A 40,928-nucleotide genomic window follows, 5' to 3' on the forward strand; every position below is an offset into this window, starting at 1 on the left:
GGTGGCCCTCGATCCGAGCACCGGCGAGGTGCTGGCGATGGTCAGCCAGCCGAGCTTCGATCCGAACCTGTTCGTCACCGGCATCAGCTTCAAGGCCTACGCCGAGCTGCGCGACTCCATCGACCGGCCGCTGTTCAACCGGGTGCTGCGCGGCCTCTATCCGCCAGGCTCGACCATCAAGCCGGCGGTGGCGATCGCCGGCCTGGACAGCGGCGTGGTCAACGCCTCGACGCGGGTCTTCGACCCCGGCTACTACGAGCTGCCGAACTACGACCACAAGTACCGCAACTGGAACCGTACCGGTGATGGCTGGGTCGATCTCGACACGGCGATCATGCGCTCCAACGACACCTATTTCTACGACCTGGCCCACAAGCTGGGCATCGACCGCCTGGCCAGCTACATGAACAAGTTCGGTCTGGGCCAGAAGGTTTCCCTGGACATGTTCGAGGAATCGCCGGGGCTGATGCCGTCGCGCGAGTGGAAACGCGCTACGCGCCGCCAGGCCTGGTTCCCGGGCGAGACGCTGATTCTCGGTATCGGCCAGGGCTACATGCAGGCCACCCCGCTGCAGTTGGCCCAGGCCACGGCCCTGGTGGCGAACAAGGGGGTGTGGAACCGTCCGCACCTGGCCAAGACCATCGAGGGCCAGCGGCCCAAGGATGAGAACCCGATGCCGGATATCGTCCTGCGCAACCCGTCGGACTGGGACAAGGTCAACCACGGCATGCAGCAGGTGATGCACGGTGCCCGCGGTACCGCGCGCAAGGCCTCCATCGGCGCGCAGTACCTGATCGCCGGCAAGAGTGGTACGGCCCAGGTCGTGGCGATCAAGCAGGGTGAAAAGTATGACCGTTCCAAGGTCCTTGAGCGCCATCGCGACCACGCCCTGTTCGTGGGCTTCGCCCCGGCCAACAACCCCAAGATCGTCGTGGCGGTGATGGTCGAGAACGGTGAGTCCGGTTCCGGCGTCGCGGCGCCGGTGGTCCGCCAGGTGATGGACGCCTGGCTGCTCGGCCCGGATGGCCGGCTCAAACCTGAATACGCTGGTTCCACTACCGCGGAGGCTACGCCTTGATCGCCAATTTCGATCGCATCCTCTCCAGTGAGGATGTGATGCGCCGCCGGGCCACCTTGCTACAGCGCATGCACATCGACGGACCGTTGCTGGTCCTGCTGCTGACCCTGGCGGCCGGCAGCCTGTTCGTTCTCTATTCGGCCAGCGGCAAGAGCTGGGACCTGCTGATCAAGCAGGCGACGTCCTTCGGCATCGGCCTGGTGTCGATGATCGTCATCGCCCAGTTCGAGCCACGCTTCATGGCCCGCTGGGTGCCCTTGGCCTATGTGCTGGGGGTGATGCTGCTGGTGGTGGTGGATGTCATGGGCCACAACGCCATGGGCGCCACGCGCTGGATCAACATTCCCGGGGTGATCCGCTTCCAGCCGTCGGAGTTCATGAAGATTCTGATGCCGGCGACCATCGCCTGGTACCTGTCCAAGCGTACCCTGCCGCCGCAGCTCAAGCATGTGGGGATCAGCCTGATGCTGATCGGCGTGCCGTTCATCCTGATCGTCCGCCAGCCCGACCTCGGCACCTCGCTGCTGGTGCTGGCCGGTGGCGCGTTCGTGCTGTTCATGGGCGGTCTGCGCTGGCGCTGGATCCTCAGCGTACTGGCCGCGGCGGTGCCGGTGGCGGTGGGCATGTGGTTCTTCATCATGCACGACTACCAGAAGCAGCGGATCCTGACCTTCCTCGATCCGGAAAGCGACCCGCTGGGTACCGGCTGGAATATCATCCAGTCCAAGGCGGCCATCGGTTCCGGCGGCGTGTTCGGCAAGGGCTGGCTGCTGGGGACCCAATCGCACCTGGACTTCCTGCCGGAAAGCCACACCGACTTCATCATCGCCGTGATGGGCGAAGAGTTCGGTCTGGTGGGGATCTGCGTCCTGCTGCTGCTATACCTGTTGCTGATCGGCCGCGGGCTGGTGATCACCGCCCAGGCCCAGACCCTGTTCGGCAAGCTGCTGGCGGGCAGCCTGACCATGACGTTCTTCGTTTATGTTTTCGTCAATATCGGGATGGTCAGTGGCCTGTTGCCAGTTGTCGGGGTGCCGTTGCCCTTCATCAGCTACGGCGGAACTTCGTTGGTGACGCTGCTGTCAGCGTTTGGAATTTTGATGTCGATCCATACCCACCGTAAGTGGATCGCGCAGGTTTGATTAAGGTGAACAGTTCAATGCAAGTGATGCGCGACTGGGCGGCCCGATGCGCTCCCTGGATGGGCCTCGTCGGCTGCCTGGGGGCCGCGCCGGCGGCGCTGGCCGGCGATTACGAAGGATCGCCGCAAGTCGCCGAGTTCGTCGGTGAAATGACCCGCGACTATGGCTTTGCCGGCGAGCAACTGATGGACGTGTTCCGTCAGGTCGAGCGCAAGCAGAGCATTCTCGATGCGATTTCCCGGCCCGCCGAGCGGGTCAAGCCGTGGAAGGAATACCGCCCGATGTTCCTCACCGACGCCCGGGTGGCCCGGGGTGTCGACTTCTGGCGCCAGCACGAGGCGGCCCTGGCCCGTGCCGAGCAGGAGTATGGCGTGCCGGCCCAGGTGATCGTCGCGATCATCGGCGTGGAAACCTTCTTTGGCCGCAACACCGGCAACTACCGGGTGATCGATGCGCTGTCGACCCTGGGCTTCGACTATCCGCCCCGCGCCGAGTTCTTCCGCAAGGAACTGCGCGAATTCCTGCTGCTGGCCCGCGAGGAGCAACTCGATCCGCTGAGCCTCAAGGGCTCCTACGCCGGGGCGATGGGCCTGCCGCAGTTCATGCCGAGCAGCTTTCGCGCCTATGCGGTGGATTTCGACGGCACCGGTCACATCAATATCTGGACCAACGCCGACGATGCCATTGGCAGTGTCGCCAGCTATTTCAAGCGCCACGGCTGGGTGGCCGGCGAGCCGGTGGTCAGTCGCGCCGACGTGCGGGGCGACCAGGTCGACCAGGGGTTGAGCCCCGGCCTCGATCCGGTGAAGACCGTCGGGGAGTTGCGGGCACTGGGCTGGTCGAGTCATGATGCGCTGCGCGATGACATGCCGGTGACGGCATTTCGCCTGGAAGGCGACAATGGGCCCGAATACTGGATGGGCCTGAAGAATTTTTATGCGATCACGCGCTATAACCGCAGCGTAATGTACGCCATGGCCGTGCATCAGCTGTCCGACCTGTTGGTCCAAGCACGGGGCGTCAAGTAATGCAGGCTTTGCCGATTTCCAAACCACTGAAGCTGTTGGCTTGCACTGCGTTGGCGGTGCTGGTGGTCAGTTGCTCGACCAGCCGTTCGCCCTATCAGTCGTCGTCTTCCAATGCGATCCGTTCCAAGCCCGGGCTGGATATCAATCGGGCCCACAAGGACGGCGCGCCGTGGTGGGACGTCGACGTATCGCGGATTCCCGATGCCACGCCGACCCTGCATTCCGGCCCCTACAAGGCCAACCCCTACACGGTGCTGGGCAAGACCTACTTCCCGCTGCAGGACTCGAAGAACTACATCGCCCAGGGCACCGCGTCCTGGTATGGCACCAAGTTCCACGGTCAGAACACTGCCAACGGTGAGGTCTACGATCTCTATGGCATGAGCGCCGCGCACAAGACCCTGCCGCTGCCCAGCTACGTGCGGGTGACCAATCTGGACAACAACCGCAGCGTGATTCTGCGGGTCAACGACCGTGGGCCGTTCTACTCCGACCGGATCATCGACCTGTCCTACGCCGCCGCCAAGAAGCTCGGCTACGCCGAGATCGGCACGGCGCGGGTCCGGGTCGAGGGTATCGACCCGCAGCAATGGTGGGCCCAGCGCGGCCGGCCGGCGCCGTTGATGCTCAACGAGCCGCAGGTGGCGCAGGCCTCGACCCCGGCGCTGTCGGCCTCCACCGGCACCATCGAGCAGTGGACGCCTCCACCGCAACAACACGCAACCGACGTTGTTCCTGTGCAGGCACAGGCCGATGCAAAAAAAAACGGTGCGGTACCAGCCTCTGGCCAGTATCTCCAGGTGGGCGCCTTCGCCAACCCGGACGCTGCCGAACTGCTGCGCTCGAAGCTGAGCTCGATGGTCAAGGCGCCGGTGTTCGTCAGTTCGATCGTGCGCAACCAGCAGACACTGCATCGGGTGCGGATGGGGCCGATCGGCACGCCGGATGAGGTCCTGCAGGTGCAGAACAGTGTCCGTCTGGCCAATCTCGGCTCGCCAAGTCTGGTGACGTCGGAGTAACACAGGCAAAATGGCGGATTCGGCAGCCTTCCGAGGCTCTGTGGGGAATGTTTGTCGATACATTTCGTGCAGAGCCTGGGGCTGGGGCCTGGTTGTTGGTTCGTTTAACAATAAAAGCCTGGAAAGGGTGGTGGAGCGAGCAACCGAACACGGGGCAGCCCATGGCTGTCCGATTAGTTTTGCCCGCAAGGGCAAGTTTCCATTAGCGATTTCGAGAGACGGATGAACATCACCACCTTTGCCAAACGTTTGTGCCTGCTTGTACCGTTGATCATGGCGCCCGCCGCCTGGGCCGCCGATGACATGGCCTTGCCGGCATCGCCGCAACTTGCCGCCAAGTCCTACGTGCTCATGGATGCCGCCAGCGGCAACGTGCTGGTCGAGAACAACGGCGACCAGCGCCTGCCTCCGGCGAGCCTGACCAAACTGATGACCGCCTATATCGCGACCCTGGAGATCCGTCGCGGCCAGATCGGCGAGAACGATCCGGTGACCATCAGCGAAAACGCCTGGCGTACCGGCGGTTCGCGGATGTTCGTCAAGGTCGGTTCCCAGGTGACCGTCAGCGACCTGCTGCACGGGATCATCATTCAGTCCGGCAACGACGCCAGCGTGGCCTTGTCCGAGCACATCGCCGGCAGCGAAGACGCGTTCGCCGACATGATGAACAAGACCGCCGCCGACCTGGGCATGAGCAACAGCCACTTCATGAACCCGACCGGTCTGCCTAACCCGGACCACTATTCGTCGGCCCATGACATGGCGCTGCTGGCCCGCGCGATCATCCGTGTCGACCCGGTGCACTACGCCATCTACTCGCAGAAGGAATTCTTCTGGAACGGCATCAAGCAGCCTAACCGCAACCTGTTGCTGTGGCGTGACAAGACCGTCGATGGCCTGAAGACCGGCCACACCGAAGAGGCCGGCTACTGCATGGTGTCCTCGGCGGTGCGTGACGGCCAGCGCCTGATCGCGGTGGTGTTCGGCACCAACAGCGAAGCGGCCCGTGCGGCCGAGACCCAGAAGCTTTTGACCTACGGTTTCCGCTTCTTCGAAACCCAGACCTTCTACCAGAAGGGCACCGAACTGGCCAAGGCACCGGTGTGGAAAGGCACCACCCACGAAGTCAAGGCCGGTCTGGCCGAAGACCTGACCATGACCATGCCCAAGGGCCAGTTGAAAAAGCTCGCCGCCAGCATGACCATCAACCCGAAACTGGTCGCGCCGATCGCCAAGGGTGACGTCATCGGTAAAGTGGAAGTCAAACTGGATGACAAGGTGGTGCGCAGCACCGATCTGATCGCGCTGGACGCGGTGGAGGAAGGTGGTATCTTCCGCCGCCTGTGGGATAGCATCCGCATGTTCTTCTACGGCATGTTCAACTGACGCAAGTTTCAACAGCGGCATTTCCATCACATAGTGTCGATTTGCGTGCCTCCACCCGACCCGGGCGCGAGGCACGTCCGTTGCCTGGGCTTACGAGGCCGTTATTGTCATGACAGACACTGAAGTAAAAGCACCGAAAATCGAATTCCCGGTTACCGACTATCCGGTCAAGGTGATCAGTGACACGGGGGTGGGCAACAAGGACAAGATCGTCGAGATCGTCCGCAAGCATGCGACGATCAACGACCAGCGGGTGGACGAACGCCAGAGCAGCAATGGCAAGTACACCACGATTCAACTGCACATCGTGGCCACCGACCAGGACCAGTTGTACAACATCAACAGCGAGTTGCGGGCCACCGGCTTCGTACACATGGTGCTGTGATGGCGGGCATGTTGGGCTTTCGCGAACTGGGCCAGACGCCTTACGAGCCGGTCTGGCATGCCATGCAACGTTTCACCGACGGGCGCAAGTCCGAAGAGTTTCCCGATGAAGTCTGGCTGGTGCAGCACCCGCCGGTCTTCACCCAGGGCCAGGCCGGCAAGGCCGAGCATCTGTTGCTGCCGGGCGATATTCCGGTGGTCAAGGTCGATCGTGGCGGTCAAGTGACTTATCATGGACCTGGCCAACTGGTGGCCTATCTGCTGCTGGACGTTCGTCGCCTGGGTTTCGGCGTGCGCGAACTGGTCAGCCGGATGGAGCGCTGCCTGATCGAACTGCTCGCCGAATATGGCGTGCAGGCCGAGGCCAAGGCCGATGCTCCCGGGGTTTATGTCAATGGCGCGAAAATCGCCTCCCTGGGCCTGCGGATTCGCAACGGCTGTTCCTTCCATGGCCTGGCGTTGAACGTCGACATGGACCTGGCGCCGTTCCGGCGGATTAACCCCTGCGGTTATGCGGGGCTGGCGATGACCCAGCTGCGCGACCACACAGGACCGATTGAATTTGCCGAGGTAAGTGCCCGGCTGCGTGCGCAGCTCGTCAAACACCTCGACTATGCTGAGCAGACGACCCTCACGGGCGGAATCGATTGATATGACTACTGCGCAAGACGCTGTGCAAACCCTGATCCCGACGCTGGATGTTTCCGAGCGCCCGGCCCGTGCGAAAGTCGAAACCGGCGTCAAGCTGCGCGGTGCCGAGAAGGTCGCGCGGATTCCGGTGAAGATCATCCCGACCACCGAACTGCCGAAGAAGCCGGACTGGATTCGCGTGCGCATCCCGGTGTCGCCGGAAGTCGACCGCATCAAGCAATTGCTGCGCAAGCACAAGCTGCACAGTGTCTGCGAAGAGGCGTCCTGCCCGAACCTGGGCGAGTGCTTCAGCGGTGGTACCGCGACCTTCATGATCATGGGTGACATCTGCACCCGTCGCTGCCCGTTCTGCGACGTCGGCCACGGCCGGCCGAAGCCCCTGGATGTCGACGAGCCGATGAACCTGGCGGTGGCAATTGCCGACCTGCGCCTGAAGTACGTGGTGATCACCTCGGTGGACCGTGACGACCTGCGTGACGGCGGCGCCCAGCACTTCGCCGACTGCATCCGCGAAATCCGCAAGTTGTCGCCGAACGTGCAACTCGAGACCCTGGTCCCGGACTACCGTGGCCGCATGGACGTCGCTCTGGAAATCACCGCGGCCGAGCCGCCGGATGTGTTCAACCACAACCTGGAAACCGTTCCGCGCCTGTACAAGGCCGCGCGTCCGGGCTCCGATTACCAGTGGTCGCTGACCCTGCTGCAGCGCTTCAAGCAGATGGTGCCGCACGTACCGACCAAGTCCGGCCTGATGCTGGGCCTGGGCGAGACCGACGACGAAGTCATCGAAGTGATGAAGCGCATGCGCGAGCATGACATCGACATGCTGACCCTCGGCCAGTACCTGCAGCCGTCGCGCAGCCACTTGCCGGTGCAGCGCTTCGTGCATCCGGACACCTTCGCCTGGTTCGCCGAGGAAGGCTACAAGATGGGCTTCAAGAACATCGCCTCGGGCCCGCTGGTGCGTTCCTCGTACCACGCCGACGAGCAGGCCAAGCTGGTCAAGGCCGAGTTGCTGGGAGCTTCGTAAGACATATGGGCAGCCTTCGACCCGTGCGGGACTCCTACCCGGAACAAAGCGCGGTGTCGGCGCTGCCCAAGGGCGGGGTGATCGGCCTGATCGCCCCGGCCGGTCCGGTGGCCATCGACCCGCTCGAGGCCCGGCAATGGGTACGCTCGCGCGGTTATGAGCTACGGATCTTTCCAGGCGTCTCGCAACGGGACGGTTACCTGGCCGGCAGCGACGAGGTTCGCCTGCGCGACCTGCACGATGCCTTCTGCGACCCGGAAATCGACGCAATTCTCTGCCTGCGGGGTGGTTATGGCTGCCCACGACTGCTGGACCGGATCGATTACCCGCTGCTCGCGCGCAATCCCAAGCTGCTGGTCGGCTACAGCGATATCACCGCGCTGCACCTGGCGATTGCCCGGCATGCCGGGTTCGTGACCTTTCACGGACCGATGTTCAACATCGATCTGCTCAAGGGCAAGCTGCCTCCCACCGAGTCTTCCTTGTTCGATCTGCTCAGCGGCCGCTTGAAGGCCGGTGACGCACTCGATCACCCCGAAGCCTACCCCTTGAGCACCCTGGCCCCCGGCAGCGCTTGTGGCCGCCTGCAGGGCGGCAACCTGACGTTGATCTGCGCCAGCCTGGGCACGCCTTATGAAATCGACACCGATGGGGTCATCCTGCTGATCGAGGACGTCAATGAGCCACTGTACCGGGTGGACCGGCTGCTCACCCACCTGCGTCTGGCGGGCAAGCTGCAAGGCCTGAAAGGCGTGCTGGTGGGCGATTTCGCCGGAGTCGATGCCGAGGCCCTGGCCCGCTTGCTCAAGCAGGAGCTGGGCCCCCTGGGTATTCCGGTATTGGCGGGATGGCGCAGCGGGCATTGCGATCCGAACCTGACCCTGCCGCTGGGCGCGCAGGTACGCCTGGAGGCTGATGCACGACGGCTGGTGCTGGAGCAGGATGTGGTGATTCTCTAGGCTGTCCCCATCAGCTTGTGATGAGCCTGCTGGTGGAGGAGGCGGCTGGAGGCTGTTTTGTGGCGAGCGGGCTTGCCCGCGCTCGGCTGCATGGCAGCCGTAGCTCGGCCACCTTCGCTGTCTCTGAGATACAGGTGTTGCAGGTTTTGGGGGAGCTTTGCTCCCCAGCGCGGGCAAGCCCGCTCGCCACACAAGCCCTGCTCAGCACACAAGCCTCGCTTGCCACACAAGCTCTGCTCAGCACACAAGCCTCGCTTGCCACACAAGCCCTGCTCAGCACACAAGCTCTGCTCAGCACACAAGCCTCGCTTGCCACACAAGCTCTGCTCAGCACACAAGCCCCGCTTGCCACACAAGCCCTGCTCGCCACACAAGCACAGCTCAGCCCGCAAGCCTGATCAAAAGCGCGACTAGCGGCTACGCAGGCTCTCCAGCAGCTTGTGGTTCGGATAGCCATCGGCCGGCCAGCCCAGCACCTGCTGTGCACCGCGAATGGCCTTGCGGGTGTTGGCACCGATGATGCCATCCGGGTTGCCGGCATCGTAGCCGTTGCTGCTGAGCAGTGTCTGCAGCTCGATCCGCTCGCTGCGGCTGAGCGGCAGGTCATCCTTGGGCCAACTGCCCCGAATCACGCCACCACTGTTGAAGCGCTGGGACAACAGGCCAACCGCCAGTCCGTAGGAGGACGAGTTGTTGTACTTGAGGATCGCGCGGAAGTTGTCGAGCACCAGGAAGCCGGGCCCGCGATAGCCTGCCGGCAGCAACAGCGATGCCGAGAGTGGCGCGGCGCCGTAGGGCAGTGCGACGCCGGCCGGCAGTTGCACACCCATCTGCAGCCACTCGCTGACCGGCTTGCGGATTGCGCCATCGGCCAGCGAGTAGTCGAAACCTGCCGGTACCGTGACTTCGAAGCCCCACGGTTGGCCCTTCTGCCAGCCCGAGCTTTGCAGGTAGTTGGCGGTCGAGGCCAGGGCGTCGGCCGAGTCGTTCCAGATGTCCCGGCGGCCATCGCCGTCGAAGTCCACCGCATAGCTGTTGTAGGTGGTCGGGATGAACTGGGTCTGGCCCATGGCGCCAGCCCAGGAACCGAGCATCTGCTCCGGGCGGATGTCGCCGTGCTGGATGATCTGCAATGCAGCCAGCAACTGGCTCTGGGCGAAGCCCGGGCGACGGCCTTCATAGGCCAGGGTCGCCAGCGAGCGAATGACCGACTTGTCGCCCTGGAACTGGCCGAAGTTGCTCTCCATGCCCCACACCGCGACGAGGGCTTCGCGATCGACGCCATAACGCTGCTCGATGCTCTGCAGCACCGCACTGTTCTGCACCAGCAGGGCCTGCCCCTTGCGCACGCGGGTCGCCGAGAGGGCGCCGTCGAGGTATTCCCATACGGGCCGGGTGAATTCCGGCTGGCTGCGGTCGGCCTTGATCACGCTCATGTCGGGGCTGATGCCGGCGAAGGCGTTGTCGAAGGTATTCGCGGTGATCCCGGCGCGCAGGGCCTCGATACGGAATGCCGCGCGCCAATCCTCGAAACTCTGGGCGGGCTGGATGAACGGGGTATCGGCGGCAGGCGCGGGTGCGGGAATCGGCACCGGGGCGGTGGGCAGCGTCGACAGCGGTTGGGCGTCGGCGGCCGTGGGCTTTTCCGCACAGGCGACGAGCAGGATGAAACTGGTGGCGGCGAACAGTCGGCGCAAGGGCCAACCGAGGGTGAGACTAGAGGGCATGCGCGGGTCCGAAGAATGCGAATCAGATGTTGACCTTATCATGCCTTGGGGGTGCAGGTCGTGATGACACTTTCACGCGGCCAGAAAGTCAGAAGCCTCCCAGCTTTTGGACTGGAAGGCTTCGCGACGGTAGCTGCCCTTGCCTTTGGCCGGCTGTTCCTGGCGGCTTCGGAACAGTGGCTGGGCGATGATCGACTTGGCTTTGTTGGGGCGCCGGGACGGCTTGCTCATGGCGGTGCACTCCTGGGTTGCAAGAGCGCGCATCATCGGGCAGATGGACCTGACTGTCCAGTGGGGTCATTCGGCTGGTAGCGCCAGACGTTGGCCGCACATCAGTAGGCTGAGTCGGCTCAGGCTGCTCCACGGTGAACCGGCGGCCTGGCCCTTGATCTGCGCGTCGATACGTTGTGCGTCCATCAGCAACTGGCTCCAGCGTTGCGCCGAATGCCGTTGCAGGGCCTTGCTCATCAGCGGTCGGCGCTTGTCCCAGACCGGCGGCTTGGCCTGGCTGAAGGCCTTGTCCAGTGGCACGCCCTGGCTGTACTGCTGGGACAGGTTGGCCAGCAGCCGCAGTTCCCGGGCCAGGGCCCAGAGAATCACCGGCGGCTCGACCCCTTCGCCACGCAGCCCTTCGAGCATGCGCAGGGAATGGGCCGCTTCGCCGTTGAGCACGGCGTCGACCAGCCCGAAGACATCGAAGCGGGCGCTGTCGGCCACCGCCGCCTGTACCGTCTCGATGGTGATCTGCCCACCCTCGGCCATCAGCTTGAGCTTTTCGATTTCCTGGGCGGCGGCCAGCAGGTTGCCTTCAACCCGCGCGGCAATCAGCTCCACGGCATCCTGCTGGGCGGAAAGCCCGGCCTGGGCCAGGCGTTGGCGAATCCACTGGGGCAACTGGTTGGCGTCCACCGGCCAGATCTGGATGAACTGGGTCTGCTGGCCCTCGATCAGCGCCTTGCCCCACTTGGTCTTCTGCGCGCTGCCATCGAGCTTGGGCAGGCTGATGAGCAGCAAGGTGTCATCAGCCGGCCGCGCGCAGTACTCCATCAGTGCGGCCGCGCCCTTGTCGCCCGGCTTGCCCGACGGCAGGCGCAGCTCCAGCAGGCGTTTCTCGGCGAACAGCGACATGCTGGCGCCGGCCTGCAGCAGGGTGCCCCAGTCGAAGTTGGCGTCGGCGCTGAACACCTGGCGTTCATCGAAGCCTTGCTGGCGTGCGGTTGCACGAATGGCGTCGGCGGCTTCCTGGCACAGCAGCGGGTCATCGCCGCTGATGACATAGACTGGCGCGAGGCCACCTTGCAGGTGTTTGGCGAGTTGGGCGGGAGCGAGTTTCATGGGCGGGTGGCCAGGGGGCGCCAGGGGCGCCCCTCATGGCTTACTGGTTCGGCAGTTCCAGAGGTGATTGCTGCGGCTGCGACGCTTCGAACTTGCGCGCGGCTTCCAGGGCGTCGGCGTCGGCCTTGGCCTTGGCATTGGCGGCCTGCTGGAGGCTGTCGAGCTGTGCCGGCGTCAGCACCTGCAGGCGGATGACCATCTGCTGCACCAGGTCGCGACGCATTTCCTTGCGCAGTTCGCCGGCTTCGGCATCGCCGCCGGTGATGTTGTTGCCGTCATGCACGTAGTACTTCTGCGCTTCCAGCTTGCCGCCGGTCAGCAGCAGATCCTTCTCGCCACGGATCTCGTAGACCAGCACGGTGTTGAGTTCGTACTCGGCGTTACGGCCCGAGCCGGTGTAGCTCGCCGCGCGCTGGGTTTCCTGCTCATCGGTCAGGATCAGCTTGTAGGGCGCGCCCTTGTGGACGTCGACGCCGCTATGCTCCAGCACCTGGGTCAGTTGCTTGATCGTGTCACCGTAGGCGTTGCGGGCGCTGACCGACAATTCCTTGATCGTCAGTTCGGAGGTGCCCGTACCACGCAGCTGGAAGCCGCATGCGCTCAGCAGCACCGCAAGGCCCATTACCAGCAGATTGCGTTTGATCATCTTGTTGCTCCCCTTGAAGCCGTGGGCCGACACGGCAGCCCCGGAAATCCTGTAAGGCGCCCGCACTGGCGGGCGCCTGGTCCAATTAGCTGGCGACGATGTTGACCAGCTTGCCGGGCACGACGATGACCTTGCGGATCGTCAGGCCATCGATGAAGCGCAGTACGTTTTCGTTGACCCGGGCCTCCGCTTCGATTTCCTCGCGGGTGGCGCTGGCCGGCATTTCGATCTGGCCGCGCAGCTTGCCGTTGACCTGGATCACCAGCACCAGGCTGTCCTGCACCAGTGCCTCGTCGTCCTGCACTGGCCACTTGGCGTCGATCACCGGATCGGCATGACCCAGTTGATTCCACAGCTCGTGGCAGATGTGCGGGGTGATCGGTGCCAGCAGCAACGTCACGGTTTCCAGGCCTTCCTGAATCAGTGCGCGGTCCTGTTCGGTGCCTTGCGGGGCTTTTTCCAGAACGTTCATCAGCGTCATCACCTGGGCGATGGCGGTATTGAATTTGTGGTTCTGGCCGACGTCATGGCTGGCCTGCTTGATGGCCAGGTGAATCGAACGGCGAATGGCTTTCTGCTCGTCGTTCAGGCCGGCGACCTCCAGCTTGCCCGGCAGGCCCTGGGAAACATGGGCCTGCGCCAGGCGCCAGACGCGCTTGAGGAAGCGGTGCGAGCCTTCGACCCCGGAGTCGGACCATTCCGCGCTCATGTCGGGCGGCGAGGCGAACATCATGAACAGGCGGCAGGTGTCTGCACCGAACTGGTCGATCATCGACTGTGGATCGACGCCGTTGTTCTTCGACTTGGCCATTTTCTCGGTGCCACCGATCTCGACCGGCAGGCCGTCGGAGATCAGTTTGGCGCTGATGACCTTGGCCTTGCTGTCGCGTTCGAGTTCAACGTCCGCCGGGTTGAACCAGGTGTAGGCACCGTTGGCTTCGCGGCGGTAGTAGGTTTCGGCGATGACCATGCCCTGGGTCAGCAGGTTCTTGAACGGTTCGTTCGAGCTGACCAGGCCTTCGTCGCGCATCAGCTTGTGGAAGAAGCGCGCGTACAGCAGGTGCAGGATCGCGTGTTCGATGCCGCCGATGTACTGGTCCACCGGCAGCCAGTGGTCGGCGGCCTTCGGATCGACCATGCCGCCTTCGTAGTGTGGCGAGGCGTAGCGGGCGTAGTACCAGGACGACTCGACGAAGGTGTCCATGGTGTCGGTTTCACGCTTGGCCGGCTGGCCGCATTTCGGGCAGTTGCACTCGTAGAACTCGGGCATGCGCGCCAGTGGCGAGCCGGCGCCGTCCGGCACCACGTCTTCCGGCAGCACGACCGGCAGTTGATCTTCCGGCACCGGTACGTCGCCACAGCTGTCGCAGTGGATGATCGGGATTGGGCAGCCCCAATAGCGCTGGCGGCTGATGCCCCAGTCGCGCAGGCGGAACTGGGTGCGCGAGGCGCCGAGGTTCTTCTTGATCAGCGCGACTTCGATGGCATCGAACGCGCCGGCGAAGTCCAGGCCGTCGAACTCGCCGGAGTTGATCAGGGTGCCGTGCTCGCCGTAGGCGTCCTGCCACGGGGCCGGGTTGGTGTCGCCGGAGCTGGTGCGCACCACCGACTTGATCGGCAGGTCGTACTTGCTGGCGAACTCGAAATCACGCTCGTCGTGGGCCGGCACTGCCATTACGGCGCCATCGCCGTAGTGCATCAGCACGTAGTTGGCGACCCACACCGGCAGCTTCTCGCCGGTCAGCGGATGCGCAACGAACAGGCCGGTCGGCAGGCCCTTCTTCTCCTGGGTGGCGACATCGGCTTCGGCGACGCTGCCGGCCTTGCATTCGGCGATGAAGGCCTGCAGCTCGGGGTTGTTGGCGGCGGCCTGGGTCGCCAGCGGGTGTTCGGCGGCGACGGCGACGTAGGTCGCGCCCATCAGGGTGTCCGGGCGGGTGGTGAAGACTTTCAGGGTGCCGGCTTCGCCGATGGACTCGATGTCGTAGGGGAACTGCACTTCCATCCCGCGGGACTTGCCGATCCAGTTGCGCTGCATGGTCTTGACCTGCTCGGGCCAGCCCGGCAGTTCGTCGAGGCCTTCCAGCAGCTCATCGGCATAGGCGGTGATCTTGAAGTAGTACATCGGGATTTCGCGCTTCTCGATCAGCGCGCCGGAGCGCCAGCCGCGGCCGTCGATGACCTGCTCGTTGGCCAGTACGGTCTGGTCCACCGGGTCCCAGTTCACGGTACCGTTCTTGCGGTAGATCACGCCTTTCTCGAACAGGCGGGTGAACAGCCACTGTTCCCAGCGGTAGTAGTCGGGCTTGCAGGTGGTCACTTCGCGGGACCAGTCCACCGCCAGGCCCAGGCTGCGCAACTGGCTCTTCATGTAAGCGATGTTTTCGTAGGTCCACTTGGCCGGAGCGACCTTGTTCTTCATCGCGGCGTTTTCCGCCGGCATGCCGAAGGCGTCCCAGCCCATGGGTTGCAGGACATTCTTGCCCTGCATGCGCTGGTAGCGGGCGATCACGTCGCCGATGGTGTAGTTGCGCACGTGGCCCATGTGCAGCTTGCCGCTGGGGTAAGGGAACATCGACAGACAGTAGTAGGTGTCCTTGCCTGGCTGTTCACTGACTTCAAAGGACTTCTGCTCATCCCAGAACGTTTGGGCGGCGTTTTCGATTTCACGGGGCTGATAGTGTTCGTGCATGGCTACTTGTTCTGGAAAGGGTGGCCCAATCCTCTTCAACGCACCGTGCGGGTGCTGCTGGAAGTGGAGTTACAGGAAGCCCCGTAGCATACATGACGCCGCTCTGCCGAGGGAAACCCTGATTGCGCGACAAAGGCCGTTGGTCGCGGCGGCAGGCTGGTTGGCCGGGCGCCGCTAAGCTCATGGAGGGGGAAGTGATACTTATCTTCAATGAGGTGAACGGATGGTGGAGTCGCAGCGAAATGTAACTGATCCCGAACTGTACGAACGTCTGATCACACGCCTTGGGCTTGCCCTGGACGTCGCGAGAACGGCAGTCCGCCTGCGTGACGAGCGGCCTGCCGAGTTGGAGTTGCGGGGCCTGAGCCGCGCCGAGTTCGAACTGATCAGGGCCTATCTGGACCTGAGTGGTCGCGGCGTGCACGCGTCTGACGCAACCGTTTCACACCCCAGGGAAGAGATGCATTCAGCCGAGATCATCTGGTTGAAGGACAGGGCGCCCAAGCTGTATTCGGCGCGGTTCAAGTCATTTCGGACCAAATGAGGTCCGCCCGGCTGCATCCTGTTGTCTGTCGTTGACCTGACCTGCTTTTCGGGCCAAGGACCCGCAAGGTTGTTGATTGCTCCTGATCCACTTAGGCTTCGGGCATCTTCTGGAGGTGCCCGATGCCTGTTCGCTACATCCTAAAACAATTGTTGCTGCCGCCCGGCCTGTTGCTGCTGTTGCTGGCCCTGGCCTGGTGGCTGCGACGGCGTCGACCGCGGCTGGCGGCGGTGTGTTTTGCCCTGGGTTTCGGCGGGTTCTGGCTGATCAGTCTGCCAGTGGTGGTCGAATGGTCGGCACGCGCCCTCGAAACCGTACCAGCGCTGGAGCGTGGCGAATGGGCGGGGCTGGCGCAGCGCGCCGATGTCATCGTGGTGCTGGGCTCGGGGCGCGAGCGTGGCGATTCGGCCTGGGGCGGCGATCAGCCGACCGGCATCGGCCTGGAGCGCCAGCGCTATGCGGCGCGACTGGCCAAGGCTTCGGGCCTGCCGGTGCTGACCAGTGGCGGCCTGCACTACGGCACACCGCCCAGCGAGGCGGCGTTGATGGCCGAGTCGATGCGTGACGACTCCGGGGTGGCGGTGCGCTGGCTGGAAGAGCGCAGCACCACGACCTGGGAAAATGCCCTGTTCAGCCACGAGCTGTTGGCGCCGCTGGGGATCAAGCGGGTGGTGGTGGTCACGCATGCCGCGCACATGCCGCGGGCGGTCTGGAGCTTCGAGCGGGCCGGTTTCACCGTGGTGCCGGCGCCGGTCGGCTTCCTGGGGCGTGACAACGCCAGCCCGCTGGGTGGCTGGCTGCCGGAGTTCAAGGCGATCTGGCGTAGCGGGCAGTTGATCAACGAGGCGGTGGGGCAGGTGGGCTACCGGCTTTTTTACTGAGCCGGCTTTTGCCTGTCCAGGCCATGGAGCATGCCCGCATGGGTATCGTGGCGAGCGGGCTTGCCCGCGCTGGGGCGTGAAACGGCCCCAAAACCAGCGAGCGCGTTGCATCAGGTACAACGAGTCGGCAGGCTTCAGGGCTGCCTGGCAGCCCAGCGCGGGCAAGCCCGCTCGCCACAGGAAGCCTCTTCGCCCCGAGGCGCCTGTTCACCCCAAAAGGCCCGCTCGCCCTAGAAAGTCAGTTCGGCGTCGGGAGAGGCCGCGGTGCTTTCAGACGGTCTTGGCAATCCGGCTGGCCAACAGCGCCCAGCCGAAGAGCAGCCCGCAGAGGATGATCAACGGCCACGACCGCCATTGCAGATATGGCGTCAGGTTGTGCATCGGCACCACTTCGCCATACAGGATGCCGCGTTCGAACTGCGGAATCTGCACGCTGATCCGGCCGAATGGGTCGATCAAGCCGGTCACGCCGTTGTTGGTGGCGCGGATCATCCAGCGTCCGGCTTCCAGGGCACGCATCTGGGCCATCTGCAGGTGTTGCAGCGGGCCGATCGAGGTGCCGAACCAGGTGTCGTTGCTGATGGTCAGCAGCAGGTCGCTGCGTGCCGACAGGCTGGCGGCGAACTCCGGGTAGACCACCTCGTAGCAGATGAACGGTGCGATCTGGTAGCCCTTGGCTTGCAGCAGTGGCTGGTCGGACGGGCCGCGGGCGAAGTCGGACATCGGCAGGTCGAAGAATTCGATCAGTCCGCGCAGCAGATCCTGCAGCGGAACGTATTCGCCAAACGGCACCAGCTTCTGCTTCAGGTAGATGCCGTCACCTTCACCGAGCGCGACGATGCCGTTGAAGTAGCGTTTTTCGTTATGCACGACCTGGCGAATCGGCACGCCGGTGATCAGCGCCGAATGCCGTTCGGCGGCGAAATTGCCCATCATCGACAGGTAGCCCTCGGCGGACTCCTTCAGTACCGGCACGGCTGTCTCTGGCCACACCAGCAGGTCGACCCGTCTGGAACTGAAGCTCATGTCGCGATACAGCGCCAACTGGGCGTTGAGCTGCGCCGGATCCCACTTCATGCTCTGTTCGATATTGCCCTGGATCGCGGCGACGCTCAGCGGCTCGCCCGACGGGCTGGTCCAGGCGTGATGCTTGAGCCCCAGGCCGATGATCCAGGGGCCGACGAGCAGCACCATGCCCGCGGCGATGAAGGCCTTGCGCCCGCCCTTGAGCAGGCGCCGGGCGTTGTACAGCAGGGCGGCGGTCAGGGCGAGGGCGAAGGAGATCAGCCAGATCCCACCCAGTGGAGCGAGGCCGGCCAGTGGGCCGTTCAACTGGCTGTAGCCGGAGTAGAGCCACGGGAAACCGGTCAGGAACCAGCCACGAAAGGCTTCCTGTGCAACCCACAGGGCGGCGAAGGCCAGGGCGTCGGCCAGGGGGGCTTCATTGCGGCGTATCCAGCGCGCCCAGAGCCAGGCGGGCAGGGCGAAGAACCAGGCGATGGCGGCGATGAACGCCAGCATCAGCAGGCCCGCCAGCAGCACCGAGGCGCCGCCGTAGGTGTGGATGCTCACGTAGATCCAACTGGTACCGGCGCCGAACAGGCCGAAACCGAAACACCAGCCGCGCCATAGCGCCTGGCGCGGCGAGAGTTCGCGCAGGCCGGCATAGAACAGGCCGACCGCCAGCAACGCCAGGGGCCAGATATCGAACGGCGCCAGGGCCAGGGTGGTCAGCGCGCCAGCCGCCACGGCCAGCAGGTTACCGGGCCAGCCGGGACGGGTTAAGCGCAGCATAGGGAGCTTCAGTCCTTAGCGGTTGATGGGCGTCAGGCGGATCAGATGAATCCGACGGCTGTCGGCATTCAGGATACGGAAACGATACGCGCCGATCTCGGTGGTTTCATTACGCTTTGGCAGGTGGCCGAACGCGCTCATCACCAGGCCGCCGACGGTGTCGAACTCGTCGTCGGAGAATTCGCTGTCGAAGAACTCGTTGAAGTTCTCGATCGGCGTCAGCGCCTTGATCAGGAAGTCACCGCTGGGCAGGGGTTTGATGTAGCTGTCTTCCTCGACATCGTGCTCGTCCTCGATATCGCCGACGATCTGTTCCAGCACGTCCTCGATGGTCACCAGGCCCGCCACGCCGCCATACTCGTCGATCACGATGGCCATGTGGTTGTGGTTGGCGCGGAACTCGCGCAGCAGCACGTTCAGGCGCTTGGACTCGGGAACGAAGGTCGCCGGGCGCAGCAGGTCCTTGATGTTGAAGCCCTCGCCGTTCTCCTTGAGGATCAGCGGCAGCAGATCCTTGGCCAGCAGGACGCCCATGACGTCGTCATGGCTTTCGCCGATCACCGGATAGCGCGAGTGGGCGGCATCGAGGACAGCGGGAAGGAATTCGCGGGGTGTCTGGGTCGCCTTGATGCTGATCATCTGCGAGCGCGGGACCATGATGTCGCGTACCTGCAGGTCGGCAACCTGGATGGCGCCTTCGACGATGGCCAGCGCTTCGCTGTCCAGCAGTTTGTTCTGGTGGGCTTCGCGCAGCAGCTCCAGCAACTCCTGGCGGTTTTTCGGCTCATGGGCAAAAGCCTGGGTCAGTTTACCCAGCCAGGACTTCTGCCCGTTGCTCGATCGGTCTTCGCTCATAGCGATTTACTCGTTTCCCTTGGTGATTGAGTGATCAGTGTTCGTCATCGGCGTAGGGGTCGGGATGACCCAGTTCAGCAAGCAACTCTCGTTCCAGCGCTTCCATTTCCTCGGCTTCCTCGTCATCGATGTGGTCGTAACCCAACAGATGCAGGCAGCCGTGAATGACCAGATGGGCCCAGTGGGCCTCCAGTGCCTTGCCTTGCTCGGCCGCCTCGCGGGCGACCACCGGAACGCAGATCACCAGATCTCCCAGCAGGGGAATATCCAGCAGTTCGTCCGGCACGTCGGCGGGGAAGGACAGCACGTTGGTCGCGTAGTCCTTCTGGCGCCAGGTACGGTTCAGTTCGCGCCCTTCGGCCTCATCCACCAGGCGGATGGTCAGTTCCGAATCGGCGCTGCGCTGGCGCAGGGCCAGGGCGCACCAGGCGCGGAACCGGGCTTCGCTCGGGGCGGGGGCGTCAGTGGCCAGTTGCAGGTCGAGTTCAAGCATCGGCTTGGCTGTCCCTGGCCGGGGCGGGCTCGCTGCGTTTGTCGAAACGCTCGTAGGCTTCGACGATGCGCTGCACCAGCGGATGGCGCACCACGTCCTTGGGCTGGAAGTGGGTGAAGCTGATGCCCGGCACGTCCTTGAGCACTTCGATGACATGGGCCAGGCCGGACTTGGTGCCGCGTGGCAGGTCGACCTGGGTGATGTCGCCGGTGATGACCGCGGTCGAGCCGAAGCCGATCCGGGTCAGGAACATCTTCATCTGCTCGACGGTGGTGTTCTGGCTCTCGTCGAGGATGATGAAACTGTTGTTCAGCGTGCGGCCGCGCATGTAGGCCAACGGGGCGATCTCGATCACCTGGCGCTCGATGAGCTTGGCCACGTGTTCGAAACCGAGCATTTCATACAGCGCGTCGTACAGCGGGCGCAGGTACGGGTCGATCTTCTGGGCCAGGTCACCCGGCAGGAAGCCGAGTTTTTCCCCAGCTTCGACCGCCGGACGCACCAGCAGGATCCGCCGCACCTGCTCGCGCTCCAGAGCGTCCACCGCGCAGGCCACCGCCAGGTAGGTCTTGCCGGTACCCGCCGGGCCGATGCCGAAGTTGATGTCGTTGGCCAGCACTTCCTTCACGTAGCGCTGCTGGTTCAGGCCGCGCGGGCGAATCATGCCCTTGCGGGTGCGCAGGGCCACCGAGGCTTCGGCGACCGGGTTGTTTTCCAGGTCGTCGGCAGTCGATTCGCGCAGGAACAGGTGCACCATGTCCGGCGATAGCTCGGTGCCCTTGGTTTCCCGATAGAGGCGGCGCAGCAGGTTCTCTGCGGAAGTGGTGAGCTTGGGGTCGCCGATCAGTTCGAACTGATTGCCGCGGTTGCGGATCTGGATGGCCAGGCGCTGTTCGATCAGGCGCAAATGCTCGTCGAACTGCCCGCACAGATTGGCGAAACGATGGGCCTCGAAAGGTTCGAGGATGAAGCGATGGGGTTCTATGGGTGCGTTCAAGGTCGTTTATCAGCCGCCCAACGGCAATGGAGATGAATTCAAGGATAACGCTAGCAGCCTGGGGACGAAAGCGCTTCCGTCTGACAGACGTCCCTTCTTCTTTACGGCGCCCACCCTTAGCGAGTGGACTTGTCGGAACGCCGCACCGCCCTGCTCGGCTGCAAGGCGGCCGTAAAGCCCGATTCCGCGTTTCGCCTGGCAGGTCGCGGTGACAGGTTTTGGGGGCGCATTGCGCCCCAGCGCGGGCAAGCCCGCTCGCCACAGGGGGTGATTCAGCGGCACGCAGGCGTCTACTGCAACATCGAGCCACGCAGCGAGTGTGGCTGCGCGGAATCGATGTGGACGTCGACGAACTGGCCGATCAACTGTGGATTGTCGCAGCGGAAGTTGACGATACGGTTATTCTCGGTCCGTCCCTGCAGTTCGCCCGGATCCTTTTTCGAATAGTCGGTCACCAGGATGCGCTGGATCGAGCCAACCATTTGTCGGCTGATCTCGAAGCCCTGCTGGTTCAGGCGGTGCTGCAACGCGTTCAGGCGCTCCTTCTTCAGTTCTTCCGGGGTGTCGTCCGGCAGGTCCGCCGCTGGCGTACCGGGGCGCTGGCTGTAGACGAACGAGTAGGAGAAGTCGAAGCCGACGTCCTCGATCAGCTTCATGGTCTGCTGGAAGTCCTTCTCGGTTTCCCCGGGGAAGCCGACGATGAAGTCCGAGCTGATGCAGATGCCCGGCACGGCGGCCCGCAGTTTGCGCAACTTGGACTTGTATTCCAGTGCCGTATGATTGCGTTTCATCGCCGCCAGAATCCGGTCCGAGCCCGATTGCACCGGCAGGTGCAGGTGCTTGACCAACTCAGGTACCTCGGCATGGGCCTGGATCAGACTGTCGGAGAACTCCAGCGGGTGCGACGTGGTGTAACGGATACGCTCGATGCCGTCGACGGCCGCCACCACCCGGATCAGTTCCGCCAGGTCGGCCAGCCGGCCATCATGGGTGACACCGCGATAACCGTTGACGTTCTGCCCCAGCAGGGTCACCTCACGCACGCCGTTCTCGGCCAGGTGGATGATTTCGCCGATCACGTCGTCGAAGGGCCGGCTGACCTCTTCGCCACGGGTGTAGGGCACCACGCAGAACGTGCAGTACTTGCTGCAGCCCTCCATCACCGAAACGTAGGCGCTGGGGCCATCGATGCGCGGCTCGGGCAGGTGGTCGAACTTCTCGATCTCCGGGAACGAGATGTCCACCTGCGGCAGGCGGGTGACGCGTGCCGCATCGATCATTTCCGGCAGACGGTGCAGGGTCTGCGGGCCGAAGACCACGTCGACATACGGCGCGCGCTTGCGGATCGCCTCGCCTTCCTGGCTGGCGACGCAGCCGCCGACGGCGATCACCATGTCCGGATTGCCTTCCTTCAGCTCGCGCCAGCGGCCCAGTTGGGAGTAGACCCGGTCCTGGGCACGTTCGCGGATCGAACAGGTGTTGAGCAGGATGACATCCGCGTCTTCGGCGCGGGCGGTGACTTCCAGGGCCTGATGTTCGCCCAGCAGGTCGACCATGCGCGAGCTGTCGTACTCGTTCATCTGGCAACCGTGGGTTTCGATATAGAGCTTCTTGGCCATGGGCGGGTGTCGTCACGTGATTCAAAGAACCGCGCATTATAAGGGGCATCGCGGTCGCTTCCTAGCATTGCGCGTCCGGCGGCTATGCTATAGTTCGCGCCCTCTTTCCATAGCCCCGATTTGTTGTCCGCCCACCATGAGCAAACGTGAAACCCCGATCTACAAGGTGATTTTCCTCAACCAGGGCCAGGTGTTCGAAATGTACGCCAAGCAGATCTATCAGAGCGATCTGTGGGGGTTCCTGGAGGTCGAGGAGTTCGTCTTCGGCGAGCGCACGCAACTGGTGGTCGATCCGGGGGAGGAAAAACTCAAGGCGCAGTTCGAGGGCGTGGTGCGCAGTTTCGTGCCAATGCACTCGATCGTGCGGATCGACGAGGTCGAGCGCCTGGGTACGCCGAAGATCAGCGAGGCGCGGGGCATGGGCAACGTCACGCCGTTTCCGATGCCGATACCCGAGAAATAACGGTCATTGTGGGAGCCGGCTTGCTGGCGATAGCGACCTGTCAGCCAGCATCTTGGTCGACTGACACGACGCCATCGCCAGCAAGCCGGCTCCCACGATGATCGTGCAAGCCGGGTTTACCGAGGTGTCGAACCGCCGCGAAGTGGCCCGCAACCCAGGACTCTCCCGCAGGGGCGGTGGGCTCAGGGCAGTGGCGAGAAGGGCGTGCGCCCGTCGGCGGTCTGCAGTTCCAGCAGGTACTTGCGGAAGATCTGTCCCAACACCTGGGTCGCCATCTCCAGTTCGTCCCGCGGCATCTGCGCCGCGACTTCGTCGGCAACGTCCAGCGCATCCTCGGCACCGTTGACCGCCGCCATCTTCAGCACGATATAGGCCTGGACGTTGTTGGCCGGCACGCCCTCGCCCTTGTAGAACATGGTGCCGAGTTGGAACTGGGCCTGGGCGTGTCCCTGCAGGGAGGCCAGTTCGAAGTTGCTCAGGGCCTTGTTCAGGTCGCGTGGCGCGTTCTTGCCGTCGTAGTAGAACTCGCCCAGCTCGTATTGCGCCTCCGCGTCGCCCCCCTTGGCCGCCTGTTCGCAGGCGCTCAGGGCCTCGGCGAGATCCTGCGGCTGGGTATTGAGCGTGCAACGGCCCATTGCCGGGATCAACAACGAGTTGCCGCCGGCGTGTGCCAGCAGGGGCTGAAGGAGCAACAGGCAGCCCAATGAAAGGGCGCGGCCGGTGCGGTTCATGGGAATCGACGTACCTCTGAAGGGCGGGCGTACCCGGCCAGGGGATGTGTATGGCGCGCATTATGAAATAAGCGGGGGCCACCTTACAAAGTCTTTACTCGTTTTTCTGCTGCGCGGGCGTTATATCGCCCGGTTTTGCCGGTCATGGAGGGAATGACGCGAGTCCACCCTGAAAGTTCAGGCGGGAAAGTCGACGCCGGTCGGGCCCGGCGTCGGCTCTGTCACGGAGCGCAGCGCTTATTTCAGTGCGGCGAAGGCCCGTTCGGCGGCGTCCAGGGTCAGTTTCAGCTCGGTTTCGCCGTGGGCGATGGAGGTGAAGCCGGCTTCGAAGGCACTTGGCGCCAGGTACACGCCGCCTTCGAGCATCAGGTGGAAGAAGCGCTTGAAGCGCTCGGCATCGCTGGCCATGACATCCTCGAAGGTGACGATGTCGTCGGCGCCGCTGAAGTACAGGCCGAACATGCCGCCGGCCTGGGTGGTGACGAACGGGATGCCGGCGGCATCGGCGCGCTGCTGCAGGCCGTCGAGCAGGCGCGTGGTGTAGTCGCTCAGCTCGGCATGGAAGCCCGGCCGGCTGATCAGGCGCAGGGTGGTCAGGCCGGCGGCCATGGCCAGCGGGTTGCCGGACAGGGTACCAGCCTGGTAGACAGGGCCCAGCGGGGCGATACGCGACATGATCTCGCGCTTGCCGCCGAAGCAACCTACTGGCATCCCGCCGCCAATGATCTTGCCGAAGGTGCTCAGGTCCGGGGTCACGCCGTAGTGGGCCTGGGCGCCGCCGAGGGCGACACGGAAACCGGTCATCACTTCGTCGAAGATCAGCACCACGCCGTGCTGGTCGCACAGGCTGCGCAGGCCTTCGAGGAAGCCAGGTGCCGGCGGCACGCAGTTCATGTTGCCGGCAACCGGCTCGACGATGATGCAGGCGACCTCCTGGCCGACTTCGCCAAGCATCTTCGCCACCGCGTCGATGTCGTTGAACGGCAGGGTCAGGGTGTGTTTGGCGAACGCCGCCGGCACGCCGGCGGAACTCGGTACGCCCTGGGTCAGGGCGCCGGAACCGGCCTTGACCAGCAGGCTGTCGGAGTGGCCGTGGTAGCAGCCTTCGAACTTGATGATACTGTCGCGACCGGTGTAGCCACGGGCCAGGCGGATGGCGCTCATGGTCGCCTCGGTGCCGGAGCTGACCATGCGCACCATTTCCATCGACGGCACGATCGAGCAGACCAGGTCGGCCATTTCGGTTTCCATGGCGGTCGGCGCACCGTAGGACAGACCGTGTTCCAACTGCTTGCGCACGGCGTCGAGTACGTCCGGGTGGCTGTGGCCGAGGATCATCGGGCCCCAGGAACCGACGTAGTCGACATAGCGCTTGTCGTCTTCGTCAGTGACGTAGGCGCCTTCGGCGTGCTTGAAAAACAGCGGGGTGCCGCCGACGCTCTTGAACGCCCGAACAGGCGAGTTCACGCCACCGGGAATGTGTTTCTGGGCATTGGCAAACAGCGTTTCGGAACGGGACATGGTCGGGCTCTCGGAAATCATGAAGTGAAGAGGGCATTGAAGGCGCGCGCGCGGCGTGTCACGTCCTGGGCGCTTTCTGCGCCGAACAGGCCATGGATCACCGCCAGCAGGTCGGCACCCTGGGCGATCAGCGGCGCGGCATTGTCGAGGGTGATTCCGCCGATCACGCAGATCGGCAGGTGCAGCGCAGGGCGGGCCCGTTCGAGCAGGGCGATGTTGGCCGCCGGTGCACCGGGCTTGGTATTGGAATTGAAGAAACGGCCAAAGGCGACGTAGCTGGCACCTTCCCGGGCGGCCTGTTCGGCCAGCTCCAACTGCCCATGGCAGGTGGCACCGATGATCGCCCGGCTGCCGAGCAGGGCGCGGGCCGGGGTCAGGGGGCCGTCGGTCTGCCCCAGATGCACGCCAACCCCGAGACGCGCGGCGAGCTCGGCGTCGTCGTTGATGATCAGTTGGGTCCCGTAGCGTTCGCAGAGTCTGAGCAGGGCCTCGGCCTCGCGCAGGCGACGGGCGTCGTCCGTGCTCTTGTCGCGATACTGCAGCAGCGTCACGCCACCTTCGAGAGCGGCCTCGACATAGGCGAGGAGCTTGCCGGCCAGCAACTGGCTGTCGGTGATGGCATACAGACCACGTAGTTTCATCGGTTCGGCCTCAAAGCATTACGGGTGGGGCATTACGAGCAGAAATCCAGCGGCAGGCGGCGTGGCACGAACTGCCCCTGGCCGAGTCGTTCGGCGTCGCGCAGGGTGCGCCAGGTGTAGTCCAGGGCCGATTGCACGGCGCTGACCAAGTGCTCGCCCTGGGCCAGGCGACCGGCGAGGGCGCTCGCCAGGGTGCAGCCCGAACCGTGATAACTGCCGGGCAGGCGCTGGCACTTGAAGGTCTGGCGGCTGCCGTCGCGACCGTACAGGCGGTTGTGAATCTGTTCTTCTTCGCCATGGCCGCCGGTGATCAGCAGGTACTGGCAGTACGGCAGCAGCTTTTGTGCGCACTCATCGGCGCTGCCTTCGGGCAGTTCGGCCAGGATACGCGCTTCGGGCAGGTTGGGAGTGGCGATCTTCGCCAGGGGCAGCAGGCGTTCGCGCATGGCGTAGCCGACCTCGTCCTTGCCCAGCCGGCCGCCGCCGCCGGCGCGCAGCACCGGGTCGCAGACCATTGGCAGGTGCGGATGCGCCTGGAGCAGTTCGACCACGGTGTCGACCATTTCCAGGGAACCGAGCATACCCAGCTTGACCGCCGCGACCGTCGAATCGTTGAGCACCGCATTGGCCTGGGCCAACACCCACCCGCGATCGAGCACGCGGAAATCGCTGACATTCACCGTATCCTGCACGGTCAGCGCGGTGACTGCGGGAGCGGCATGGCAGCCCTGGGCGAGCAGGGCTTCGATATCCGCCTGGAGGCCGGCACCGCCACTGGGGTCGTGTCCGGAAAGGCAGAGAACAACGGGACGAGAGCTGTAGATATTCATGGGGCGCGAGCTTACCACCAATCGCTTTGTTCGGAATCGTCCACGCAGCGTTGCATTTTTGCCCTGAAGGTTTGTCCGACGTGGTCGATAAGGATGACTCACAAATGCGATTCAATCGCGCAAATGCCCGTTCTAGAGCGATTTGCCTAAATACTGCAATGGTGTTTTTTAGCCATCAGTGGCTATGCTAGAGTGGATCCAAACGAATAACAGGCTATGCGGCATCACGTCGTCTCAAGGGAATGGGGGCTCCTGACGCGACCGGAATGGCCATGCTGGGGCTGTATGCGCTATTTGCTGATGATGTTGTTGAGCTGGCTGCCGCTGATGGCGAGCGCAGTCGAGTTTGATGAATCCACTCAGAGCCTGCCCCTGGGCCGGGTCATGCAAGTGTTCGAGGACGTGGGCGGTCAGGCCGCTATCGCGGATATTGTCTCGCCTGCCATGGCCGGCCGCTTTCGTCAGCACGACAAGGACGCGCTCAACGCCGGCTATTCGCAATCGGCGTTCTGGCTCAAGGTCGACCTGACCTACAAGCCGAAAAATGCCGAGGCACGGCGAACCTGGCTGCTGGAACTGGCCTACCCGCCGATGGATCACATCGATCTCTACCTGCCGGACGCCAGCGGTGAATACCGTCTGAACCAGCGTACCGGTGATGAACTGCCCTTCGCCAGTCGACCGATCAAGCAGAACAACTACCTGTTCGAGCTGGATTTCGCCCCCAACGAAAGCAAGACCGTCTACCTGCGCCTGCAAACCGCGGGTTCGGTCCAGGCGCCGCTGAGCCTGTGGTCGAGCCAGGCCTATCTGGAAGAGCAACCGGTACGTCTGTACGTGTTGGGGCTGATCTATGGCGTGCTGCTGGGGATGCTGGTCTACAACCTGTTCATCTACCTCAGCGTGCGCGACACCAGCTATCTCTACTACATCTTTTACATTGCCTCGTTCGGCTTCTACCAGTTGTCGGTCAACGGTGCGGCGGTCCAGTACTTCTGGCCGAACAACCCCTGGTGGGCGAATGCCGCGACGCCATTCCTGATCGGCTCGGCGGGCTTCTTCGGCTGCCAGTTTGCCCGCAGTTTCCTGACTACGGCCGTCCATAGTCGCTGGCTGGATCGCCTGTTGCTGCTGTTGATGGCCGTGGGTGTACTGGTGATGGCGTTGTCGCTGATGAGCGGCTACGCGCTGGCCCTGCGCCTGGCAACGGCGCTGGCCCTGGTCTTCACCGTGACCATCTTCTTCGCCGGGGTCCGTGCCTGGTATCGCGGTCAGCGGGTGGCCCGCTACTTCATCATCGCCTGGTCGGCGTTCCTGCTGGGCGGCTTGGTCAACACCCTGATGGTGCTGGGCTATCTGCCGAACATGTTCCTGACCATGTACGCCAGCCAGATCGGCTCGGCCCTGGAGGTCGGCCTGTTGTCGCTGGCCCTGGCCGACCGGATCAATGCCATGCGCGAACAGCAGGCGCAGACCCTGCTGGAGTCCGGGCAGAAACTGGAAGTGCTGAACCGGGAACTGGCCAACAGCAATCGCCTGAAGGACGAGTTCCTGGCGACGGTCACCCATGAGCTGCGTACGCCGATGAACGGTGTGATCGGTTCGCTGGAACTGATGCAGACCGTGGACCTGAGCCCGGAACTGGAGCAGTACCAGCAGACGGCCGCCGGTTCGGCGCGGGACATGATGCGCATGGTCAATGGCCTGCTCACCCTCACCGAGTTGCAGGCCGGGCGGCTCAAGGTGTACCCGCAGGCTTTCAGCCTGCGAGGGCTGCTCAATGGCCTGCAGGAACAGTTCGCCGGCAATGTGCTGAACAAGGGGCTGCATTTCACCGTCGAAGTGGCTGACGAATTGCCCGACAACCTCCACGGCGACGCGACGAAAATCGTCCAGTGCCTGGAATGCCTGGTGGACAATGCCGTCAAGTTCACCCGCGAAGGTGGGCTGGTGTTGCGGGTGATCGGCCATTCTTCCGAGCCCGGGCATCTGACGCTGTCCTTTGCCGTGATCGACAGCGGGATCGGTTTCACCCATCTGGACGAGGCCAGTCTGTATCAGCGGTTCTTCCAGCTCGATGGGTCGATGACTCGCGAGTACGGCGGCTTGGGCATTGGCCTGGCGATCTGCCGGCAACTGGTCGAACTGCTGGGTGGGCGCATGACTCACCAATCCGAACCGGGGATGGGCAGCCGCTTCCAGATCGAGGTCGATGTGCAGGTGTCGGCGCCGCGGCCTGCCCGGTCGCTGACGACCCCGCGCAAGCCGCAGGAGTGCACGGTGTTGCTGGTGGACGGCAATGACGTCAGCCAGTTGGTGGTCAGGGGCATGCTGCTCAAGCTCGGCTATCGGGTATTGACCGCCAACACCCCACGCGCGGCCATCGACGTGCTGCGACAGGGCAGTGTCGACGCCCTGCTGCTCGATGGTGCTGCCGACCCGCAGGGGGCGCAGGTATTGTGCGAGCAGGTGCGCGGCGCACAGGTGCCGATCCTGGCGCTGACCGGCCTGGTCAATGGCGTGGAGCAGGAGCGCTGCCGGGCTTGCGGTGTCACCGACCACCTGCACAAGCCGGTGCGTTTCGAGGAATTGCAGAGTGTCCTGGCGCGGCGGCTATTGAGTGCGGTGGAGGGTGAAAGCGCCGGCATTTAGGCGTATATGCCACTTTTTTCCCGCTGTGGCGCGTGATTCACTGGGTTTCCAGGTACTTCCTGCAGGAGCATGCCTTGATGAATCTCCATCAGTACGCCGAAACCCACGAAGTCACCAACCAGCCGCCGTCGCTCGATGGCGCCAACCTCTATCGCATCGACCTGCCGCTGCAGGAGTGGTCGCGACGCCTGGGGGCCGGCTGGGCGCAGGCCCGTATCGACGAGTACGGTGCGCTGGCCGGTGGGCCGCTGATGGAGGCGGGTTTTCAGGCCAACCAGAACAAGCCGGTATTCGTCAGCCATGACCGTTATGGTCATCGCCAGGACCTGGTGGAATTTCATCCGGCCTACCACGAGCTGATGCGTACCGCCATCGAGCACGGGTTGCCCTCGTTGCCCTGGACCGACCCGCAGGACGGCGCCCACGTGGCCCGCGCGGCGATGACCTACCTGCACAGCCAGGCCGAGGCCGGCACCGGCTGCCCGCTGACGATGACCTTCGCCTGTGTCCCCGCGCTGAAACTGCAGGCCGACATCGCCGCGCAGTGGCTGCCGAGCATTCTCAGTACCCGTTATGACCCGCGCAATGTCGGCATCGCCCACAAGCGCGGGGCCACCATCGGCATGGCGATGACCGAGAAGCAGGGCGGTACCGATGTCCGTGCCAATACCACGCGTGCCTATCCGGTGGGCGCCGCCGGCCCCGGCCAACCGTACGAGCTGGTGGGGCACAAGTGGTTCTGCTCGGCGCCGATGTGCGACGCCTTCCTGACCCTGGCCCAGACCGACAAGGGCCTGACCTGTTTCCTGCTGCCACGGCACCGCCCGGACGACAGCCGCAACCAGTTCTATATCCAGCGTCTGAAAAACAAGCTGGGCAACTGCTCGAACGCCTCGAGCGAAGTGGAGTTTCGTGGTGCCCTGGCCTGGATGATCGGTGAGGAAGGGCGCGGCGTGCCGACCATCATCGAGATGGTGGCGATGACCCGTTTCGATTGCATGGTCGGTTCCAGCGCCCTGATGCGTCAGGCCCTGACCCAGGCCAGCCACCACTGTGCGCATCGGCTGGTCGGTGGACGCCTGCTGAGCGAACAGCCGCTGATGCAGAACGTGCTGGCGGACCTGGCGCTGGAAAGCGAGGCGGCCCTGGCCCTGAGCCTGCGCATGGGTCAGGCGCTGGACCGCCTGGGCGACGAGCGCGAGGCCGGCTTCGCCCGGCTGGTCACGGCGGTGGGCAAGTACTGGATCTGCAAGCGGGCGCCGGCGATGATCAACGAGGCCGCCGAATGCATGGGCGGTGCCGGCTACGTGGAAGACAGCATCCTGCCGCGGCTGTATCGCGAGGCGCCGGTGAACTCCACCTGGGAGGGTTCGGGCAACGTGCAATGCCTGGATGTGTTGCGCTCGTTGTCGAAGGAGCCGGGTGTGCTCGAAGTGTTGTTCGACGAACTGGGCGACGGTCATGGCGACAAACGCCTGGCCCGGCATATCGAGCAACTCAAGCAGGCGTTCGCCGACACCGGCGACATCCAGTACCGCGCCCGGCAACTGACCGAGGACATCGCCCTGGCCCTGCAGGCCAAGCTGCTGCTGGAGGCGGGCAACTCGGTGGTCAGCGACGGCTTCATCGCCGGGCGCCTGGGCGGCAGCGGCCTGGTCTACGGCACCTTGCCGCGCGGGGTGAATGTCGAGGCCATCGTCGCTCGTTCGACCCCGCAGGGTTTCTGACAGTACAGGCGGAATGAGCGGAGCGATGACGGCTGTGGCGAGTTGAACGGAACCGTGGCGAGCGGGCTTGTCGGGACGCCGCACCGCCGCGTTCGGCTGCGAAGCAGTCGTGGCAACTGCCAACGCATGGTGTCAGATAGACAGCAATCCCGGCCTCGCGGCTGCTGTGCAGCCGAGTGTGGCGGTGCGGCGTCCCGACAAGCCCGCTCGCCACCGGCGCCTGTCGACGAGTCGGGAGACGCAACGAAACGCCGATGTTTCCGTCCGACGAGGTTGCAGGCAAGATGAGGGCCTGCAACATCAAAAGACAGGATACTCTCCGTGACCGAAGCTTTTATTGTCGTGCAATCCCCTGAACAGGCCGTCGACCGCCTGGCCGAACTCCACGAGCGTGCGACCACCGCCCTGAGCCAGGCGCTCAAGCGCTACCTCAAGGACCGTGTCGAACCCGACGCCGAGCAGCGCGCCCTGTTTCGCTACCCCGAGCTGCGCCTGACCTACACCTACCAGGGCGAGGTACCGACGACCACCCGCGCCTATGCCAAGGTCCAGTTACCGGGCACCTACAGCGCCACCGTCACCCAACCCCGGGCGTTTCGCAAATACCTGCTGGAACAACTGGTGCCGTTGATGCGCGACTTCACCGTGACGGTGGAAGTCGGCGTCAGCGAACAGAACATTCCCTATCCCTACGTGGTCGAACAGGGTGATGAACTGGCCGGCTCTGGCGTGACCGCCGCGGCCCTGGCACGGGTGTTCCCGAGTACCGACCTGTCCGCCGCCACCGACGATATCGCCGACGGCCTGCACGACTGGGAAAGCGCCGAGCCGCTGCCGCTGGGGCTGTTCGACGCGGCCCGTGTCGACTTCTCCCTGCGCCGCCTGGTGCACTACACCGGCAGTGACTGGCGCCATGTGCAGCCGTGGATCCTGCTGACCAACTACCACCGCTACGTCGACCAGTTCATCCTCCATGGCCTGGAGCAGTTGCGCGATGACCCGCGTTTCGTGCGCATGGTGTTGCCCGGCAACGTGATCATCGAAAAGGGCATGGACTACGCCGAGGCCCAGGCGGTCGCGGCCGCGGTGGTCTGGCACCGCTACCAGATGCCGGCCTACCACCTGCAGGCGGCGGACGGTCATGGTGTCACCCTGGTCAACATCGGCGTCGGTCCGTCCAACGCCAAGAACATCACCGACCACCTGGCGGTGCTGCGTCCGCACTGCTGGCTGATGATCGGGCACTGCGGCGGCCTGCGCCAATCCCAGACCATCGGCGACTACGTGCTGGCCCACGCCTACATGCGTCGCGATGGGATCCTCGACCGGGTGGTGCCGCCGAACATCCCGATTCCGGCCCTGGCCGAAGTGCAGCTGGCGCTGCAGGAGGCGGCGGCGAATGTCACCGGCGACAAGGGTGACGACCTGAAGAAGCGCCTGCGCACCGGTACCGTGCTGACCTACGACGACCGCAACTGGGAGCTGCGCTGGGCCCAGGAGCGGCCGCTGATCAACCTGTCCCGCGCGGTGGCCGTGGACATGGAAAGCGGCACCATCGCCGCCCAGGGTTATCGCCTGCGCGTGCCGTACGGCACCCTGCTCTGCGTGTCGGACAAGCCGCTGCACAGCGAGATCAAGCTGCCGGGTTCGGCGAATGCGTTCTATGAGCGCGCGGTCAGCCAGCATCTGAAGATCGGCATCGCCGCGGTGGACCTGTTGCGTACCGAACTGCATTCGCTGCACTCGCGCAAGCTGCGCAGCTTCGACGAGCCGCCGTTCCGCTGATATCGATGGCGTGGGCGGCCGCGGAGTCTGGTGTCGCCGATGTTGACGCTTTCGCGGGCAAGCCCGGCTCCTGCAGTACCGCTGTCGTACACAAAATTGTGATCGTTCCCACGCTCTGCGTGGGAATGCCTCTCTGGACGCTCGGCGTCCGCTTTTGTGACGCATGGCGTCACGGGCTGCGTTCCCACGCGGCGCGTGGGAACGATCATCAAGTCCTGTCTGGGCCCTCGCCTGTGGAATTAATGCGCCATACGCCCTAGCATGACGACTCCCGATTCTCAGATGTCCATTTCACCATGCCTCGTCCCCCCCGCCCCGTCGCCCGCCGTTCAGCGGCGAAAAGTCCTGTTGCTCCCCGTCGTGTCGCCAAGGCACCACCGAGCGAGCCCAGGCTGATCCTGTTCAACAAGCCGTTCGATGTGCTGACCCAGTTCAGTGACGGTGAGGGAAGGGCGACACTCAAGGACTTCATCGACGTGGCCGGCGTCTATCCGGCCGGGCGCCTGGATCGCGACAGTGAAGGCCTGCTGCTGCTGACCAATGATGGGCAGCTCCAGGCGCGCATTGCCGACCCCAAGCACAAGCTGGCGAAAACCTACTGGGTACAGGTCGAGGGCATTCCCACGGCCGAGCAGATCGAGCGCCTGTGCAAGGGCGTCGAGCTGAACGATGGCATGACTCTGCCGGCCCAGGCCCGGCTGCTCGAGGAGCCGCAGCTCTGGCCGCGCAACCCGCCGGTGCGCTTTCGCCAGAGCATTCCAACCCGTTGGCTGGAACTGATCATCCGCGAAGGCCGCAACCGTCAGGTGCGGCGGATGACGGCGGCGGTGGGCCTGCCGACCCTGCGTCTGGTGCGTGTGAGGATTGGTGACTGGACGCTTGAGGGGCTCGACCAGGGCCAGTGGAGGGATGTCCCGGCGCGGTTATAGCGAGCCGGACTCGATCAGGCCGATCACCACGCTCTTGATCACGAACGCGGCAACGCCCAGGCCCAGCACGAAGAACAGGATCAGCGTGCCGAAGCGTCCGGCCTTGGACTTTTTCGCCAGGTCCCAGACGATGAAACCCATGAAAATGATCAGGATGCTGACCAGGCCGGTCATCATCCACTCTTCGAAAACGGCAGGATCCATCGGGACTCTCCAGCGCAAGCGGGGGGTAAAAAGCTTGGCGAGTATACGTCAGCGAGGATTCGACCGGCATTGACCTGCGTCGGTTTGCCTCAGCCCCCCACCCTGAACATGGCTTGCCCGCGATCGGGCACGCAGCGGCCGTCATTCGGTTCACTCGGTGTGTCAGATGGAACCTGTGCCCAGGTTTTGCGGCCGCTACGCGCCCGATCGCGGGCAAGCCACGCTCCTACAAGGGTAAGATCGCGACGGTTCGGCGCCCCCGGCACAAGCAGGACGTGGTGTCAGTTCAACTGCGCAGGTGATTCAACGGCAACTCGGTACTGTTGAGCACCTGGTTGAGCACGAAGCTGGAACGTACGCTGGTCACGCCTTCGATACGGGTCAGGTGCCCGAGCAGCAGCTTCTGGTAGTGATCCATGTCCGCCACCACCACCTTCAACTGGTAGTCGGCATCCATCCCGGTCACCAGGCTGCACTCCAGCACCTGCGGCAGGTTGCGGATCGCCGCCTCGAAGTTCTCGAAGCGTTCCGGGGTGTGCCGGTCCATGCCGATCAGCACGTAGGCGGTCAGGCTCAAGCCGAGCATCTTGCGGTCCAGCAACGCGACCTGGCGCGAGATGTAGCCGTCGTCTTCCAACTGTTTGACCCGCCGCGAGCAGGGCGAGGGCGACAGGCCGATACGCTCGGCCAACTCCTGGTTGGAGATGCGGGCATCGCGCTGCAATTCCGCCAGAATGCTCAGGTCGTATCGGTCGAGTTTGCTCATGGTTCTGGCCTTCATCATAACTATTGCGCTGAATTATCTATCTGAAGAGAAATATTGCGCAAGTCATGTTTATTTGAGCAATGTTCGCAATCGCCTGCCGCCGCTGTCGGCCTATTCTTATCACCAGAATCACTGCAACACGAATCACTGCCCGGACATCGAGTCCACAGCGGCCCGCCGAATCAGGCGCTCCGCGGCCGGCAATCCCACAGGGTTGTGCAGGCCCCCGGGCTACACACTGTCCAGAAGACGGTGCGAGGTGAGCCGGCGTCAAAAGCGTCGAGCACGGACGAAATTCCCCAAAGGGAGGCTGACGAGCCTCCCTTTTTTATTGGGCGTAAAATAAGTCGCGTGACTGATAAAGTGTTGCAGAACCGGAATCCGCTTTCCCAGTCTTATGGTCAGGCCCTGAACCGCAGTGAGGAACCGAATGAAATCGCGCATCTGGCGTTTGGCAGGTGTTGGCTTGCTCTGTATGAGCGTTGGTGCGCAAGCGCTGGCGGAAGATCGGGGTGACGAGAATCAGCAACATCCCCATCTCAACGGCGGCCAGCGTGGTCCCGAAGGGCGGCCGGGTGGTCATGAGGAGCGGCCGGGGAACAATCAGCCGCGTCCGGAGAATGCCCAGCCACGTCCGCAGCCCCGGCCCCAGGCGCCCGAGCCCCGGCCACAGGCGCGCCCGGAGATGACCCCGTTCCAGCCGCAGAATAATCAGCCCCGCCCGGAAAACAACCCGCACTTCGAGCGGCGCGAGCAGAACTTCGGTGGCCAGTGGCAGCCGCGTCCGCCACAGAACGACCCCAACCAGCAAAGTCGTCCGGCTCCGCAGCCGCAGAACAATCTGCCGATCCAGGGCCGGCCCGATACCGTGCGTCAGACCCAGGAGCCGCTGCGCGGCAACTACTCGGACATTCCCCGGCGCAACGGCTACAACCCCGGCTGGCAGCCCGGCGGCTACAACGGCCGTCCCGGTGGCAACTTCGATCACCCCAACGACCACCGCTGGCCAGGGCGTCCGTCCGGCCATGGCAATGGCTGGGGGCCTGGGCCGCAGTACCGGCCGGGTTATGTGGTCGACCGCTTCCCCGACCGTAACTGGCGGGTACCGTATCGCGGGCAGGACTACTTCTTCTCCGGCGGTTACTGGTATCGCCCGCAGGGCCCACGCTATGTGGTGGTCGCACCACCGCGGGGGATCCGTATCAGCTACCTGCCCGACTATGCGCGGGAGGTCTGGGTCGGCAGCACGCTGTTCTTCCTCGCGGCAGGCGCCTACTACCTCTACCAGGAGGACACCCAGGACTACGTGGTGGTCGATCCACCCGCCGCCGCGCCGCAGGTGGCGCCGGCACCATCGGGCAACGGCTATGACGTGGTGGCCTACCCGGCCAACGGGCAGAGCCCGGAGCAGGTGCAGCGCGATGGCGAGGATTGCTATCGCTGGGCCGTGCAGCAGAGCGGTTTCGACCCGGCCCGGGCCACTTATGCCCCGGACCCTTCGGTGGTACAGACCTACCGCCAGGCCCAGGGCAGTTGCCTGAGCAGCCGCGGCTACCAGGTCAACTACTGATCAGTCGTGGTGTTTCACCACTTCCCGAGGGTCGGCGTGCACCAGCACTTCGGCCTTCGGGTAGACGGCGCTGATCGCATCGGCGGCCTGGTCGCTCAGACCATGGGCCACCGACAGCGTCAATTCCCCCGGCAACTCCAGGTGCAACTGCACGAACCAGTGGTTGCCCGACACCCGCGTGCGCAAGTCATGTGCCCCGAGCACACCCGGCACGCCCTTGGCGAGTTCCAGCATGTGCTGGCTGATTTCAGGTGACAGTTCCTCATCCATCAGCACGGCAAAACTCTCGCGGCCGATCTGGATCGCACTCCACAGGATATAGGCCGAGATGCCCAGGCCGAACCAGGCGTCGACCTGGGCGAAACCGAGGCTGGCGAACACCAGGGCCAGCAGGATGCTGCCGTTGAGCAGCATGTCCGAGCGGTAGTGCAGCGAGTCGGCGCGCACGGCGGTGGAGCCGGTTTCGCGGATGACCTTGTGTTGCAGTACCAGCAACGCGGCGGTGAGCAACAGCGACAGAATGATCACGCCGATGCTCAGCCAGGGCGCCCCGACCGGCTCCGGATGGCGGATCCGCTCCACCGCCTGCACCGCGATCAGGATCGCACTGCCGGCGATGAACAACGCCTGGGCCATGCCGGACAGCGACTCGGCCTTGCCGTGACCGTAGCGATGGTCGTCATCCGCCGGACGCAGCGCATAGTGCACCGCCAGCAGGTTGAGGAACGAGGTCACGCCGTCGAGCGCCGAGTCGGTCAAGCCGGCGAGCATGCTCACCGAGCCGCTCAGCCACCAGGCGACGGCCTTGGTCACGATCAGGATACTGGCGACCGCCACCGAGGCCCGGGTGGCCAGGCGCAGCAGGCGAGCATGTTCGGGGCTGTTGCTCATGCAAGGCGGTCCTTGTGCGGGCGGGGATCAGGCGGACGGATGCAGGCCATACAGGGCCAGCTGTTGCAGGCTGCCCTTGTGCTGGATCAGTCGAGGGTCGTTCAGCGGCAGGCTCTGGCCCAGTTCGGTCTGGATGATCGCCTGCAGTTTCTGGTTGTCGACCTGGCCATTGGTGCCGATGGATTCATGGAGTTTTTCCGGAGCGATCTGCGCGGTGGTGCCGTTGGGCAGGTAGATGGCGCCGGTGGCGAAATCGATGCCGAAGGCGATCAGCCCGGGGATGACGTAGAACAGGATGCCGATGGCATCGAGGCCGGCGACCAGCGGGTCGATCTTGCCTTCGATCTGGCCACGGCGGTCGGGGAAAAAGATCGAGCCACAGGCGGTCAACTGGGTCAGCAGGGTGGCGACCACGACGCCACCGATAACGCGCGAAGAAATACGCATGCAAGGATCTCCTGGAGGGAAAGGCCAACTATACAAGGGTCAACGGATAAGACCGTGATTAATGCAGCTCGGTTCGCCGTTATACTCGGCGGCCTGTTCTGGAGCCACCATGATTTCCTTGCCGATCGATGAAGTTTTGCCTGCACTGCGTCAGGCCCTGGGCGAACGCCACGAAACCGTGCTCGAAGCCCCGCCCGGCGCGGGCAAGACCACCCGGGTGCCACTGGCGCTGCTGGACGAGCCGTGGCTGGCCGGGCAAACCATCCTGATGCTCGAACCGCGCCGTCTGGCTGCCCGGGCGGCGGCCGAACGGCTGGCGGCGGAGCTGGGGGAAAAGGTCGGCGAAACCGTGGGCTACCGCATTCGTCTGGAGAGCAAGGTCGGTCCCGGGACGCGGATCGAAGTGGTGACGGAAGGTATCCTGACCCGCCGCCTGCAGGACGACCCGGCGCTCGAAGGCGTCGGCCTGCTGATCTTCGACGAGTTTCACGAGCGCAGCCTGGACGCCGACCTGGCCCTGGCCCTGAGCCTCAATGGTCGCGAGATGTTTCGCGATGAGCAGCCGCTGAAGATCCTGCTGATGTCGGCGACCCTGGAGGGTGAACGACTGTCCAGCCTGCTGGGGGATGCGCCGGTGGTGCGCAGCGAAGGTCGCATGTTTGCGGTGACGACCCGCTGGGGCCGGCCTTTCCAGCCCGGCGAGTTCATCGAACCGCGGGTGGTGCAGACGGTGCTCGAAGCGGTCAGTGATGAAAGCGGCAGCCTGCTGGTGTTCCTGCCGGGGCAGGCCGAGATCCGCCGCGTGCATCAGCAGTTGGAAGAAGCCCTGGGCGCCCGCCCGGACATCCTGCTGTGTCCGCTGCATGGCGAGCTGGACCTGGCCGCCCAGCGTGCGGCCATCGAGCCGGCTCCGCCAGGTAAGCGCAAGGTGGTGCTGGCGACCAACATCGCCGAGACCAGCCTGACCATCGATGGTGTGCGGGTAGTGATCGACGCCGGGCTGGCGCGGGTACCGCGCTTCGACCCGGGCAGCGGCATGACCCGCCTGGACACCCAGCGTATTTCCCGTGCGAGCGCGACCCAGCGGGCCGGGCGGGCAGGGCGCCTGGAACCGGGCGTGTGCTATCGCCTGTGGTCCGAAGCCCAGCATGAGCAGTTGGCGGCCTATGGCAGCGCCGAGATTCTCCAGGCTGACCTCGCTGGGCTGGCCTTGCAACTGGCGCGCTGGGGCGTGTCGGTCGATCAGTTGGTCTGGCTCGATGTGCCACCGGCCGCCGCCTATGCCCAGGCGCGAGACCTGCTTCAGCGCCTCGGCGCGCTGGCGGCCAAGCCGGGCGAGCAGGCGACCCTGACCCGGCATGGCCAGGCGATGGCCGAACTGCCGGCGCACCCGCGTATCGCCCACCTGCTGTTGCGTGGCCAGGCGCTGGGCCTGGCGAGCATGGCCTGCGATGTCGCGGCCCTGCTGGGTGAGCGCGATATCCAGCGCGGCGGTGGTGCCGACCTGCACAGTCGCCTGGCCTTGCTGGCAGGGGAGGAGCGGGCGGCTCGCGGCGGCCAGGGTGGCGTGCAACGAGCCCGGCAGTTGGCGCGGCAGTACCGGGGATACCTGCGTGGCCAGGCGAGCGAGCCGGTGGCTGATCCCGAACATTCGCGCTGGCTCGGCGCGCTGCTGGCGCTGGCCTATCCGGACCGCGTTGCCCAGCAACGGCGCGCTGGCGGCGCGGAGTATCGCCTGGCCAATGGCCGGGCGGCGATGTTCAGCGAAACCGACAGCCTGATGAAGCAGCCCTGGCTGGTGATCGCTGACCTCGGCAGCCGCCAGGGTCAGCGCGAGGAGCGCATCTACCTGGCCGCCGAATTCGATCCCGGACTGTTCGACACGGTGCTGGCCGAGCAGGTGAGCAATGTCGATCAACTGGACTGGGATGAGCGCGAGGGCGTGTTGCGTGCCGAGCGCCAGCGCAAGGTCGGCGAACTGGTGCTGAGTCGCGAAGCGCTACCCGGCCTGGACGAAGCGGCACGCAGCCAGGCGCTGGTCAACCTGGTGCGGCGCAAGGGGCTGGAACTGCTGCCCTGGACCCCGGAACTGCGCCAGTGGCAGGCACGGGTGGCGCTGCTGCGTCAGCTCGACCTGGCGGACAAGGGGCAGAGCGAATGGCCGGACGTCAGCGACCAGGCTCTGCTGGCGAGCCTGGAACACTGGCTGGCACCGTACCTGGGGCGGGTTTCGCGGCTCAGTCATTTCGCCAACCTGGAACTGGCGAGCATTGTCCACAATCTGCTGCCCTGGCCGTTGCCACCGCGCCTGGACGAACTCGCCCCGCATCACCTGAGCGTGCCGTCGGGCTCGTCGATCCGACTCGACTACAGCGAGCAACCGCCGATTCTGGCGGTGCGCCTGCAGGAACTGTTCGGCCTGGCCGAGACGCCACGAATTGCCGGTGGCCGGCAGGTGGTCAAGCTGCACCTGCTGTCGCCGGCGCGGCGGCCGGTGCAGGTGACCCAGGATCTGGCGAACTTCTGGCGCAGCACCTACGCCGAAGTGAAGAAGGACCTCAAGGGCCGTTATCCCAAGCACTACTGGCCGGATGACCCGTTGGTGGCGGAAGCGACGGCGCGGGCCAAACCGCGTAAATAACCCCCAACACTGGCCACCTGTAGGAGCGTGGCTTGCCCGCGAAGAACGATGATGCGGTCTATCCGTCGAACCACGTTATCGTTCTTCTCGGGCAATCCCTGCTCCTACAAGGGGCGGGGAGGGTGTGGTGGGTGTCTGTTCAGCCGACCCGCCGGGCATCGCGCCGCACCGCCTGCGGCGGTACGCCAAAGCCGCGGATGAATACCTCCCGCATGTGGCGCCGGTCCCGGAAGCCGGTTTCCCGGGCCACCACGTCCAGGCTGTGGCGGCTCTGCTCGATCATCAGTCGCGCTGCTTCCAGCCGCAGGCTCTCCACGGCCCTGGCCGGCGACTGTCCGGTCTCGGCGGTGAACACGCGGGTGAACTGCCGTGGGCTCAGGTGCACCACTTCGGCCAGTTCCTCGACGCTCAACGGTCGGCTCAGGTGCTGACGGGCATAGTCCAGGGCGCTTTGAATCCGGTCCGACTTGGGGGACAGAGACAGCAGTTCGGAGTGCTGCGACTGTCCGCCGGAGCGGCGTTGATGCATGACCAACCGGTGTGCCACCGACCGTGCGAGCTCGGGCCCCAGATCCTTCTCCACCATCCCCAGGGTCATGTCCATCCCGGCGGTCATGCCGGCCGAGGTCCATACCGGCCCATCGACGATGTAAATCCGGTCGTCCTCGACCTCAATGTCCGGGTAGTTCGCCTGCAGGGCCGTGGCATAGGCCCAGTGGGTGGTCGCGCGACGATGGTCGAGCACGCCCGCCGCGGCCAGAACAAAGGCACCCGTGCAGATCCCCGCCGTGCGCCGGGCGTTTTCGGTGAAGCCGCGCACACTGTCGAGCACGCCCGCGGCTGGCGGCGTCAGCGGCTCGAGGGTACCCG

General features: G+C 64.5%; 38 protein-coding genes. 19 read left to right on the forward strand and 19 right to left on the reverse strand.

The features are described 5' to 3' along the window. The 10 genes from mrdA to K675_RS0108745 all read left to right on the forward strand — a co-directional run. Positions 1 to 1,078 (forward strand): penicillin-binding protein 2 (gene mrdA / locus K675_RS0108700; protein ID WP_017903128.1); only part of this gene is annotated, 1,078 nt, incomplete at its 5' end. 38 nt (positions 1,079 to 1,116) lie between these two features. Next, positions 1,117 to 2,220: a rod shape-determining protein RodA gene (gene rodA, locus K675_RS0108705; protein ID WP_010446724.1), complete on the forward strand. Its 1,104-nt coding sequence runs from the start codon at positions 1,117 to 1,119 to the stop codon at positions 2,218 to 2,220. 17 nt (positions 2,221 to 2,237) lie between these two features. Continuing rightward, positions 2,238 to 3,248, forward strand: coding sequence for a lytic murein transglycosylase B (mltB, locus tag K675_RS0108710; RefSeq protein WP_017903130.1), 1,011 nt, complete (start codon positions 2,238 to 2,240; stop codon positions 3,246 to 3,248). Then, positions 3,248 to 4,267, forward strand: a complete 1,020-nt coding sequence (locus K675_RS0108715; RefSeq protein WP_017903131.1) for a septal ring lytic transglycosylase RlpA family protein — start codon at positions 3,248 to 3,250, stop codon at positions 4,265 to 4,267. The genes mltB and K675_RS0108715 overlap by 1 nt, the downstream gene beginning before the upstream one ends. Before the next feature lie 222 nt (positions 4,268 to 4,489). Continuing rightward, complete coding sequence (locus K675_RS0108720) at positions 4,490 to 5,653, forward strand: D-alanyl-D-alanine carboxypeptidase family protein (RefSeq protein ID WP_017903132.1); 1,164 nt, start codon at positions 4,490 to 4,492, stop codon at positions 5,651 to 5,653. Positions 5,654 to 5,762: 109 nt separating this feature from the next. Further along, positions 5,763 to 6,038 carry a DUF493 domain-containing protein gene (locus K675_RS0108725; protein WP_017903133.1) on the forward strand — a complete coding sequence of 92 codons (276 nt, stop codon included), beginning with the start codon at positions 5,763 to 5,765 and terminating at the stop codon, positions 6,036 to 6,038. After that, positions 6,038 to 6,688, forward strand: a complete 651-nt coding sequence (gene lipB / locus K675_RS0108730) for a lipoyl(octanoyl) transferase LipB (protein ID WP_017903134.1) — start codon at positions 6,038 to 6,040, stop codon at positions 6,686 to 6,688. The genes K675_RS0108725 and lipB overlap by 1 nt, the downstream gene beginning before the upstream one ends. 1 nt (position 6,689) lies before the next feature. Next, positions 6,690 to 7,718, forward strand: coding sequence for a lipoyl synthase (gene lipA, locus K675_RS0108735; RefSeq protein ID WP_026145041.1), 1,029 nt, complete (start codon positions 6,690 to 6,692; stop codon positions 7,716 to 7,718). A gap of 5 nt (positions 7,719 to 7,723) precedes the next feature. Then, positions 7,724 to 8,677 (forward strand): S66 peptidase family protein, encoded by a 954-nt coding sequence (locus K675_RS0108740; protein WP_037006377.1) that lies wholly within the window; start codon positions 7,724 to 7,726, stop codon positions 8,675 to 8,677. Between the two features lie 20 nt (positions 8,678 to 8,697). Continuing rightward, complete coding sequence (locus K675_RS0108745; protein WP_157383919.1) at positions 8,698 to 9,075, forward strand: hypothetical protein; 378 nt, start codon at positions 8,698 to 8,700, stop codon at positions 9,073 to 9,075. A 12-nt stretch (positions 9,076 to 9,087) separates the two neighbouring features. Here K675_RS0108745 and K675_RS0108750 read toward each other — a convergent pair whose 3' ends face one another. The 5 genes from K675_RS0108750 to leuS form a co-directional block, all read right to left on the reverse strand. Next, entirely contained in the window at positions 9,088 to 10,404 is a 1,317-nt protein-coding gene (locus K675_RS0108750) for a lytic murein transglycosylase (protein ID WP_026145043.1), read from the reverse strand. A gap of 72 nt (positions 10,405 to 10,476) precedes the next feature. Continuing rightward, positions 10,477 to 10,635, reverse strand: coding sequence for an alternative ribosome rescue factor ArfA (arfA, locus tag K675_RS0108755; RefSeq protein ID WP_010446709.1), 159 nt, complete (start codon positions 10,633 to 10,635; stop codon positions 10,477 to 10,479). A 66-nt stretch (positions 10,636 to 10,701) separates the two neighbouring features. Then, complete coding sequence (holA, locus tag K675_RS0108760) at positions 10,702 to 11,739, reverse strand: DNA polymerase III subunit delta (protein ID WP_017903139.1); 1,038 nt, start codon at positions 11,737 to 11,739, stop codon at positions 10,702 to 10,704. Positions 11,740 to 11,779: 40 nt separating this feature from the next. Beyond that, positions 11,780 to 12,385: an LPS assembly lipoprotein LptE gene (lptE, locus tag K675_RS0108765; RefSeq protein ID WP_026145044.1), complete on the reverse strand. Its 606-nt coding sequence runs from the start codon at positions 12,383 to 12,385 to the stop codon at positions 11,780 to 11,782. 85 nt (positions 12,386 to 12,470) lie between these two features. After that, positions 12,471 to 15,077, reverse strand: coding sequence for a leucine--tRNA ligase (gene leuS, locus K675_RS0108770; protein ID WP_017903141.1), 2,607 nt, complete (start codon positions 15,075 to 15,077; stop codon positions 12,471 to 12,473). A gap of 223 nt (positions 15,078 to 15,300) precedes the next feature. Here leuS and K675_RS0108775 point away from each other — a divergent pair, with 223 nt between their 5' ends. After that, positions 15,301 to 15,621, forward strand: coding sequence for a hypothetical protein (locus K675_RS0108775; RefSeq protein ID WP_017903142.1), 321 nt, complete (start codon positions 15,301 to 15,303; stop codon positions 15,619 to 15,621). A 122-nt stretch (positions 15,622 to 15,743) separates the two neighbouring features. Further along, entirely contained in the window at positions 15,744 to 16,502 is a 759-nt protein-coding gene (locus K675_RS0108780; RefSeq protein ID WP_026145045.1) for a YdcF family protein, read from the forward strand. Between the two features lie 270 nt (positions 16,503 to 16,772). On the opposite strand, the gene lnt is transcribed toward K675_RS0108780, so the two are convergent. The 5 genes from lnt to miaB form a co-directional block, all read right to left on the reverse strand. Beyond that, complete coding sequence (gene lnt / locus K675_RS0108785) at positions 16,773 to 18,296, reverse strand: apolipoprotein N-acyltransferase (RefSeq protein WP_017903144.1); 1,524 nt, start codon at positions 18,294 to 18,296, stop codon at positions 16,773 to 16,775. Positions 18,297 to 18,311: 15 nt separating this feature from the next. Continuing rightward, on the reverse strand, positions 18,312 to 19,151 hold the full coding sequence (locus K675_RS0108790) for an HlyC/CorC family transporter (RefSeq protein ID WP_017903145.1): 840 nt from the start codon (positions 19,149 to 19,151) through the stop codon (positions 18,312 to 18,314). Positions 19,152 to 19,185: 34 nt separating this feature from the next. Continuing rightward, a complete protein-coding gene (gene ybeY, locus K675_RS0108795; RefSeq protein WP_017903146.1) occupies positions 19,186 to 19,644 on the reverse strand; it encodes an rRNA maturation RNase YbeY in 459 nt (152 codons plus the stop codon). After that, the gene (locus tag K675_RS0108800) at positions 19,637 to 20,641 is read right to left on the reverse strand and encodes a PhoH family protein (protein ID WP_017903147.1); all 1,005 of its coding nucleotides are present in this window, start codon (positions 20,639 to 20,641) and stop codon (positions 19,637 to 19,639) included. Before K675_RS0108800 ends, ybeY begins: the two co-directional genes overlap by 8 nt. 290 nt (positions 20,642 to 20,931) lie before the next feature. Then, positions 20,932 to 22,260 (reverse strand): tRNA (N6-isopentenyl adenosine(37)-C2)-methylthiotransferase MiaB, encoded by a 1,329-nt coding sequence (gene miaB / locus K675_RS0108805; protein ID WP_017903148.1) that lies wholly within the window; start codon positions 22,258 to 22,260, stop codon positions 20,932 to 20,934. Between the two features lie 136 nt (positions 22,261 to 22,396). On the opposite strand from miaB, the gene K675_RS0108810 reads away from it, so the two are divergent. After that, positions 22,397 to 22,723 carry a DUF1820 family protein gene (locus K675_RS0108810; protein WP_017903149.1) on the forward strand — a complete coding sequence of 109 codons (327 nt, stop codon included), beginning with the start codon at positions 22,397 to 22,399 and terminating at the stop codon, positions 22,721 to 22,723. Between the two features lie 182 nt (positions 22,724 to 22,905). On the opposite strand, the gene K675_RS0108815 is transcribed toward K675_RS0108810, so the two are convergent. From K675_RS0108815 to K675_RS0108830, 4 genes are all read right to left on the reverse strand, one after another. Continuing rightward, positions 22,906 to 23,454, reverse strand: a complete 549-nt coding sequence (locus K675_RS0108815; protein ID WP_017903150.1) for a tetratricopeptide repeat protein — start codon at positions 23,452 to 23,454, stop codon at positions 22,906 to 22,908. A gap of 237 nt (positions 23,455 to 23,691) precedes the next feature. Continuing rightward, positions 23,692 to 24,975, reverse strand: coding sequence for a glutamate-1-semialdehyde 2,1-aminomutase (gene hemL, locus K675_RS0108820; protein ID WP_017903151.1), 1,284 nt, complete (start codon positions 24,973 to 24,975; stop codon positions 23,692 to 23,694). 17 nt (positions 24,976 to 24,992) lie between these two features. Further along, positions 24,993 to 25,616, reverse strand: coding sequence for a thiamine phosphate synthase (gene thiE, locus K675_RS0108825; RefSeq protein WP_017903152.1), 624 nt, complete (start codon positions 25,614 to 25,616; stop codon positions 24,993 to 24,995). Between the two features lie 32 nt (positions 25,617 to 25,648). Continuing rightward, positions 25,649 to 26,446 carry a hydroxymethylpyrimidine/phosphomethylpyrimidine kinase gene (locus K675_RS0108830; RefSeq protein ID WP_017903153.1) on the reverse strand — a complete coding sequence of 266 codons (798 nt, stop codon included), beginning with the start codon at positions 26,444 to 26,446 and terminating at the stop codon, positions 25,649 to 25,651. Positions 26,447 to 26,731: 285 nt separating this feature from the next. On the opposite strand from K675_RS0108830, the gene K675_RS0108835 reads away from it, so the two are divergent. The 4 genes from K675_RS0108835 (at position 26,732) to K675_RS0108850 (ending at position 33,539) form a co-directional block, all read left to right on the forward strand. Continuing rightward, complete coding sequence (locus tag K675_RS0108835) at positions 26,732 to 29,098, forward strand: hybrid sensor histidine kinase/response regulator (RefSeq protein WP_017903154.1); 2,367 nt, start codon at positions 26,732 to 26,734, stop codon at positions 29,096 to 29,098. A gap of 77 nt (positions 29,099 to 29,175) precedes the next feature. Further along, entirely contained in the window at positions 29,176 to 30,825 is a 1,650-nt protein-coding gene (locus tag K675_RS0108840) for an acyl-CoA dehydrogenase family protein (RefSeq protein WP_017903155.1), read from the forward strand. 321 nt (positions 30,826 to 31,146) lie between these two features. Beyond that, positions 31,147 to 32,610: an AMP nucleosidase gene (gene amn / locus K675_RS0108845; RefSeq protein WP_017903156.1), complete on the forward strand. Its 1,464-nt coding sequence runs from the start codon at positions 31,147 to 31,149 to the stop codon at positions 32,608 to 32,610. Positions 32,611 to 32,906: 296 nt separating this feature from the next. Then, positions 32,907 to 33,539, forward strand: coding sequence for a pseudouridine synthase (locus K675_RS0108850; RefSeq protein WP_020481044.1), 633 nt, complete (start codon positions 32,907 to 32,909; stop codon positions 33,537 to 33,539). Here K675_RS0108850 and K675_RS0108855 read toward each other — a convergent pair. Both K675_RS0108855 and K675_RS0108860 read right to left on the reverse strand, forming a co-directional pair. Beyond that, the gene (locus K675_RS0108855; RefSeq protein ID WP_017903158.1) at positions 33,534 to 33,743 is read right to left on the reverse strand and encodes a DUF2788 domain-containing protein; all 210 of its coding nucleotides are present in this window, start codon (positions 33,741 to 33,743) and stop codon (positions 33,534 to 33,536) included. The genes K675_RS0108850 and K675_RS0108855 overlap by 6 nt on opposite strands. 286 nt (positions 33,744 to 34,029) lie before the next feature. After that, positions 34,030 to 34,509 carry an Lrp/AsnC family transcriptional regulator gene (locus tag K675_RS0108860; protein ID WP_017903159.1) on the reverse strand — a complete coding sequence of 160 codons (480 nt, stop codon included), beginning with the start codon at positions 34,507 to 34,509 and terminating at the stop codon, positions 34,030 to 34,032. A gap of 430 nt (positions 34,510 to 34,939) precedes the next feature. On the opposite strand from K675_RS0108860, the gene K675_RS0108865 reads away from it, so the two are divergent. Continuing rightward, positions 34,940 to 36,079, forward strand: a complete 1,140-nt coding sequence (locus K675_RS0108865; RefSeq protein WP_017903160.1) for a DUF6515 family protein — start codon at positions 34,940 to 34,942, stop codon at positions 36,077 to 36,079. On the opposite strand, the gene K675_RS0108870 is transcribed toward K675_RS0108865, so the two are convergent. Together K675_RS0108870 and K675_RS0108875 are read right to left on the reverse strand one after the other, a co-directional pair. Beyond that, positions 36,080 to 36,970: a cation diffusion facilitator family transporter gene (locus tag K675_RS0108870; RefSeq protein WP_017903161.1), complete on the reverse strand. Its 891-nt coding sequence runs from the start codon at positions 36,968 to 36,970 to the stop codon at positions 36,080 to 36,082. 27 nt (positions 36,971 to 36,997) lie between these two features. Then, positions 36,998 to 37,417, reverse strand: coding sequence for a hypothetical protein (locus K675_RS0108875; RefSeq protein ID WP_017903162.1), 420 nt, complete (start codon positions 37,415 to 37,417; stop codon positions 36,998 to 37,000). 109 nt (positions 37,418 to 37,526) lie between these two features. Between K675_RS0108875 and hrpB the strand changes: the two genes are divergently transcribed. Continuing rightward, the gene (hrpB, locus tag K675_RS0108880; RefSeq protein ID WP_017903163.1) at positions 37,527 to 40,058 is read left to right on the forward strand and encodes an ATP-dependent helicase HrpB; all 2,532 of its coding nucleotides are present in this window, start codon (positions 37,527 to 37,529) and stop codon (positions 40,056 to 40,058) included. Positions 40,059 to 40,197: 139 nt separating this feature from the next. Here the strand turns inward: hrpB and K675_RS0108885 are convergent. After that, the coding region (locus tag K675_RS0108885) for a GlxA family transcriptional regulator (RefSeq protein WP_017903164.1) at positions 40,198 to 40,928 on the reverse strand (731 nt) is incomplete at its 5' end.

The sequence above is a fragment of the Pseudomonas fuscovaginae SE-1 genome (assembly GCF_000364705.1).
In the GTDB taxonomy this organism is placed as follows: Bacteria; Pseudomonadota; Gammaproteobacteria; order Pseudomonadales; family Pseudomonadaceae; genus Aquipseudomonas; species Aquipseudomonas fuscovaginae_A.

Coding starts and splice junctions, on each gene's coding strand:
- rodA (WP_010446724.1), top strand. CDS start 1,117: ATGCGCCGCCGGGCCACCTTGCTACAGCGCATGCACATCGACGGACCG.
- mltB (WP_017903130.1), top strand. CDS start 2,238: ATGCAAGTGATGCGCGACTGGGCGGCCCGATGCGCTCCCTGGATGGGC.
- K675_RS0108715 (WP_017903131.1), top strand. CDS start 3,248: ATGCAGGCTTTGCCGATTTCCAAACCACTGAAGCTGTTGGCTTGCACT.
- K675_RS0108720 (WP_017903132.1), top strand. CDS start 4,490: ATGAACATCACCACCTTTGCCAAACGTTTGTGCCTGCTTGTACCGTTG.
- K675_RS0108725 (WP_017903133.1), top strand. CDS start 5,763: ATGACAGACACTGAAGTAAAAGCACCGAAAATCGAATTCCCGGTTACC.
- lipB (WP_017903134.1), top strand. CDS start 6,038: ATGGCGGGCATGTTGGGCTTTCGCGAACTGGGCCAGACGCCTTACGAG.
- lipA (WP_026145041.1), top strand. CDS start 6,690: ATGACTACTGCGCAAGACGCTGTGCAAACCCTGATCCCGACGCTGGAT.
- K675_RS0108740 (WP_037006377.1), top strand. CDS start 7,724: ATGGGCAGCCTTCGACCCGTGCGGGACTCCTACCCGGAACAAAGCGCG.
- K675_RS0108745 (WP_157383919.1), top strand. CDS start 8,698: ATGAGCCTGCTGGTGGAGGAGGCGGCTGGAGGCTGTTTTGTGGCGAGC.
- K675_RS0108750 (WP_026145043.1), bottom strand. CDS start 10,404: ATGCCCTCTAGTCTCACCCTCGGTTGGCCCTTGCGCCGACTGTTCGCC.
- arfA (WP_010446709.1), bottom strand. CDS start 10,635: ATGAGCAAGCCGTCCCGGCGCCCCAACAAAGCCAAGTCGATCATCGCC.
- holA (WP_017903139.1), bottom strand. CDS start 11,739: ATGAAACTCGCTCCCGCCCAACTCGCCAAACACCTGCAAGGTGGCCTC.
- lptE (WP_026145044.1), bottom strand. CDS start 12,385: ATGATCAAACGCAATCTGCTGGTAATGGGCCTTGCGGTGCTGCTGAGC.
- leuS (WP_017903141.1), bottom strand. CDS start 15,077: ATGCACGAACACTATCAGCCCCGTGAAATCGAAAACGCCGCCCAAACG.
- K675_RS0108775 (WP_017903142.1), top strand. CDS start 15,301: ATGGTGGAGTCGCAGCGAAATGTAACTGATCCCGAACTGTACGAACGT.
- K675_RS0108780 (WP_026145045.1), top strand. CDS start 15,744: ATGCCTGTTCGCTACATCCTAAAACAATTGTTGCTGCCGCCCGGCCTG.
- lnt (WP_017903144.1), bottom strand. CDS start 18,296: ATGCTGCGCTTAACCCGTCCCGGCTGGCCCGGTAACCTGCTGGCCGTG.
- K675_RS0108790 (WP_017903145.1), bottom strand. CDS start 19,151: ATGAGCGAAGACCGATCGAGCAACGGGCAGAAGTCCTGGCTGGGTAAA.
- ybeY (WP_017903146.1), bottom strand. CDS start 19,644: ATGCTTGAACTCGACCTGCAACTGGCCACTGACGCCCCCGCCCCGAGC.
- miaB (WP_017903148.1), bottom strand. CDS start 22,260: ATGGCCAAGAAGCTCTATATCGAAACCCACGGTTGCCAGATGAACGAG.
- K675_RS0108810 (WP_017903149.1), top strand. CDS start 22,397: ATGAGCAAACGTGAAACCCCGATCTACAAGGTGATTTTCCTCAACCAG.
- K675_RS0108815 (WP_017903150.1), bottom strand. CDS start 23,454: ATGAACCGCACCGGCCGCGCCCTTTCATTGGGCTGCCTGTTGCTCCTT.
- hemL (WP_017903151.1), bottom strand. CDS start 24,975: ATGTCCCGTTCCGAAACGCTGTTTGCCAATGCCCAGAAACACATTCCC.
- thiE (WP_017903152.1), bottom strand. CDS start 25,616: ATGAAACTACGTGGTCTGTATGCCATCACCGACAGCCAGTTGCTGGCC.
- K675_RS0108830 (WP_017903153.1), bottom strand. CDS start 26,446: ATGAATATCTACAGCTCTCGTCCCGTTGTTCTCTGCCTTTCCGGACAC.
- K675_RS0108835 (WP_017903154.1), top strand. CDS start 26,732: ATGCGCTATTTGCTGATGATGTTGTTGAGCTGGCTGCCGCTGATGGCG.
- K675_RS0108840 (WP_017903155.1), top strand. CDS start 29,176: ATGAATCTCCATCAGTACGCCGAAACCCACGAAGTCACCAACCAGCCG.
- K675_RS0108850 (WP_020481044.1), top strand. CDS start 32,907: ATGCCTCGTCCCCCCCGCCCCGTCGCCCGCCGTTCAGCGGCGAAAAGT.
- K675_RS0108855 (WP_017903158.1), bottom strand. CDS start 33,743: ATGGATCCTGCCGTTTTCGAAGAGTGGATGATGACCGGCCTGGTCAGC.
- K675_RS0108860 (WP_017903159.1), bottom strand. CDS start 34,509: ATGAGCAAACTCGACCGATACGACCTGAGCATTCTGGCGGAATTGCAG.
- K675_RS0108865 (WP_017903160.1), top strand. CDS start 34,940: ATGAAATCGCGCATCTGGCGTTTGGCAGGTGTTGGCTTGCTCTGTATG.
- K675_RS0108870 (WP_017903161.1), bottom strand. CDS start 36,970: ATGAGCAACAGCCCCGAACATGCTCGCCTGCTGCGCCTGGCCACCCGG.
- K675_RS0108875 (WP_017903162.1), bottom strand. CDS start 37,417: ATGCGTATTTCTTCGCGCGTTATCGGTGGCGTCGTGGTCGCCACCCTG.
- hrpB (WP_017903163.1), top strand. CDS start 37,527: ATGATTTCCTTGCCGATCGATGAAGTTTTGCCTGCACTGCGTCAGGCC.